Origin of the sequence: Flavobacterium piscisymbiosum (assembly GCF_020905295.1) — a bacterium.
In the GTDB taxonomy this organism is placed as follows: Bacteria; Bacteroidota; Bacteroidia; order Flavobacteriales; family Flavobacteriaceae; genus Flavobacterium; species Flavobacterium piscisymbiosum.
In genome coordinates this window covers 3,171,326-3,228,996 of record NZ_JAJJMM010000001.1, presented here as the reverse complement: position 1 = coordinate 3,228,996, position 57,671 = coordinate 3,171,326, and the positions used below count along the sequence as shown (strand labels likewise).

The following is a 57,671-nucleotide window of genomic DNA, read 5'->3' as shown; positions in this document are numbered from 1 at the left end:
TTTTTGAACCAAAAAAAATCTCCCTCCATCAAGAATAAGACTATAGAAATAACAAGAACTTCATTTTAAATATGACTCAAAAAGAACTCAAAGAATTTCTCGACGAAAAAGTCATTCAATATAACAATCAGGATTTTATTGATAGCGATCCTGTACAGATTCCGCATTTATTCTCTCAAAAAGAAGACATCGAAATCGCCGGTTTCCTGAGCGCGACAATTGCTTGGGGAAATCGTAAAATGATTATCAAAAACTCTCATCAAATGATGGATCTAATGGGCAATACGCCATATGATTTTGTCATGTCACATTCTGAAGATGATTTGGTTCGACTTGAAAATTTCGTTCATCGTACTTTCAACGGAAAAGATTTTGGCGGTTTCATAAAGGGATTGCAACACATTTATAAAAATCACGGCGGTTTAGAAGCTGTTTTTGCAAAACATCATGAAAAAGATAGTTTACAGAAAAGCATTCACGAATTCAAAAAAACATTCTTCGAAATCGATCATTTGCCACGAACTCAGAAACATATTTCAGATCCTTTAAATAATTCCGCAGCAAAAAGAATCAACATGTATTTGCGCTGGATGGTGCGTCAGGACACCAAAGGAGTCGATTTAGGAATCTGGAAAAGCATTTCGCCAGCCGCATTATCTTGTCCGCTTGATGTTCATTCCGGAAATGTCGCCCGAAAACTAGGAATTCTGACCCGAAAACAAAACGACGGAAAAGCCCTGAACGAATTAGATCTTAAACTTAGAAAAATGGATGCACAAGATCCTGTAAAATATGATTTTGCTTTATTCGGATTGGGAGTTTTTGAAGGGTTTTAAACTTAAAAAAATTACGCATGTCAGGCTGAGCGAGGTCGAAGCCCCACGTACCAAGTAAAACAAACACGAATTTCACGAATTTACACTAATTAGTTAGTGAAATTAATTTCTCAAACTAACTTTAACCATTGAAATTAGTGTAAATTCGTGAAATTCGTGTTTAAAATTGATTATATATTCCTGCCCAGAAGATTCTAATTGGCACGCTCTTCTCCCGAAGTCTCGGGACGTTCAGAGAGACAAGACGGTATATAATCACAAAATCAACAAAAAAACCGCTAATTTAATGTACATTTGCACAAAATTTAATGCAAATGAGCACTTTCGAAAAATTCAATCTTCCAAAATCAGTACAAAAAGCAATCGACGAATTAGGCTTTGTTACGCCTACTCCTATTCAGGAAAAATCCTTTGCCGTGATTATGTCTGGCCGCGATATGATGGGAATTGCGCAAACCGGTACCGGTAAAACATTTGCCTACTTATTACCTCTTTTAAAATTATACAAATTTACACCCACCAATACACCTAAAATTGTAATTCTGGTTCCAACACGCGAATTAGTAGTTCAGGTTGTAGAAGAAGTTGAGAAATTAACCAAATACATGTCGGTTAGTACGCTTGGTATTTTTGGTGGAGTAAACATTAATACACAAAAAAAAGCCGTTTACGAAGGTGTCGACATTTTAGTCGGTACACCAGGCCGTACAATGGATTTAGCGCTTGATGCTGTTATTCGTTTTGATGAAACTCAAAAATTAGTCATTGATGAGTTTGATGAAATGCTAAATCTTGGTTTCCGTACACAATTGACAGCGCTTTTGGCGATGATGAAAACCAAACGTCAGAACATTCTTTTCTCTGCAACAATGACGGATGAAGTTGATGCTGTTTTGAATGACTTTTTTGATTTCCCGGAAGAAGTTACACTTGCTGCTTCAGGAACTCCGCTTGAAAACATTACTCAGGTTACGTATAATGTACCTAACTTTAATACAAAAGTAAATCTGCTAAAACATTTATTAGAAACAAACGAAAGCATGGAACGTGTTTTGGTTTTTGTGAATAATAAAAAGATTTCGGATATGCTTCATACCCGAATTGAAGAAGATTTTGAAGGTCAGTTTGGTGTAATTCACTCGAATAAATCTCAGAATTATCGTTTAAGTACGATGGCCGAATTCCAGGAAGGAAATCTACGTGGTTTGATCACTACAGATATTATGGCGAGAGGTTTAGATATTTCGAATATCTCTCACGTTATCAACTTCGAACTTCCTGAATTTCCTGAATTGTACATGCACAGAATTGGCCGTACAGGTCGTGCCGATGCTACAGGAACTGCGATTAGTTTTATCACGCCTCGTGAAGAAGAATTTAAAGTTGAAGTTGAAGTATTAATGAATCAGGAACTTGCAATTGCAGATTTCCCTGAAGAAGTGGAAATTTCATCTAAATTAATCGAACCTGAAAAGGACAAACAACCGATTAAGTTTTTAATGAAAAAACAAAGCTTAAAAGGTGATGGTGCTTTTCATGAAAAAGATAAAAAGAATAAAAAAGTCAATCTTGGAGGACCTTCTAAAACTAAAAAGAAAACCCACGGTTCTGTCAATCGAAACATGTTGAAAACGAGAGACAAGAAGAGAAAAGATAAGAATAAATAGTTTTTTTTTTTAGGCTCTAAGATTCTAAGTTTCTAAGACACTAAGTGGAAAACATAAAAAATGGCTTAAAGATCAATACAAATCTTTAAGCCATTTTTTATTGTACGATCTAACAAAAAGCTTAGAACCTTAGCAACTTAGAATCTTAGAACCTTTCAATTAAATTTTAGTAAAAACCAATCCCACAGGCGAACACAATTCTATCTTTTTTCCTGTATTGGTAAGTTTTCCTGTGATTTTATCTCTTTTGAATATAATAATATCATTTGTGTATTGATGACCAACTAAAAGGTAATTTCCTGTTGGGTCAATCGCAAAATCTCTTGGGCCTTTTCCTAAAGTGCTTTGCTGTTCTATAAATTTAATTTTTCCGTCTTTCTGAATTTGATAAACAGAAATATTATTGGCATCAACACGATCTGTTACGTATAAAAACTTTCCGTCAGGCGAAAGTTTAATTGCTGCGGCACCAGTTCCTCCAGTAAATCCTTTGGCTAAAATACTGGTTTCGGCAAGTAACTTTAAACTTCCCGATTTATCATAACTAAAAGTAGTAAGAGTAGCATCTAATTCCTGAACCAAATACACAAATTTGCCGTCTTTACTAAACGTTAAGTGTCTCGGACCGCTTCCTTTTTTTACATCTACAGATCCTTTTAAAGTTAGCACTTCATGGCTCGCACCAGGATTGTATTTATAGATAAAAACTTTATCCTGACCAAGGTCATTCGATAAAACAAACTTTTTGTCCGGAGAAAAAACAACCTGATGTACATGCGCTTTTTCCTGACGTGCCGCATTTAGCCCTTTTCCTTCATGCTGAATCAATTGTTGACCTTCTGTGATACTTCCGTCAGCATTTTTCTTAAAAACGGCAATACTTCCTCCTGAATAATTAGCAACAATTACGTTTTTTTCATCGTTTATTAAATGACAAGGATCTGCGCCTAAAGACGAATTTGTATTCAATACTTTAAGTTTACCTGTTGGTGCATCATAAGTTAATGCCGTTACAGCACTTTGATTTCCGTTTTCATTTACGGCATAAACAAATTTATTATTTGCTGAAACTGATACATAACTAGGGCTCACTACTTTTTCTGTAGAATTCTTTAATTTAAAATCACCTGAAGCTGCATCAAATTCGTAAACGTAAATTCCTTTACTATCGCAAGTGTTGGTATAGGTTCCTACCAATAAATTGAATTTACTCTGAGCTTGCGAAGTTGTAAAAGCCACAGCCGAAAAAAGCAACATATATAATCTTTTCATACTTTTTTATTTGTTTTTTGAATAGGCTAAAATACTCAATAATATGATTCGGAAAGCCATTTTTTGTTACAAAAGAAATTACAAAAGTTACATTATTCAAACTCTGTCATTACCATTTTTAACCATTTAAGTGATATAAGAGATTATAAGAAAGACTTTATTTAGCAAAAATTAAATGAACTTATATTACTTATATGGTTTAATTAATATACCTATCTGTTTTGACTAAAAATTTGTATTTTTGACCAGCATCTACAATAAGTAGTGAAATAAATCTAAGCCAGAATGCATTTTAAACATCCCGAAATTCTATACTTTCTGTTTTTATTGATTGTTCCTATTTTGGTTCATTTATTTCAATTACGACGTTTTAAAACTTCATACTTTACTAATGTCCGTTTCTTAAAAGAGCTTTCGATTCAAACCCGAAAAAGTTCTAAAATCAAGAAAAGGCTTTTACTCGCGACTCGTTTATTATTGCTTACGTGCATTATTTTAGCTTTCGCCCAACCTTTTTTTGAAGCAAAAGACAGTAAAAATGCCACTAACGAAATGTATATTATTCTGGACAATTCCTTTAGCATGCAAGCAAAAGGCAAAAAAGGAGAATTGCTAAAACGTGCTGTTCAGGAATTATTAGAAAATACTCCTGAAACCACTCAGTTTTCGTTATTAACCAACACCGAAAATTATTGGAATACTGATATTAAATCATCCAAAAGTGCTTTACAAAACCTAAAATACAGCGCAACACCTTTTGAACTTCCGTCGATTATGGCGAAGATAAAAGCACATAAATCGGCTTATAAAAAAGACATTGTCATTATTACAGATGCTATAGGTCTGGCCGAAAAAGACGTTGCATCTATTGATACGGAAGAGAAACCGTATTTTATAATTCCATCAGCGGAACAAAAAAACAACATTGCTATTGACAGCGTTTACATCAATCAGACTCTAGAAAATTTCTATGAAATCAGCGTAAATCTTTCGGCTTACGGAGAAGATTTTAAACCTGTTTCGATGGCATTGTACAATCAAAATAAACTGATTGCCAAAACCATTATCAATTTTGATGCGAAGAAAAAGAAAGTCGATTTTACGATTCCAAAAGAAGCTTTTCATGGATACGTAACCATTGAAGATAACGGCCTTACTTATGATAACAAGCTTTATTTTAGTATTTCGAAAAATAAAAAAACAAATGTTATTAGTATCGGCGAACCAGAAAAAAGCAATTTTTTATCGAGAATCTATACTTCTTCAGAATTCAATTATAACAATTATTCTATTAGTAATTTAGATTATAATAGTTTAGACAAACAGAATACGATTATTCTAAATGAGTTAATTGAAGTTCCTCAGGCCTTGCAAACGACTTTAAAAGCATTTGTTGCTAAAGGCGGAAATTTAGTGGTGATTCCTTCTGAAAAGTCATCAATTTCTAATCTTAATTCATTTCTTGGTAATTTCGGAAAAATTCAGTTTAGTACTCTTGAAAGCAAAAGCAAATTAATTACCAAAATCAATTTTGATCACCCTTTATTCTCTGGGGTTTTCGAGAATAAAATCACCAATTTTCAATATCCAAAAACAAATAGTTCGTTTGCTGTTTCCAGCCCTTATCCGGCCGTTTTATCGTATGAAGATCAAAGTGTATTTGTAATCGCAATTCAGAATCCGGTTTCAGGGATTACTGTTTTTTCGGCACCGATAAACGCAGCAAATTCAAACTTTCAACAATCGCCATTAATTGTTCCGTTGTTTTATAAAATGGGACAAAACAATCAAAAAACTGGTGTAAATGCTTTGACCATTGGCAATAATCAACCCTATTTTGTCGATGTTTTATTGACCAAAGATGCTATTCTGGAAGTAAAAGGAACTGAAGATTCTTTTATTCCGATTCAGCAAATATTAAATAATAAGGTAAAACTAACCTTTAATGATTTCCCGGAAACAGCCGGAAACTACAGTGTTTTTGATAAAAAAGAATGGGTTGAAAATCTGAGTTTCAATTATAAACGAAGTGAAAGTGATTTGAGTCAGGTAAACACCAATGTGGTTTCTGATTTTAAAACCGCCGATACGATTTCGACCATTTTTAATACACTACAAACTGAGCGAACTGACAGCCAAATTTGGAAATGGTTTGTTATCTTTGCACTGTTATTTTTAGCATTAGAAATGGCCATCATCAAATTCGTAAAGTAAAACTTAAAGTTTTACTTTTTTTTGAACCATTAGGAGATTAAGAAGAATAAGCTTCGTCTTAAATTTTAAATGGTAAAAGAGACTTAAGTAATATTTTTGTTCATTAGAATATTAAGTTTTTCCTTTATTAACTTAATTCCTTAATGGTTGAAAAAAATTAAGCATTAATGTTTTAAAAATTTAATTGTTTCAGTACAAAATAAATATCTACATATGAAAATAATCATCAGAAGCGCCAAAATTATCGATTCAAAAAGTCCGTTTCATAACCAGACTGTTGATCTTTTAATTGCAGATGGTATTATAGAAAAAATAGGAACTTCGATTCTTGATATCGAGGATACAACCGAAGTTAAATTGGATAATCTGCATCTTTCTCAAGGTTGGTTCGACAGCAGTGTTTCTTTTGGAGAACCGGGTTACGAAGACAGAGAAACCATTGCAAACGGATTGAATGTTGCTGCAAAAAGCGGTTTTACCGGCATTGCTCTACAACCCAACTCCTTTCCTGTTATCGACAATCAGTCACAGGTAAATTTTGTAAAAAATAAAGCGAATGGTTTTGCTACAGAACTTTTCCCAATTGGTGCTTTAACCAAAGCGAGCGAAGGAAAAGATATGGCCGAATTGTTTGATATGAAAAAATCCGGAGCTGTTGCTTTTGGAGATTACAATAAAAGTATCGACAATGCCAACTTGCTAAAAATTGCTTTGCAGTATGTTCAGGATTTTGACGGATTGGTAATTACCTATTCGCAAGATCCTAATATTAAAGGAAACGGAGTGGCAAATGAAGGAATTGTTTCGACCAAATTAGGTTTGAAAGGAATCCCAAATCTGGCAGAAGAATTACAAATATCAAGAAACTTATTTTTACTGGAATATACCGGAGGAAAACTTCATATCCCTACCATTTCTACCGCAAAATCAGTCGAATTGATAAAAGAAGCCAAAGCAAAAGGACTACAGGTAACTTGCAGTGCTTCTGTACATCATTTGGTTTTGACCGATGAAAAACTGGAAGGTTTTGATACTCGTTTTAAAGTTACGCCACCATTACGAACTGAAGCTGATCGATGGGCATTATTAAATGGAGTTACAGAAGGTGTTATAGATACAATTACATCTGATCATAATCCGATTGATATCGAGTTCAAGAAAATGGAATTTGATACCGCTAAAAACGGAACAATTGGTTTAGAAACTGCATTTGGAGCTTTACTATCTGAATTACATCTGGAAACTGTAATTGAAAAACTAACATCCGGTAGAGCTGTTTTTGGAATTGAAAGCAATACAATCGCCGAAGGTTCAAAAGCAAACTTCACTTTCTTCAATCCGGAAGGAACATCCACTTTTACAAAAGAAAATATCCTTTCAAAATCTAAAAATTCTGCTTTTTTAGGAACTGAAATCAAAGGTTCTGTGTACGGAATTTTAAATCAAAATCAACTTGTTATCACTAAATAATTACAATGAATAATTCAATCGAAGAGGGAAAATCAATCGCCATTACCAGTTATATTTTAATTATTGGTGTTTTGATCGCGATGTCTATGAACTCTGAAAATAAAAATAGTTTTGCCTCTTTTCATATTCGTCAGGCCTTAGGATTATCGCTTGCTTTTATTTCTTTTGGAGCCATTATCAGCAATTTCGACAGCTTTATGATTACTTTCCCTATGTGGATTTGTATTTCGATATTATGGACATATGGCATTTTTAGCGCTATACAAGGGCAAACGAGACCAATTCCGTTGGTTGGGAATTTGTTTCAAAAATGGTTTAAATCGATAGGATAAAATAAAATTCCAATTTTTTAAAAGTCCAAATTCCAAAGTTTGAAACTTTAAAAAATATCAACTTCAGAGGAAACTCATAACTCAAAACTTATAACTCATAACTTCCAAAGAAAATGAATCTATCTTTAGAATATAAAATACAAGAACCAAAAGTTATCTTAGACAAAAATCCTGTTTTACTTTTATTACACGGATACGGAAGCAACGAAGCCGACTTATTTTCGTTTGCCACAGAACTTCCTGACAATTATTACATTATTTCTGCCCGCGCACCTTATGATCTACAATACGGCGCATATGCATGGTACGCTATTAATTTTGATGCTGACCAAAATAAATTTTCAGATAACGAACAAGCCAGAACTTCTCGTGATTTGATCGCTAAGTTTGTTGATGAATTGGTTGCCAATTATCCTATTGATGCTAATAATGTTACTTTGGTTGGTTTTAGTCAGGGTTCTATTTTGAGTTATTCAGTTGCACTTTCGTATCCCGAAAAAATTCAGAGAGTTGTCGCCATGAGCGGTTATTTCAACGAAGAAATTATCAAAGAAGGTTTCGAGAAAAACGACTCTAAAAACCTGAAAATATTCGCTTCTCATGGAACTGTAGATCAGGTAATTCCTATTGATTGGGCGAGAAAAACTCCTGCTATTCTTGAAAAACTAAATATCCCGGTTACTTATAAAGAATACCCTGTTGGACATGGAGTTGCTCCGCAAAATTTCTTTGATTTTAAGAATTGGCTGGCGGAGTAGTTTTCAGTATTCAGTCGCAGTTCTCAGTCTCGGGCTCAGTTTTCAGTCATTTAAATTCTAACAATGAGTAATTTTCCAAGTATACTAACTGATGAAAAAATAAAGGACAGCAATAAAAACTTTAGATCTGCGCTGTTTTCTTTAGACAAAAACAGCATCGATAAGGATAATTTCGTTCACTTAGCAAGGATTTATTCTACTACAAAGCAACTTGATCTTAGAAATAAAGTCTTAAGATTATTATATGATTTTGATTTTCCTGAATTAAAGGATTTCTTTGATAATGCATATAAAAAGGAAAGATATCTCGACATGAAAATCTATGCATTGCGTGGACTTTCTCAGTTTACAAATGAGAAGGAAATTGAAAAACTATTACAGAAATTTAATCTGACATTACTTAAAAGACAGGAAACAACGCCTTATAATTATCAGGAATATGAACTTTTAAGAGGACAGAATTCTTTACCTTATTTAGTCGAAAAATACAATTACAATTGTTTTAAAGAAACATTAAATCAGGTAAATGCACAATATAATGCAATGCCTAATGCCTTTAAAGGACATTTTAGAATAGATGATAATGGTGAGTTCTTATCACTTAGAAGCCCTGAAGAAAGTTCTCAAATGATTAAAGATTTTTTTAATGGCAAAAAAGAATAATAACGGAAGTAAATTAAAATTACCGAGTAACTATAAAATCCTAAACTCCAGGAATATATTTATCATTACAATTATTGTCATAACCTTAACTATTATTACTGTTTGGCTTTTTGGATTAGGAGATCACAGATCCTTTTTTGAAAATTCGCTATTATCAACAACAATTTTATCGATAGCCTTCTTTTTATTTATATCTATTGGATTATTTAAAGGAATTAAACTAAGAGACAATCTAGGCGAAATAACAGATCGTTTTGATCCTTCAAAAATTGATTTTATAAAGGAAGCTGTTACAGACCGTAGTATTGATGATGCACCAGATGTTGGCGAAGGAATTTTTGGAATTATAATAAGCCTGATTTTATGGTTTATTATGGCAGTTGTAATTAGTTACTTATGCTGGGCATTTGGTGCGATAGTATGGTTTTCTATCTTAACTTTTATTGCAATGCTTTATTGGATATTCTTTAGAGCATTGAGGCTAGTCTTTAAAAAATCAGGCAAGTGCAAAGGCAATTACTTAAATAGTATCTTATATGGTACTGGCTTTACAATTCTATATAACTTTTGGATTTATGCTATTATTTTTATGACGATGTATATTTCTTAAAATAAAAAAGTCGCAGCTTTCAAACTGAAAACTGCGACTGTATACTGAAAACTTTTACTCTCCTGTATAAATAATTTTACCGTTCTTTTTAAGAACATAACCTTTCCAGGGAATCAATTGATAATCGCCTTTTGTCCAGGAATCACCTTCGGATTTTCTTTCTAAAAGAATTGGTTCTTTTTGAGTATCCAGAAAAAGTTCGGCTTGGTTTCCTTCAAAAATAACATAGGAAACTGCTGAATATGTTTTTCCGTCTTCGGCATGAGCTAATTTTGTTCCCACCTCAAAAAGACGTACACATTCTTTTTTAAGTGATGACCAGGTATAACCTGCAGAAGGTTTACATCCGTGAGTATCGACATCTCCGCCAACAACTTTTTTTGTTTCTTCTTTTGGTGTATTATTTTCATGTACTACTTTTTTAGCACAAGAAAATGAAAGACCAATAATAACTGAAAATAAAAATATCTTTTTCATATGTCCTATAATTTTAGATTGCAAAAAATAGGATCATTAGTTTCTATTTTTGATACAACCAGGTTTGATTTACCTCAAAAGTAATATTATCATCGTTATCAACAAAATATTTTAACAAGACTTCTCCCCATAATTCACCATTACTATAATCTGCAATGATCCATCTATGGTTTAAAATTTTAATTTTATTAATGATAAACTTGTTCGGACCAATTTTATCCTGCCCTGTATAAGGATTTCCGTTTGGGTTTGCATTTAGATCTAATAATTTCTCTGTTACAACCGGAATCAGTTTTTCGTATAAAATTACTTTTCCTCCAGAAGCGCTATTATCAAAATAATTTTGTGCATTCTCATTATGTTCCAGAGAGAAATAATCGGCATCAGCTAATTTTGTTGTTACCAGATTGATACTGTCTCTTAGTTTCTTAGTTGTTTTATCATATCTTTCCTCACCAAATTTTACTTCTCTGCTGTAAAACATATAAGTAAAAACATTCATAAGTATCGCAAGGATAAAAAGATAAAGCATTAAGGATTTTTTCATTGTTGTGGTATAATTAAATTGTAATTTCTAAGTTATCGTAAGCCAGAAAAACGTTTTCAGGCAGTTGTTTTTGCACTTCTTCATGAAAGCCCAAAACGTGGCTAATGTGCGTTAAATAAGCTTTTTCAGGTTTTACCAAATTTATAAAATCGAGTGCTTCCTGCAAATTAAAGTGTGTGTCGTGTGGTTCTACGCGCAAAGCATTTACCACTAAAACTTTAAGATTTTTTAGTTTTTCGACTTCTGTTTCGTGAACCGTTTTAACATCGGTTAAATAGGCAAAATCATCTATGCGATATCCAAAAACCTGTAAATCGCCATGCATAACATTTACCGGAATTGCGGTTTTGTCACCAATAGCAAAAGGCTGATTATTGATAACCTCAATAGTTTTAACGCTTGGAGCGCCCGGATATTTGTTTACGGTTTCGAAAACATAATCGAAACGGCGTTTAAGATTATCTATGACACGCTGATGTGCGTAAACAGGAATTTCGCCCTGTCTGAAATTAAACGGGCGAATATCATCTAAACCGGCAGTATGATCTGCATGTTCGTGTGTAAACAAAATGGCATCGAGATGTCTGCAGCCGCAAGAAAGCATTTGCTGCCTGAAATCAGGACCGCAATCGATAACATAAGAATGCTCGCCCCACGTAATCCATATGGATACGCGGAGCCTTTTGTCCTTAGCATCAGTGCTTTTACAAACAGGATGATCGACTCCGATTATCGGAATGCCTTGTGAAGTACCAGTACCTAAAAAATATACCTTCAATTGAACTTAATTTTTTTACAAAAATAGGATTATTTCTCTTTCATTAGAAGCCTAATTTGCTAACTTTGTAACAAATCTATTTAAAATAAAATGGGTACAGAAATAAAACTCAAAGGTGACAAGGTCATCGAACAGATTCCTTCCATAAAAGACAAAGCGTTACGCATTAATTTAAACGAGAATATTTACGGAACTTTTGCTGAAATTGGTGCTGGACAAGAAACCGTAAGGCATTTTTTCAGATCCGGAGGTTCATCTGGAACAATTGCAAAAGCAATGTCTGCCTACGACAAAGATTTCAGTGACGCCGTTTATGGAATTGAGAGAGATGGCCGATATGTAACCGAAGAGCGTTTAAAGAAAATGCTGACTCTTGAAGGGCAAATAATCGAGGAGCGATTAAGCCGCGAAAAACATCCTACAAAACTTTTCTTTAGTTACGCGAACACTGTTGCCACAATAGATTTTGCCAAACAGTTTAAAGGTCATGGCTGGGTAGGAATTCGATACCAAATTGAGCCTGACGAAGCTTATAACGAAATTATTCTTCATATTCGTTTTAAAGAAACTGATGCCCGACTACAACAGGAAACACTGGGAATTTTAGGGGTAAACCTTATTTACGGTGCTTTTTACAAATACAACGATCCAAAACGATTACTTCGTTATTTATACGATCACTTAGACAAAGACCAACTCGAAATTGATACTATTAACTTCTCTGGACCTCGTTTTGCTGATGTTGATAATCGTTTGATGAGTTTGCAACTGGTTAAAAACGGAATGACCGATGCGGTAATGTTTAATCCTGAAGGGAAAAACGTATTACCGGCTGCCGTTTTATACAAAAAGAATCTTCTTGCCTTTAGAGGAAGTTTTCGTCCGGTTACAAATGTAAACCTTGATATGTACGAGAAGTCTCTTAAGATGTTTCTTGAAGAAAACAAGGTTGAAAAAGACAATACTTTGGTCGTTTTTGAAATTACACTTTCGAATTTGCGTTCTGATGGTGAAATTGATGAACGCGATTTCATGGACAGGGCCGAATTGCTTTGTTCTTTAGGTCAGACTGTAATGATTTCTAATTTCCAGGAATATTATAAAGTGGTTGAATATTTTGCTAATTATACCAAAGCCAGAATGGGATTGGCTATGGGTGTAAATAATTTAGTGGATATTTTTGATGAGAAATATTATCGTCATTTAAGTGGTGGAATTCTTGAAGCTTTTGGAAAATTATTCTACCGCGACATGAAAGTATTCTTGTACCCAATGTTGGGCGATAACGGAGAAATTATTACTTCTGAAAACCTTAAAGTACATCCTAGAATGAAGGAATTGTATAAATTCTTTAAATTCAACGGAAAAGTGGTTGATATCGTAGATTATAACCCGAATATCTTAAATGTATTCTCCCGAGAAGTCTTAAAAATGATCAGTCAGGGAAAAACGGGCTGGGAACCAATGCTTCCGTCTGGTGTTGCAGAAATTATCAAGGAACACCATCTTTTTGGATATCATCCGGAAACTGAATTAGAACAAAATAATATGTAATATCAAAAAGGTCCTAAAAAGAAAGTTTTCTTTTTGGGACTTTTTTTTTGTTTCAGGTTTTGAAGGAATGGAAATTTTACCGCAAAGCACGCAAAGTTTTTAATTATTTTTTTTTTGCAAAAGTTAAGTTCGCAAAGCTTTATCTAGATTAAGCTTTGCGAACTTTGCTTATTTTTGCTGGACGTGAAACTTTGTCAAAGTTTAAAACCTTGACAAAGTTGCTCGCCCCTTTTACTTAAAGCTTTGCGAACTTTGCACATTGTAAATGCAATCTATACAAAAAAACTTAGCGTGCTTTGCGGTAAAAATTCTACATCAAGATTACAACCTGAAACAAAAATCTTATTTCAAAATTTGTGCTGCGTGTTCTTTTGTTTTTACTTTTTCGATTACCTCATCGATAATTCCGTTTTCGTTGATTACGAAGGTGGTTCTGTGGATTCCGTCGTATTCTTTTCCCATGAATTTTGTTGGTCCCCAAACGCCGAATGCATTGATTACTGATTTATCTTCATCGGCTAATAACGGGAAAGGAAATTCGTATTTGTCTTTGAATTTTAGCTGTGCTTTTTGACTGTCGGCACTTACTCCAAGAAGTTCGTAGTTATTGGCTTTAAAACGTTCGAAATTATCTCTTAGATCACAAGCCTCTGCGGTACAACCTGGTGTACTCGCTTTTGGATAAAAGAAAACCACTAATTTTTTTCCTGCGTAATCTGCCAGTTTATGTGTTTTTCCGTCCTGATCAACTCCTGAGAAATTTGGTGCTTTGTCACCGGCTTTTAATGTTGTCATATTTTTTTATTTTAGAATTTAGATTGTTGATTTTAGATTATATACGTTTATTCAAATCTACTTTTATCTCTCCAATCAACCATTTTCCGTTATCTTTAGTTTTATATTTATATTTAATATCAAAAGTACCATTTTTAATTTTTCCTTCTTCGAACAAGACCTCAGCATAAGTGCCGTTAATAATTTTTAAAGTTTTATCTATTCTCCCTTTTGGTAAATAAATTTTAAATTTTTTGTTGGTACTCAAATTTAAGAAACTTAAAAAATTAGACTCTTTAGAATCAATAGTAACAAAATAAGGATATTTCTTAATGTTATTATGATAGATTTCCCTACCAAGATTTGCAATTTTTTTTCCGTTATTCTTATTAAACAGTACGAACTCTGACGGATCGCAACAACCAGAAACTAAACGATTTTCTATAATAAATGTGTTATTATACTCAGCCCAACTTGAATAACCTAATCTTCCTGTTAACTCGATCAAATCTTTATCTAACGAAAAAAGTTTTTTCTTCTTTTTTGTTTTGCTTTCAAAAACAAGCCAGGATGAATTGCAGTTAAACTGATAGTAAATCTTTGCTCCGTTTTTAAAGATTGTTTTTTCGCAAGATATAATTTCATTTAATTGGGGTTTTTCTTTACAACTACAATTTTGTGCAAAACTAAATTGCGAAAAAAACATAAAAATAACTATTACTACAATTTTCATTTTTTAATAAAATTACATTAATTAAGATACTTTTCTTCATGCCCCAGATTGAAGTGAAAACCCCGGAGTTGTGGTAATTTACATTTTTTGCATTGGCAAAGCGACTGGAGGAAGCTCTTGCGAATGCTTAAAAATGTTATTGCCACAATGAGGAGTTGTAACGGAAAGCTGGATTAGGCACATCATGAAAATTATGCTATTTTTACGGGATTAAAAATACGGAAATGAATAAAGAAGCTCGCGTACAATTTGTTATAAATACGTTAAAAGAACTCTACCCTACTATACCTGTCCCGCTTGATCATAAGGATCCTTATACTTTATTGATTGCTGTTTTACTTTCGGCACAATGTACGGATGTGCGTGTAAATCAGATTACGCCTATTCTTTTTGCGAAGGCTGATAATCCGTATGATATGGTAAAAATGTCGGTTGAGGAAATTAAGGAAATTATTCGCCCATGTGGTTTGTCGCCAATGAAATCGAAAGGAATTTATGGTTTATCGCATATTTTGATTGATAAATATGACGGGAAGGTGCCGCAGAGCTTTGAAGCTCTTGAAGAATTGCCTGCTGTGGGGCATAAAACAGCAAGTGTGGTAATGTCTCAGGCTTTTGGTGTTCCGGCGTTTCCGGTTGATACGCATATTCACAGGCTGATGCTTAGATGGAATCTTTCGAACGGAAAAAATGTGGTGCAGACAGAAAAAGATGCTAAAAGATTATTTCCGAGAGATTTATGGAATGATCTTCATCTTCAGATTATTTGGTACGGTCGTGAATATTCGCCTGCAAGGGGATGGAGTTTAGAGAAAGATATTATTACAAGGACTGTTGGCAAAAAATCGCTGATAGAGGAAGCTATGAAAAAGGAAGAAGCTACTAAAAAGATCGTTAAGTAGCTTCTTCTCTATTTTTTACATACTGCTTTTAAGGGCATTATATTCGCCTGTCATATTTAGCGATCTGTAGATACCAAGAAGTGATTTTGTAGCACTTTCGTTTTTTGGTTCTATATTCAGTGCCTTTTTTAGGTACGGAATTGCGCTTTTTACAATTTCGTCTTTTTGGGCATCTAATCTATCATATTGCTTCATTTCGGCGGGGCTGTTTCCTAAAGTTCCCATAAGATCCTGTAATTCTTTTCTGAATTGCATTTTGACGTAGGCCATATTGATAAAGCAGGTAAGGCAATTTTGATCGATTTGTAGTGCATCTTCGTAATATTTTTCGGCACTGCAATAATCCTCTAGCTCCATGTAAGAGAAAGCTAAAGAGATCAGGATTTCTTCTTTTTTAGATGGCGGATTTACATTTCTTGGTTTTTCATAAAGTCCTTCCTGAATACTTGCTTCTCTGGCACTCATTGAAATAAAAGCTTCTTCTTGCTTTGTTTTTTTATTGGTTGCATAAAAAATAACTACTTCGCCAGTGTAATTGAGTCTTTTAAGTTCTTCGAAATACTTAATGGCAGATTTGTAATCTTTTGCTGCAAAGGCAGCCGAAGCGGCATTGAAAAGGTTTCTGACATCTTTTTTATCGAACAGGTAAACTTCGTAACTTTTATCGGCACTTTCTTTGTATTTCTCTGCTTTGAAATCATTGTACGCTCCGTCTACCAGTTTAGACTTCATTTCTTTTAGCGCTAAACTTGCCTTGAAAGCATATTTGTAAATTTGAGAATCATTTTCGTATAATAATACATCCTGATAAGCTCCTACTGCTAAAGCAAAATTGGCTGCGGCATCGACATTTTTGCTTGCCAAGTCTTTGTAAACATTGCCTTTTGTAAAATAGAAATCTGATTTTACCTCAACCGGTGCATTTATTATTAGATATTCTATTTTCTTTAAAATAACTAATGCTTCCTGAGTTTTTCCTTTGCTGTAATAAGATTGCGCTTCTTTTATTTCTTCCTTTTGAGCGTATGCACCTATATTTATTGATAGGAGCAATAATAAGATCTTAAAGTTCTTTTTCATTTTCGGTTAAGTTTGGTTGTTAAATAGAGTAAGGGTACTACTTATGATGAAATGTATGGCAAATATGATTTTAGGGCTAAAAGTTTTTACTCTTGCCTCAATCTATATTCAACAAACAATCATTCTTTTTTTAATATTCTTTACGAGATATTAAATTGAACAACAAACGAAACTCGGTTAAGGTAATTTTTGGTCATAGACGATTTGGTTTTGGTTATACTTCTTTTTGGTTATATTTCTTTCTGGCTATTATTAAAAATTGAATTTTTCTACTTATTGAAAGGTTTTTAATACATAAACTTCTTTTATATAGTAATTTCATTAAATAAAAAGCTGGTTTTTAACTAAAACAAAGCTAAATATAAAATAAAAAATTGATATTAAGTTAAAATATCGAATTTTAACAAAACGGGTGTAAAATTATAATCAACTTATCATTAATAATGAGGAGTATCTTTGATAAGTAAACTGAGTATTATTTTGATATTTAGGATGGAAATCTATTATGGAATACATTGCAGAATGTATTTTGAACAGATTGTTTACCAATATTTTAAACCGTATATATATTTATTTATTGAAATTTTTAATGCGATTTGTTTAGTATTAGAAATAAAAAAAACTCACTACCTGTATTTGCATACAAATAGTGAGCTTTCAACCAAACGACCAGTTGGTTTTTCTTTCGAAATAAACATCCGACAAATGTAGTGGGCTGTTTAATTAGCTATAATTTCAAAACTTTTATCTTCAATTTTCACAACTGTTAATGCTTGTGAATAATTTAGTAAAAAAGAAACGACTTCTTTTTTAGGTTTTAAATCTTTAGAAGCTAATGCCTTTTTAGAGTAAATTTTCGCCATACTATCAAAATGTTTTATTATAGTATAACGGACTATTACTCAAAATAGTATTAGTTGGTTAAAATAATTTGATGTTTATCAATTATTTTTCTTAAATTCATTAGTGCATAACGCATTCTGCCCAGTGCGGTATTGATGCTAACTCCCGTAATTTCAGATATTTCCTTAAAACTCATATCCTGATACATACGCATAACCAATACTTCTTTTTGATCTTCGGGAAGTTCTTCGATTATCTTTTTTAGGTCTACTTCGACCTGATCAAAGATCATTTTATTCTCGATAGTTAGAGAATCATCTGACATGACAGAAAAAATAGAAAACTCTTCGGTTTCTCTGTACATTGGCATTTTTTTGGTTTTACGAAAATGATCTACAATTAAATTGTGAGATATACGCATTACCCAAGGTAAAAATTTACCTTCTTCATTATAGGAATTACTTTTTAAGGTTTTAATTACCTTGATAAAAGTGTCTTGAAAAATATCGTTTGAAATATCTCTATCAGCTATCTTAGAATATATAAATCCATATATCTTAGACTCGTGTCTTTTAATTAGTGTCGCAAGGGCTGTTTCGTTGCCTTCGACATAATTTTTCACTAATAGAGCGTCTGGAATATGCAGATCAGCCATAATACTACTTTTTTTTTAGTTCTGTTTTAAAATTTGGAGTAATTTTTTCTAAAAAGTAGTTTTATATAATAGGCGAATCTTTTGGGTTATGATGTTATGTTAATATTCTGACCAAATTTAACAAATTATAATTTTAAAAAGCAAACAAAATGAAGAATAATTAACAATAAATCGTTAATTTTTGCAGAACAAACTTAATTTCAGGCATTATATGATCAAAAAAAACAAAAAACAGATGTTTTTTTAACATAAAAAATCAGACATAAACAACTTAACACCAAACGATTAACTCATTTACATCTGATTATTATTAAACTTTTATCATTTTAGTGCTTACTATTGATAAACACGAACATAATCGATATAAAATTTTTGAGGAAATACATTATCATCTACTTCAGGACCGCCAAAATTTCCTCCTATGGCCAAATTTAGGATAATATAAAATGGTTTATCAAAAGGCCAGGTATCTTCATTTTTTACTTCAGGATTAAATGTATAGACTAGTGTTTGATCTACAAAAAAATCGATTTTATCTTTTGTCCATTCAATTGCGTAAACATGATATCCTTCTTCGATAGTAGGAAAAGAGGTTCTTTTTGTGTTGATTGTATTTCCGTGGCTGTCTTGTGTATGCAAAGTGGTATACACCATATGTGGGTCTCTGCCTATGTATTCGAGAATATCAATTTCTCCTGTTTTAGGCCATTTTACCTCATCGATATTGGCACCAAGCATCCAGAACGCCGGCCATAAACCGTGTCCTATTGGTAGTTTTGCCCTGGCTTCGATTCGGCCATATTTAAACTCTTTTTTACCTTTGGTTGTTATTTTTGTCGAGGTATATTTAGTTCCTTCTTTTCTGGCTTCTATAATAAGATTTCCATCCTTGAATTCGTGATTTGTTTTGGTGTAAATCTGTCTTTCGTTATTTCCGTAACCACATAAATTTGGGCATCCGTCGCCCAGTTCGAAATTCCAAAAGGTTTCATCAACCTCTTTTTTATTAAAATTGTCTTCCCAAACTAGCTTTCTTTTTACTTCTTGCGCAAAACTAAAACTGGTTATCATTAATAATACAAATACTTTTTTCATACAATCATTTTAAAATTAACAAAATAAGAAGGCCAGCCTTAACTGACCTTCTCACCTCATTCTTACTAATTAATTTATAATCTATTGATATACTCTTACGTAATCAATCTCCATAGAAGATTGTGTAAAAGCAGCATCAATATTACCGCCCAGATTACCTCCCATTGCAACATTCAAAATTAAGAAAAAGTCACTGTTAAAAGGTAAAGTACCGTCGTTAGGAACTGAATGAATTAAAACATCATCTGCAAAAGTTTGTACCGATGCAGGACTCCAGACTGTTTTATAAACATGAAATTCTGTTGACACATTTGGTATTGTTTTAGAACCTGTATTACCATCTCCGCCTGAATGTCCAGGATAATGAAGGGTACTTAGAATAACATTCTGATTTTTTCCTACATGTTCCATTATATCTATTTCCCCACAGGCTGGCCATGGTTTTGTTGCATAGTTTGATCCTAACATCCAAATTGCCGGCCAGGTCCCTACACCTGTTGGAAGTTTGGCCTTTATCTCGACTTTACCATAAGTAAATTTGAATTTGCCATCTGTTTTTAATCTTGCCGAAGAGTAATCAGCTCCGCCTGAAGCTTCTTTTTTTGCTGTTATTTTCAAACTTCCACCCTGAACAATTACATTGTTTGCCGAGTTGGTATAATTTTGTTTTTCACTATTTCCCCAACCGTTGTCTCCTTTACCAAGATCATAAGTCCATTTTGTAGCATCAGGAGCCCCGTCTGTATCAAACTCATCAGACCAAACTAATTTTGTATAATCTGCCGGTGGCGCCTGAGTAGGTTTTGTGGTCGTAAAAATATGATACCAAGCCAATGCAGGGTTACCGCCCATAACGGCTCTTACAACCATTCTATTGGCTGTTATAGAGATGATTTCATAAGAACTTTGTCCTATGTAATACCCCATAAATCCTCCATCAGAGAAATTTATTGTTGTTCCTCTTGTTTGTGTTAAATGATTAGGATTAGCCATTACAACAGATTCTGAAGGGCTTAATGAAACAATTTTTGTTCCTCCTGCATTATATGTTAAACAAGCATCAGAAGGAGAACTTCCACCTGCTACACTTGCAAAAGCTGCATTAAAGAATGTTGCTCCGCCATTATCTAGTTGATATTTTACAACATCACCATCCAGAGAGAATGTTAGCACATTATCATACAAACAACTACTTTCTGGTGAAGCTGCTTTTTCAAAAGGTGTTGCTGTATAATAATTAGCGAAATAATTTTTGGTTGCGTCTGCATCATTTTGCCCAACACCAAGATGCCCTGGTTCTGAAGCTGACCAATACCATTTCTTAGATGTTCCGCCTGTTAAGAACGTTACAGCTTCAGGATCACTAAAATCACTTTGTACTGTAACCTCTATCGAGTTGTTTGTTTCTACTCCTCCTCTACCTGTTGCAACGACAGTTACTGTATAGGTATTAAGTCCAGGTTTGGCAAATCTTTTATCTGCTTTACCTGTTGGTGAATTTACTGAGGTTCCGTCGCTAAATACATATTTATAAGAAATAGCATCGGCTGCTGTAGCTACAAATTTAACTGATCCCGAACCATCTCCGTTTGGATCTGCATCGGTTTTACCTACAATTTCGGCCTTGATTACAAGATTTGTAGGCGCTTGTAAGTCCCCGAATTTTAAATCGTCTTCTTGACAACCTACCATAAGCAGAATCGTAAGTATGGACACGATATTTATAATTATTTTTTTACTCATGATTACTTATATTTTTAATTGGATTGTTTAATATCATCAAAATAGTATGTTTCTCCTGCTCCTGTAACTCCAAAGTCCGGAAATAAAATTACCCTGTCATATTTGATACTGGCACTAAAAGAAGCTGCGCTTGTAAGATCAAATGTTAAAACCTGCCAAGCATTCTTGACTGTTGTCGTAACAGGTATTTCTATAAAAACAGTAGGATTACCATTCCCGTCTTTTGGAGACGTCGAAAGTTCCATTTTGTATAATATCTGAGCTCCTACTTTTGGAGACCATACATTTACTTTTACTTTTGTTCCTTTAGAAAAATCAGGTGCAGCATCAAGATTTATACTTGCTCCTCCCCAGGTTTCTGCTCCATTTTTCTTATCTAGTTTAACTACTTTATCAGATAAATTTGCTCCTGTTTTATCAGGATTTGTAACTATAGATGCATCTACATTACCAAATCCGCCCCAAGTATAAGTTAAATCTGTCGATTCAAAATCGATAGGTAATGCTACAGATTGAGAAGCTCCTTTATAGAAATAAAGATTATCTATAAATACTGTTCCTCCAGCAGGTTTTGCAACTAATTTTAATTGGAATATATTATTCACTGTTAATCCCTGACTTGTAAATGCCGAAATAGGAATATCGATACTTGTCCATTGATTTGCTGTAAGGTCTTTTGTTACGGCTCTTTCATCTGGTCCCGGCTTAATTAATGAAGTTTCTAATTTCTCTAAGTCAGCTGTCCAAACATCCATATGAAGATATTCCATATCCGAAACATCAATTGTTACATTGTTTGCCAAAGCAATTCCTTGATAGCCTAATTTAATATAGTTCAGAATTTTATGACCATTTAGATCAAACTCTTCATAAGTACCCGGTTGTCCCCAATCCGGATTAAAATTGGTTCCTGCAACGTTTGTATATTTAGATGAAAAGATAGAAATAACATCTCCTGCTTGTCGTGTTGGCGGTGCTGGAGCTAAAGTTGTTGGCTTAACAACTAATTTTGCTTCGATTTGCGCAGTATATTCAGTTGTTTTAATCGCAGCACTTTTCGAAACTACCTTAATAGTGTAAACTCCAGCTTCTTTATAAGTATAAGAAAGCGATTCGCCATTATTAACAGATACAGGAAGAGGATTTCCTGGTTCCCCAAAATAAACATCATAAAAAAGCGCGAAATCAGCGGTAGCTTTAATGGTTACTTTTTTAGAAACAGATACGTCATTTGTTACCACAACTACAAGGTTTTCCGGAGCTTTAAATGAAACCTGCAATTCCTGCTCTATTTCAGTCGTTTTTCCGTTTAGTCCCATTGCTATAATTTTAGACTTATAAACTCCTTCTTTATAAACATGGGATACAGTTGAGCCAACTCCAAAATAAGTAGATTCAGGACTTCCGTCTCCAAAATTAACTTTGAATTGTGTTGCACCTTCTCCTTTTGGTAAAAAAGTAACTTTACCTGAATTATCCTGGGTAATTGTCGTAAGTGCCGATATATTTTTTGGCGCTCCTATCGAATCGATATCGACATCGCTGCCATTACTGTCATTAGAGCAACCTATTGCGATTGCTAAAACGAACAGACTTATAATAAAATGTAATTTTTTCATGATACTATTTTTTTAATATTGAGGATTTTGCTGCCAGTTTCCGTTTGCGAATTGAATCTCTTCTATTGGAACTGGAAATATTTCATTTTTTCCTGCCTTAAATCCAGCAATTTCCTGTGCTGCTTTACCTGTACGTACTAAATCGAAAAAGCGAATTCCTTCTCCAACAAATTCAAACCTTCTTTCTGCCCAAATAAAATCGGTTAAAGCTGGTCCTGAAGCTGAGATATCATGATTGGTATCTCCAAATGCACGTCTTCTTACCTCATTCAAATACGTTCTTGCTTTCGCATCGCCTAATCCGCCTCTGTTATAAGCTTCTGCAGCCATCAGCAATACATCAGCATAGCGAATTGCTCTGTAATTATTAGGGTTAGTAAGGTTTTGATCTCCTATATTAGAATCTCCCTGACGTGGTAAATATTTTTTATTAAAATATCCTGTATGTTTGTATCCCGTACCGTAAGTTGCATTATTTGCCGCTGCCCAGGCAACAATATCCAAAATGGACACATCTTTACGTTTGTCACCTACTTCAAATGCATTGGCAATTTTTGCGGTTGGCACATTAAAACTATATCCCGAATCGAAAACAGGTCCTACATAATTTCTGATTCCGTTAAAACCTACTGCTACGTTACCTTCACTACATTGTAAACAAGTAAAACCAGCTCCTTCTGCATCACTGTATTGTACTTCGAATACTGCTTCTTTTCCGTTTTCTCCGGCGTTTTCAAAAATTGCGCTATAATCAGCTACTAATGAATATTTACCAGATTCGATTACTTTGTCTAAAACTTTGGATGCATCTACAAATTTATCCTGATACAAATACACTTTGCCTAATAATGCCTGAGCAGCTCCTTTAGTTGCTCTTCCTGTTTGTGGGGCATCCGGGTTTAAATTATCGATCGCATAAAGCAAATCGCCTTCAATAGAAGCATAAACTTCCTGAACTGATGAACGTGGGATTTTTTTCTCATCGTCTAATTTAAACCTCTTGTCTCCATTTAACGGAATGCCACCAAACCATTTGACTAACTCAAAATGATAATATGCTCTTAAAAAATGTGCTTCGGCCAATATTTGATTTTTACCTGCAAAATCGGTTTTATCTTTAAATTCCAAAATATAACTTGCTCTGCTTACTCCTGCAAACATCCAGTTCCAGACATCTTTTATATTACTGTTTACAGATGTGTGGGTCATTTCATCTACTTGCTGAAAACCAATTACGTCACTGGCACTTTCTCCTCCGGCCGCTGTATTATCAGAAGCTATTTCGCCCAATAAAACATTTACATAAGAAGATTGCAGCAAATCGTAAGCGCCAATTAAGGCATTGTAATAATCGGATTCTGAATTAAAATAATTTTCGGAATCTATTGAATATACAGGCTCACGCTCAACAAAATTATCTGAACAAGAAACGCTTAAAGCTCCTAAAAGCACGATTCCTAATCCTATATTTAAAATATACTTTTTCATTTTCTTGGTTTTTTAAAAATTTAGATTTAGTCCCATTGTATAAATCCTTGGAGTTGGATAAAATCCGTTATCGATTCCTGATCCTACAGACGATTGCGAAATATTATCATCATTTGTTGGCCCTGTGATAGCAGCCGGATCAAAACCTTTGTATTTGGTAAAAGTGTACAAATTGTTTACCCCTACATATAAACGTAATTTTGAAATCCCAATTTTATCCGAGAATGTTTTGTTTAATGTGTACCCCAATTGTACGTTCTGAATTCTTACGAAAGAGGCATCCTCTACATAATAATCAGAAAAAAGATTGTTGTTTGTAGCTCCGGTTGTAACTCTTGGAACGGTGTTACTTGTTCCTTCTCCGGTCCATCTTCCTAAAACATAATTTGATTTATTTACATCTGTAAGTGTACGCTCGTAATTTCTCACCATATCATTTCCTATTGAAGCATAAGCATAGGCAAGGAAATCAAGATTTTTATAATTAAGGGTTAAGTTTAATCCCATTATTACACTCGGAACCGGGTCTCCAATATATGCTCTGTCTTTGCTGTCTATTACACCGTCACCATTTACATCTTTAAATCGAATATCTCCCGGAGCTGTGGCTGATCCTAAAGCTGCCTGCGATGGATGTGCTGCAATTTCGGCCTGGTTTTGGAAAATTCCATCCGTTTTATATCCATAAAAATATCCAATAGGCAATCCTTTTTGCATTCTTGACGGAAGAAGCGGCTGTCCAACGCCAAAACCACCTGCCTCTGTATAACCGGTTCCATTAGTCACTTCTAAAACTTCATTATCAATTGTTGTGATATTATATCCTATATTAAAATTAAAATTATCAGATATCTTGTCTTTATAATTAACCGCAAATTCAAATCCTTTGTTACGTACAGAACCTGCATTCATAGTTGGCGAAGAAGCTCCCGGAGCATAAACTCCTGTTATTCCCGATACCGGAATTTTTGGAATCAATAATTTATCTCGTGTATCTATAAAATAATCTGCTGTAAAATCCAGCTTATCATTAAATAATCTAAAATCAACCCCTACGTCAAACTTTTTGGCTTCTTCCCATTGTAGTTTCGGATTTGGTAATCCGCCAATCGCTGTACCATTTACAAGAGCTCCATTAAATACATAAGTCGCTTCTCCATTTAATAAACCTGTATAACCATTAGGTTTTATCTGGTCATTTCCTAAAACACCGTAACTTACTCTTAGTTTTAAGAAATTTAAAGTGCTATTATCTTTTAAAAATGATTCTTCAGAAACTACCCATCCTGCAGTAAATGAAGGAAAGAAAGCAACGCTGTTTTCTGGTCCAAATTTAGTTGATGCATCTCGTCTGATAACTCCGCTTAAAAGATACTTCCCTTTAAAATCATATTCTAAAATTCCGGCATACGAAACCCTTCTTTCATCATAACTATACGATGATACATCACGGCCACCAGCCGGACTTGTTCCTTTTGCCAAATTTATATCTGCGTATTTCCATGAATTATTAGGAACATCATAACCTGTTGCTCCAAGTCCTGATCCCCATAATTTATAAACTGTAGATACAAGGATTGCTTTAAGATTATGATTGCCAAAAAGCGTCTTTTTGTATTCTGCAATAAGATCAAGTGTATAATCATTATCGTTTACAGTATTTTGATTCACACTGCTTCTTGTAATATCAAACACTTTTCCGCCGTAGCTTACTTGCTTAGAAAAGTTTCTGCTAATGCTGTTTCCACTATTGAAACCAATACGTGATGTAAATTTAAACTCTTTGGTGATGTCATAAATAAAGCTAACATTTCCGTTTAGTTTTCTCAACTTATAGTCGTTATAAGTGTTTTCTATTTGCGCCAACGGATTGATAATTTCTACTCCGTAACCTGGGGCACTAGGAACTAAAGTATAGTTTCCGTTTTGATCACGAACCGGCAAAGTCGAAGGTGTATTAATAGCATTAAAAAGTACCGAACCTAAACCGTTTTCATTTAATGAATCTCTGTCGAGATACGTATAAATAATATTCGTTTGCAGTTTCATATTACTAGCCAAATCTGCGCCTAAAGATAATCTTGCAGTATTTCTTTTAAAATCAGATTTTGGGCCTCCAATAATACCTTGCTGGGTTAAATCTGATCCGCTTAATAAATAGGTGATTTTATCTGAACCTCCGGATATGGCAATATCATTATTAATTACCGGAGCTGAGTTGAAAATTTCTTTTTGCCAATCTGTTCCTTTTCCTAATCCTGAAACATTAGGGTAAGGCAATGCTTGTCCGCCGTTAGCATAACTTTCATTCAATAACAATGCATATTCTGTGGCATTTAGTACCGACATTTTTCTGCTTGTTTCCTGTGTACCAAAAGAAGAGTTGAAAGAAACTTTGGTTTTAGAATTCTTTTTTCCTGTTTTTGTGGTTACCAATACAATTCCGTTGGCTCCCAATACTCCATAAACTGCTGCCTGCGCATCTTTAAGTACTGTTATCGATTCGATATCACTTGGATTTAAAATACTCAAATCTCCCTGATAACCATCTATAAATACAGTTGCAGCATTATTCCCGTTTGTGGCAACACCTCTAATATTGATATTCATTGCTGCTCCCGGAGAACCCGATTGTGCCGTAACGCTAACACCCGCAACGGTTCCTTGCAGGGCTTGCTCTACTTTAAGAGGATGAAGATCCTCGATCGTTTTGCTCGATACAACAGTAACTGCTCCTGTTACATCTCTTTTCTTTTTGCTGCTGTATCCTAATACAACAACTTCATCAAGCGATCTGGCATCATCGCTCATTTTAACCGTTATTTTGGTTCCTGAAACCACAACTTCTTGTGTTTTAAAACCTATATAACTTAAAACAATTACAGTCCCTTTAGGAACTCCTAATAATTTAAAAGATCCGTCGAAGTCTGTGGTTGTACTTTGCGACGAACTTTTAACTTTTACATTTACGCCCGGTAGAGATAAACCCGAGCCATCTAATACTGTACCGCTTACATCAAAAGACTGCGAAAACGCATAAGATGTAAACAGCATTAGTACGGTTAGTAATAATCTAGATTTCATAATTAGTTAGTTTTTATTGAAAGATAAATTTATCTTATCCGTTTAGGAAAACTACAAATTTAACCTCAACAAAAAACATACATCATAAAAAAAACCTATGTAAATTTAATATATCCTAAAATAAACCCTTATTTAACTATAAATTACGAATGTTAATTTCTTTAACATAAACACTACAAAATCACAACAAATCGTTAATGTTGAGGTAATGTATAGTTTTTTAGAAGCGTTTTTTGATGTACTATACAGCCAAAATATATTCGACTAAACCGTTTTCGTGCTGCAAATCCATTTTTTTACGCAAACGATACCTTTTTATCTCAACACTTCGCACCGAAATATTAAATAAAGGAGCAATTTCTTTTGAAGAAAGATTCAATCGAAGATAAGCACATAGACGCAAATCGTTTGGAGTAAGCAAAGGATGAAGCTGCTTGATTCTTTTTAGAAAATCTTTATCGGCATTATCAAAAGCTTCTTTAAATACATTCCAGGAATCTTCCTCGGTAATATTTTTGTTGATTGTACTTATAACCGATTTGATATTATTACTATCGTTTTGAGAGGTCTTTTTTAAATCTTCCTTAATAAAAGCAAGTAATTCGTTTTTGCTATTTAAACTCATGGTCGAAACTGCCAACTCTCTGTTCTTATTATCAACATCCTGAGAGAGTTGTTCGTTGCGAAGCTTCATTAATTGCTGCTCATTTTCGAGTTCTTTAATCTCTAATAAAAGATTATTTTCTTCTATTAATTTCTCTTTTTGTTTGTGATAATAATTGCGATACGCTTTGTTTACAAAATAGGCCAATACCAACATTAAAAGAAAATAAATAAACCAAGCCAGATTGGTTAAATACCATGGTTTTAAAACCACAAATGTATAAGTGGCCGTATTTTCCAGTATTGTACTAGCATATTTTGCCCTTACTTTGAAGGTATATTTTCCTGGTGAAAGATTTTTAAAATTTACTGTTGCTTTTGTGCTCCATTCGCTCCAATCGTTCTGGAAACCTTCCAGCAAATATTGATATTCTGAATTGATGTATTTATTGTATTCAGGAACCGTATAGTTTAGAGTGATATTATTTTCGTTTGATTTAAATTCTCCCTCATTTTGAATGGCAACATTTTTTAAGGTTTCATTTTGTTTGTTTATGGTAATATCAGTGATAAAAACGGTATAGTTTTTAAAACTTAAATCCTCAATATTCAACGTATAATACCCATCCGTAGTACCTATTAAATAAGTCGACTTCGAAATTTGTGTAATATTCTCAAAACCCAGCATCGAATTGGTTAAAGATGACGGAATCGGGATGATATTCTGTTTTAGCTGATTGCTTAATTTACTGGCAGAAAAATAATGGATATAGTTTTTAGAAAACAGCCAGATTTTGTTCGAATTGTCTACGATTAATTTCCCGGATGTATATTCATCTTTTTCGAAAATAGAACTCAATAAATTGTCTTTTTCAAATTGTTTTGTATTTGGATTTAATTTGAAAATTCCGCCCTTATAAGCGTAATAAATAGCATTGTTGAATTTGACTAAACTGGCATTTTTTCCCTTTTGAGGAGATTTATAAGTATAAAAACCATGCGTTTGTAATAATGATTTATCCAGTTTTAATCTAAAAATACCTTTGTATTCATGACTTACATAAACATCGAAATTATTGGTGATTTCGAAATAACGCGAAGAATAATCAAAACCTTTAATTTTATTTTTAAAAACCCATTGATTGTTTACTTTTTCTAAAACCGAAATTCCGTAATAATTCCCCTGAAGCAATTGATTTTCAGAATTGGGTACTTTTTCTAATTTCCAGGTTCCCGAAGCCGAAAATATACTTCTGGCCGAATCATTCGTGATAATAAAAGTTCCTGAATCATGTCCGCAAAAAAGTGTATTATCATATACAAAAAGCGACCAAACCTGTCCTTTTGTACCATTTATGAATTTAAACTCAGAATTGCTTTGAATGTTTTTACAAAATAAACCCTGATTGGTGCCCACATATAACAGACCATTAAAAGTAGCCGATGCATACACTGTTCCCAAAACTCCGGTATCATCTGTAAAACTATGCACAGGTGAGTTGATATTGATACAATTGATTCCGTTATCGAGTCCTGCCCACAAATTCTGGTCTTTATCTTCAAAAAGAGACAAGGCAGTATTGTTGCTCAATCCTTTGCTTTGCGAAATATGATATTTTAATCTTCCCTTATCTGATAAAATAAAGATCCCGTTAGAAACCGTTCCTAAAGCAAAACTTCCGTCCTGAAGAAGTTGACTGCTGTAAACAAAACTTGATTTCAATTCAGCATCAACATCCGTTGCAAAACGGGTTAGGTTATTTCCTGATAATTTATAAATACCATCCAATTGTGTCTGAATCAGTAAACCATCTTCTGTTGTAAATATATTTACCATCGTGAATTTTTTAAGAATTTGATGATCCGAAACTAATTTGGCTTTGCCGCTTTCTATTTCAAAAAGGCCTTCATTTATCGTTTGAAAATAGATAGCATTTTTATTTGCGAATGACTTAACAACGCCATTTTTTGGCGCAATAATTTTAAATTTTCCGGTTTTGGTATCATAAATATAAATTCGGTTTAAGGATTGAAATAAAATCCATTGATCGTATTTAAGAATATTCCAGAATTGTTCATCATCCAAAATTTTATTTTTGATAGTATCGCTGAGCGAAGTATATTTTAGCTTTCCATTGGTTTGTCTGGTCCAGTAACCAAAATTCATGTAGCAGCCAGTGTAAATTTTGTTTCCAATAACTCTTACCGAGCGCATAATAGTTTCATTTGGTGCCGGATATAATTGCCAGTTTGTGCCATTATATTCGAGCAAACCATCATTATTTGCAAAATACAAATAGTTCTGATCGTCCTGCGATATCATCCAACTCTGATTTCCTGCACCATAAACAGACGATGAATACTTAATAATGGGCGGAAACTCCTGCGAAAACAGGACAAAACTCATCAAAAAAAACAGCAAAGAAAGTTTCGTTTTCAATTTTATCTTGTGGTATTTATTATTAAAAATCAGTTCTAAAATAGCTTATTTTATATTGAAATAACAAGTTTTTAATAAAATAAAACAAGATTAAACATATCTCTGTTAATTCTATACAATTTCTATTAATTCGGACTTTTAACTCGGGAATTTGGAATGTGAAAATATACCCTGCCTCAATGATTTAATCGATTAGCAATTTACTACGATAGAATCTCAAAACATAGCCCAAGGTTTCAACTTTAGGAAACTATAGGATTTATTCAGCTTTTACAACAATGGGAATTATGTTAAAATTTGGAACAATGTCATTAACAGAACTCAATTCAAAATTGATTACTTTTGTAAAAATTGACTTTTTGTATGCAGATTGATCTTTCTACACTCGACCCAAAACATAATATTATAATTAAAGGAGCGCAAGTACATAATTTAAAAAATGTAGATGTCGCTATTCCCAGAAATAAACTTGTTGTCATCACAGGTCTTTCAGGATCAGGTAAATCAAGCTTAGCTTTTGATACTTTGTATGCCGAGGGACAACGCCGCTATGTAGAGAGTTTATCCTCGTATGCGCGTCAGTTTCTTGGGCGATTAGACAAACCAAAAGTAGAATACATAAAAGGTATTGCTCCTGCAATTGCTATTGAGCAAAAAGTAAATACAACGAACGCACGTTCGACTGTAGGAACTTCGACTGAAATCTACGATTATATGAAGCTTTTATTCGCAAGAATTGGCCGTACATTTTCACCGGTTTCCGGACTCGAAGTCAAAAAAAATACCGTTACCGATGTTGTCGCCGATGTAAAAAACATGCCATTAGACAGCAAATGGATGCTTCTGTCTCCTATTCATCTTGAAGAAGGGCGACAACTCGAAGACAAGCTAAAAGTATTGCTGCAACAAGGTTTTGCACGTATTCTGGCAAATAATGAAATGGTTCGTTTAGATGAATTTACGCCTACAGAAATTCATAAATTAGACAATAAAGATATTTTATTGATTATTGACAGGATTGTCGTTAAGGACGAAGAAGAGTTTTATAATCGTTTGGCCGACGCCGTACAAACCGCTTTTTTTGAAGGAAAAGGAATTTGTTATCTTCAGGAAGTAGGCTCAGATAAAAGATTTACCTATTCGAATAATTTTGAATTAGACGGCATTACGTTCTTAGAACCTAACGTTCATTTATTCAGTTTTAATAATCCTTACGGAGCTTGTCCGGTTTGCGAAGGTTACGGAAATATTATTGGCATCGATGCTGATTTAGTAGTGCCAAATACTTCTTTATCTGTTTTTGAAAATGCTATTTATCCATGGCGAGGAGACAGCATGAGCTGGTATAAAGACGAATTGGTAAAACACGCTTATAAATTTGATTTCCCGATTCATAAACCGTATTTTGAACTAACCGAAGAGCAAAAAGACCTGATATGGAAAGGAAACAGTTATTTTCAAGGTCTGAACGGTTTCTTTAAAGAACTTGAAGAAAAAAATTATAAAATTCAAAATCGCGTAATGTTATCGCGTTACCGCGGAAAAACAAAATGTCACGCTTGTCGCGGAAAACGTTTACGCGAAGAAGCTTCATATGTAAAAATCAACGGTAAAACAGTTTCTGATTTAGTCGATTTACCTATTAAACATTTGGTTACTTTTTTCAAAAACATTGATTTAAATGTTTACGAACAACAAATTGCAAAACGTTTGATGGTCGAAATCAACAATCGTTTGTCATTTTTGACAGAAGTTGGTTTGGATTACCTGACTTTAAACAGAAATTCAGCAACACTTTCAGGTGGAGAATCGCAACGTATTAACCTCGCCACTTCATTAGGAAGCAGTTTGGTTGGATCGATGTATATTCTTGATGAGCCAAGTATTGGTTTACACCCAAAAGATTCTGAACGACTAATCAAAGTTTTATTATCGCTTCGTGATCTGGGCAATACGGTTATTGTTGTAGAACATGATGAAGATATTATGAAAGCTGCTGATATGATCATTGATATTGGTCCTGAAGCAGGAACCTTTGGAGGTCATCTGGTTGCTCAGGGTACTTATGATGAAATTTTAAAATCAGATTCATTAACGGCAAAATATCTTAATGGAGATTTAGAAATTTCGGTTCCTAAAAAGAGACGAAAATTCAAAAATCATATTGATATTGTTGGCGCAAGAGAAAATAACTTAAAAAATATTAATGTTACTTTTCCATTAGATGTTTTAACCGTAATTACAGGAGTTTCGGGAAGTGGAAAAAGTACTTTGATCAAAAAAATATTATTTCCTGCCATGCAGAAAAAGCTGGAAAACGCAGCCGAGAAAGCCGGTCAGTTTAGTGATCTAAAAGGTTCTTTTTCGCAAATAAAACATATCGAATATGTAAATCAAAATCCTATTGGAAGAAGTTCACGATCAAATCCGGTAACCTATATCAAGGCTTATGATGATATTCGTGATTTATATGCCAAAGAGAAATTATCTAAAATAAGAGGTTATCAGGCCAAACATTTTTCTTTTAATGTTGACGGAGGTCGTTGCGAAACCTGTAAAGGAGAAGGCTCAATAAACGTCGAGATGGTCTTTATGGCCGATGTCTCGCTGCCATGTGAAACTTGCGGGGGAAAAAGATTTAAAAAAGAAATTTTAGAAATCACCTTCGACGATAAAAACATCAACGATATTCTAACCATGACTATCGATGATGCCATTGCCTTTTTCGATAAAAACAAACAAACCAAAATTACACAAAAACTTCAGCCTTTACAAGATGTTGGTTTAGGTTATGTGCAATTAGGTCAATCTTCTTCTACCCTTTCGGGCGGAGAAGCACAACGTATTAAACTGGCTTCATTTTTAGTAAAAGGGGCTACAAAAGACAAAGCTTTATTTGTTTTTGATGAACCAACAACGGGATTACACTTTCATGACATCAAAAAATTATTAGCTTCTTTTGATGCATTAATAGAAAAAGGACATTCGATAATTGTAATCGAACACAATCTTGATCTTATAAAATGCGCCGACTGGATTATTGATTTAGGTCCCGAAGGTGGAGAAAACGGAGGACATTTATTAGCTACAGGAACTCCTGAAGATGTAGCAAAAGAAAAGAAATCAGTTACAGGGATTTATTTAAAAGACAAATTATAGGAGAAAGATTCTGAGGGACTGAGTTGCTAAGGTTCTAAGTTTAAGAAAATTTCAAATAAAAAATCCAAATTCCAATGATCTTAAATCATATTGGAATTTGGATCTTTTTTAAATTTTGAGATTTAAATTTATTAAGCGACTAAACATCGTTCTTCAAAGGGGAAACCATCTTCGTCGATGGCAACTAATACTTTTTTTTGTTTTGATGCCTCAATTGTCAAGTAAAGCCAAGCAAATGACCACAATCCTAAGGTTAGACAAAAAATAATGAAATTTAAACCATGATTTACTACTTTTCCGCCCTTTGAAAGGACTGCAAAAAGGAATTCATCATTTCTCTCTTCTAATGTAAATCCGTTATGAACTTTGTTTGATATCATATTAGAAAACACCTGTAAGCTCTGCTCCTGACTAAGTCCATTGTTCTTCATAATCATTACGTAAAAAAATTAATCCAAATACTGCAAAAATTACTCCACGCTTTTTAACATTTTCAGCGTAGCAATCCAACTTAATAAACACAATAACAAACACTTTTATTGTCTTAAATGAGATCTTTTTTATCCTATTAAGGAAAGTGTTGCTAAATTCTTAGCTAAAGTTAATTTTTATAAAATTAAATTCAAAACAAATCACTGTTAAATTTTTAAGATTAATACCACAGTATCAATTTATTAACTTTTATTCTTAATATTAAATGAAGGAGCCTCGTAATCACTTTTTAAATAATTTTCAGGAATCGTAGTGTTATTTCCGTCGCGTATGGCATTATAATGAGGTGACATAATTTCGATTCCGGCCGCATTAAATGAATCCTGAATATTTTGATGCAATGAAGAATAGATCATAGGCTGCTTTGTAGGGTGTTTCGTATACACATTAATTTGGTACGAAACATAAAAATCATCTAAGCTTGTCTGCAACACAAAAGGCGGCGGTGTTTGCTCAATCAACTCTGTTTTTAATGCCGCATCGATCAAAGCTTTATGAATATCTTTCCAGGGTACATCATAACCAATTGTAACAGTGGTGTGAATTAGTAAACCATTATTGACCTGCTTTGTATTCGACGAATAATTAGTAGAAGTACTGGACAATACAGTAGAATTAGGTATTGTTATATCTTCAAATTTTGGCGTTCTTATTCTGGTAACCAAAGCTGTTTTCTCTATAACCTCTCCGCTTACATCTCCTATTTTTATAAAATCACCAATCTTAAACGGGCGCATATAGGTGATAACTAAACCTGCCACCATATTGGCAATAGCGTTTGAGGATCCTAATGAAAATAAAATACCCACAAAAACAGATACACCTTTGAAAATTGGAGAATCAGAACCTGGCAAATACGGAAATATAATCACTATCATAAACGCCAATAATAGAAACCTGATGATATTAAATGTAGGCATTGCCCAGTCACTGTAAAAGCCATCTATTTTTATATTTTCTTTTTTGATTTCATCAAAAAAGAACCGTATTACCTTTATGGTATATTTAAAAATAAAAACAATAACAACTATAGTAACAAAGCTTGGTAAAAAATCGACAAAGCCCATTACAGCCAGTTTTGCCGGCGTAAGAATCCATCGTAATAATGTTGTGGTGTATGCTTCTGTCGCCGGAAAAATGCTAAACAATAATGGCAAAGAAAAATAAACTATCAAAATCAAAGTAAAACCTTTTACAAAGCTATACAATCGCATTAATAGCCCTTGCTGTTTTTGTGGCGAAAGAATAGTGATATTGTTATAACTAAAACCTTTAAAATATTTATCGCTATTTTTAAGAATGTGTAATCGTATTCTATTGAAAATCTTTCCCACAAAATACAAAACAATTCCAATGATAAGAATCAGTAATGCAGTATATCCAAGTCTTTTAGGAAGCATTGAATAATTTTCGTTTTGATAGATAACGGCTTTTTTTATTGCGTTTAAATTTCGCTTGGCAATAAATCCAGTGGTTTGATTTTCGGCTTTTGCATCACCATCCAAAATGGACATAATGATGAAGTCGTTTTTGTACACTATATCCTGAGAAATATCCGAAGGAACAACTATAATAGAATCTTCTTCAAAAAAAGAGTCTTCGTAAAGTTTTCTGATTTTTTCAGTAATGGCATTTGCCCTGTTTTCGGCAGTAAAAGAACCTACTTTATTATAAACATAAAAAAGCGTGTCCTTGAATGGATTTACAGGATATCCTTTTTGTTTTAATTCGGTTGTAACTTTTGAAGTCTGTAAAGTATCTTTTTGAGCAAAAGCCAGTGAAGAAAACAAAACAATGAAGAACGCTAAAAAACACACTAATTTCTTTTTCATATTTTGCTAGCAATAAGTTGGTTATCCTTCTAACAAATATAAAAACAAAATAGATTGGAATTTAAAATACTTTATGTTTTCTCAATAAAATCGTACTAAATTTTAATTCCTACTTTTCGCAAAAGCATATCGATTACTTTATTAATATCCGGAGAAATATCAAACTTATAATTTAAGTAAACATATAAAATCGTTACTAAAATAGATTTTAAAGCAATACTTATCAATTGGTAAAACGGAAATTCCCAAAAATAAAACAGTAGAAACAACGCAAAAGTTAACAGCATTGAATAGATCGTTTCTTTAGAAAAAGGATATAAATCAAGCTTTTTTACAACAAAAAGCAATTTTGCCAAACTATATAGTGTAATCGATAATAAAGTCGCAAACGCAGAACCTTTAATTCCAAAAATTGGAATAAAAATCATATTTAAGATCACGGTCAAAAACACCAAAAGCAATCCTAAATACAATACCATTCGGTAGTATTTTGTATTAAAAATGATAGCATTATTGTTTCCTAAAATCAAATCGAAATACTTCGATAATCCAATCATAAATACAACAGAGATTCCGCCACTGTATTCTTTTGGAACTAATTCATACAATTGATTGATATTGACAAAAATACATAACATTACAAATCCGCCAACCATTTGCAGATTGATAGAGGTTTTTTTATACAATTGATTCAATTCATCATGTTTGTTATCGTGCATCAATTTTGCCGTAATCGGATATACAATCTGATGCATGGCACGACTCGGAACCGAGATTACCAAAGCAATATAGGTTGCCACAGAATAATAAGCGATGTTCTCAATTTTCATGTATTGATTCAGCATCAATTTATCACCGTCTAAAAGTAAATTGGCAACACTTCCTGAAAGAATAATGAAAAAGGTATATTCCATTACGTCTTTTACATTTTGAGGTATATTGATCTGAAATTTAGGCTTTTTGACATAGAAAGCATAAAACATCGTTACTATAAAAGCCACAAAATAAATTCCTGCCGTCACATATACAAATTGAATAAGTGTCATCCAATTAAAATATAAACCTACCAAAGCAAAAGTCGAAAACAGTCTCAACCCAACTTCTTTAATAAAATTTCCAAAAACAGAATGCATATGAACTCTCGCCCAGGCATAGAATATTTCGAAATAGGCCATACAAATCCCAATAAATGGAATTAAAAACATAAACTCTTTTACAACAGGGTTTTTCTTTGTTACAAATGCCGTAATATCATCAAAGAAAAAGATTCCGATTATCCCTAACGGAATACACATTAATATTGGAAATAAGGCTGTAAATGATAAAAATTGCTCTCTTTCTTCTTCTGTTTTATATTGAGAATAAAATTTGACTAACGTATTTTGCATTCCGATAGCAAACAAAGGCATAATAACATTCGCTGCCGAAAGAATATAATTGGTTAACGCGTAATAAGTAGCACCCAGATAAATAGGATATAAATAAAGTGTATTAATGGCTCCAATAGCGAAACCTATATAAGTAATGATTGTATTTTTGAAAGACTGATTTAAAACAATACCCATTTTTGGATTTTAGATTTTTAGATTATGGATTTTAGATTATTGCAATCTTATGATTCGCTAATCAATTGTGCCAATTGTTTAGTAAGGCTTTTTCTTGAATATTGTTGTAAACCAACGCCATGAGATTGTAATTTCCCTTCCAAAAATTGATTATAAAAGTCCAAAATTACACTTTTTAACTTCGCTTTTTCAGAATAATCAAAAAATACTCCTGTATTAGTCTCTTTAATGATATCGGCAAAATCTGATCCGTTTGGACCAATCGCAATTATTGGTCGATTGGAGACCATGTATTCAAACAATTTACCAGGAATTATGCTTTTAGTATCTTCAGAATTAATCTCGATTAAAAGTAAAACCTGAGATTTTTTTTGATGTGCAATTGCTTCGTGATGCGAAACATATCCTAAAAGATTCAAATAATCATTCAGATTAAATTCCTGAATAGCATCTAAAACTTCCTGACTTACGGCCCCAATTAATTTAATTTCCAGATGTGTTTTAAAATCTGGTATTTCATGAAGTAATTCTACCAAACATTCCCATAAAAATTTAGGATTTCTATCTGATAAAAAGGACCCAATATGTGCTAAAGTAAATTTAGTATCTAAAGTTTGTTTTTCAACATTCTCAATATCGTAACCGTTGGTAATTACCGAAATTGGCTTATTGGTAATCGCCTGAAATTCGGTTTTGGTAGTTTTACTCGTTACAATAATAGTATCTGCACTATTAAGTACTTTATGTTCTAAACTTTTATGTTTTTTAGCTGCATAAGCCGACAAACGTAATGCTTTGTGATAACCAATTGTAGTCCACGGATCGCGAAAATCAGCAAACCATTTTACATTTAGTTTTTCTTTTAATTCTAAGCCTATTAAATGCAAACTGTGCGGCGGTCCCGAAGTTACAATGGTATCAATATTATTTTCCTTGATATATTTCTCCAGATAAGTCACTGAAGGCTTTACCCAAAAAACACGGGCATCGGGAATAAAAAGATTTCCTCGAATCCAAAGAAATGTTTTATCTAAAAAAGTTTGTTTTTTCTTATGAGGAAAAATTCCGGAACTGATTTTCTTGGTTTTATTCTTCGAAAAAATGGATGCCAATTGATAGGGCTCCCAAATTTTATTTTTTAGAACAATAGCTTTATCAGAGATCTGACTTACCAAACCTTCATCAATTATTGGATATGTTGGATTTTCAGGAACATATACAATGGGCTGAACACCAAATTCAGGTAAATATTTTACAAATTTTAACCAACGCTGTACTCCCGGACCTCCAGCAGGCGGGAAATAATAAGTAATGATTAAGAGTTTTTTTTGTTCCAAAGAAAATCGGGTTTGTTGTTTTATAATGCAGATTCAAAAATATTAGTAAAACTTCATTCTTTTTTGAATAGAAATTCTATTTACTATTTTCAAGGTGTAAGAAACCTCAATAAGTATCATTAATCTTTCTAAATAAGAAAGAGATTTTATTTCAGCTATTCTTTTCGCTTCCAATTCTTTAGGAGAACCAAAACTTAAAACGCTCTTTTTCATTGTTTAGATATTTAAAATAATATGTAAAGATACTAAATGATATAAGCAATAAATAGTTCTGAAAACAAAATCAGATTTTTTGATCTCCAGTTTTTACCTTTCTATTCTCAAAATAAATACCTCCAATTAAAAGCAACAACATTCCAATAAAACTTATCAAAGTAATGATGCTTCCGGTTTTTACAACCTGAGGTTCAAATTTAAACTCAATAGTATGTTGTCCTCCCGGAACTTCCATAGCTCTTAAAACATAATCAACAGGGAAATGTGTCGTTAATTCACCATCAATATATGCGTTCCAGCCATTTTTATAATACATTTCAGAAAATACTGCCAAACCATCTTTCTTATTATCAGACTTGTATTTGATATAATTTGGTTTGTATTCCACAACTTTAATAGTTCCGGTTGTATCCCATTGTTTCTTTAATCGGGCACTTTTAAATTTGCCTTCATGTTCGTGTACATTAAAAACAGCTACAGTTTTAGTATCAATATGATCTAAAGCTTTCATTACATCATCAGCCTTATTTACTAATTTTATGGTACTAACAAACCATGCATTTCCGTTTGTATTTGGATTTATAGTTGGAAATTCTTTTCCTTCTTTATCTGTCTGGATGATGTATTTTACATTCAACATATCCAAAACTTCCATATTATTTTTCGCAATTTGATAATCAAATAATTGCTGTATTCTTCTTGGTTTCGCAGCATGATATCCACCTAAAGAATGGTGAAAATAAGATGCACGTGCGCTGGACATGTTTCCGTTTACTTCAAAAACCCTGTAATGTGTTGTATCTTTTAGAATTTGTGCATCAGAAGGTGTTTCCTGAAACGGCGCTGCAATTTGTACAGGGCTCACAAAATCTTTTGCCGAAACATATTTTTTATCCACAAAAAATAAATCGAAAATCATTAAAAGACCAACGATAATTAAAGTAGTATTTTGAGCCAGTTTATTTTTGATAAACAACCATAAAATTCCAAAAGTCAATACAATAAAAAATCCTGAACGTAATAAATCAGCAGAATATAAAGTCATTCTGTCTTCCTTTAAAGCATCAACAAAAGCTGGTCCGTAGCTTTGCAGGAAATAGTTATCGTTGCTTCCTGTAAAATGGAACATACTTTTAGCAAACACTAATATTACAATAATTCCTATACCAAAAACCCCAGTTTGTACAAGTGCTTTTTGTTGTATTTTAGGTTCATCTTTAGCTTTAAAGAAAGATTGTAATCCCATAATAGCCAAAACAGGAAAACACAATTCAAGAATAACCTGAATAGAGGAAACTGCCCTAAACTTATCATACATTGGAACGTAATCGATAAAAAAATCGGTTAGCAAGGAGAAATTTTTTCCCCAGGAAAGCACTAAAGAAACAAGCGCCCCCGAAAGAAATACATATTTTATTTTTCGATCATCGATAAATAATGCCAAAACTCCTAAAAAGAAAACCACAACCCCAATATATGCCGGAGCTGCAACAATAGGCTGATCTCCCCAATATGTTGGCATTCCTGACACAAAATCCTGAGCTTGCTCTGATGGAACTCCCTGTTCGATCATAAACGAATACATACGGCTATCTGTTCCTACGTTTTCATGATTTGAACCTCCAAAAAGTCTTGGCGCAATCAGGTTAAAACTTTCAGGAATTCCGTAACTATATTCTGTAATGTATTCGCGGCTTAAAGCATTTTCATTTGTCTTTTTAGATCCGTCCGGATTAAAAGTCAATTCGCTATTGCTTCGAGTACTAAATTTAGCATACTCGCTAGTAGCCATCAAATTGGTAGCATTTGCTCCAATCGCAAAGATTCCGGCTACAGCCAAAACTCCAATTGCTGTTAAAAGAGGCCTATATTCTTTTTCTTTAATAAAATTAAAGGCATAATAACCCGATAATATCAATAAGAAAATCAATAAATAATAGGTCATTTGAAAGTGGTTTGCATTAATTTCTAATGCAACCGCAAACATGGTGAGCAAACCTCCCCAAATATATTTTTTCTGAAAAACCAGTATAAATCCGGCTATAACAAGCGGCATATAAGCAATTGCATGCGCTTTTGCATTATGACCAACTCCAAGAATAATGATTAAATAAGTAGAAAAACCGAAAGCGATTGCTCCGATAAATGCTTTTAAAGGATCGGTTTTTAAAACCAATAATAAGCCGTAGAAACCTAAGAAATATAGAAATAGATAATCAGCAGGACGTGGTAAGAAACGTAAAATATCGTCTATATGTCCCACAAAATCATTAGGATAATTTGCTCCTAACTGATAGGTTGGCATACCACCAAAAGCTGAATTGGTCCAATAAGGCTCAGAATGCTCTGTTGCTCTAAAATCATTTTGCTCTTTAGCCATTCCGGTATATTGAGCAATATCCGATTGGAAGATTTGTTTTCCCTGTAAAACCGGGTAAAAATAAATTAAAGAAACGATAATAAAGCCCAATATAACAAGGGCATGCGGATAGAACTTATTTACTATTTTCAATTTAGACTGGTTTGGGTTAAATGATGAATCCTACAACTCTAGGACACAAACTTAATCTATTTCTTCGTAATCAACATAATCGCCCACCTTTTTGGTTTCGCGTGGTTTTTTAGCATTGGCTGTATCTATAATGATTTCGTCATTATTTGTACGCGTTTTTTGCCATGTAGTTCCCTGACTATATTGTTGTTGTCTCTGAAAATTCTCCCCTGCTTTTTCAACCGCTTTCTTTACCAATACCGGTAAAAAGATTTTAGCTAAAAACTTAAAAATATAATAAAACGCAATAATCCACATTATCGTTTTAAACAAATTTGTAAAAGATGCTTCTTGCATGATCATATAATTTTTTTCCAAAATTAATAAATCCATTGTTTAAAATTAAAATATCAATCTTAAATAAATAATAAAATATAGTACATTTGAAATGCGTTATTACTTTTTAATCAAAAAAAACATTTATGTTAAAAAATAAAAACTTTTTTATTACAGCACTTTTTTTCGTACCACAACTTTTTTTCGCACAATATACTGATGTAATCAACTCGAATCGTCCGGGTGAAACGATGTCTGCTTATGCGGTAGGAAAATCAGTAATTCAGGCAGAACTTGGTATTTATGGTATAAAAGAAAAACACGATCTATTAAATTATGATGCAAACGGTTTTGGTACAGATTTAACCCTAAGATATGGTGCTTTTTTAGAAAAATTAGAATTTATCCTGGATTTGCAATACCAAATGGAAAATTTTGATACGCCATACACCAGTTATAAAAAGAATAATTTCAGACAAACGGTTTTAGGAGCTAAATATTTAATTTATGATCCTTATAAAAACTATAAAAAAGAAGCTAATATTTATAGTTACAAAGCCAACCATAGTTTTAACTGGCATGAACTGATTCCTGCGGTTTCTATTTTTGCAGGAGCAAATTTTACCGGTGCTGATAATCCGTATTACTTTTCTCCTCAATCTGCCATTTCACCAAAAGTAGCCTTGATTACCCAAAATTTATTTGGCGGAGGAAAATGGGTTTTAGTAACCAATATTATTGCAGATTATATAGGAACAGATTATCCTAGTTATGGTTACGTTTTGACCCTGACACATGGCTTTAATGATAAATGGTCCGGTTTTGTTGAAAACCAAGGCTACAAAAGCGATTTTTACAGCGACGCTATTGTTCGTGGCGGAGCGGCTTACTTAATCAATTCTAATCTTCAGGTTGATGCTTCTATTAGTACTAACTTCAAAAATACGCCTTCGGTATTATATGGAGGAGTTGGCGTTTCCTGGCGTTATGACGGAAGTTATAAAGAACAACAAATGCAATTTAAGGGCAAGGAAAAAGCAAAAAAGAACAAAGATAACCAGATGGAACAAAGAGAAATCGATTATCAGGCAAAAGAAAGAAAGCGTAAAGCGAAATACGAATAAATTTTAATAACCTCTAAGTAAAGAGACAATTACATACTGAATCTTGATGATTACAATTAAAGAAGCCAAAACCAAAAAGGAATTAACCAACTATGTCAAATTTCCGTTTTCTCTCTATAAAGACAATCCATATTGGGTTCCGCCTATTATTGCAGACGAATTAGAGTCTTTTGATAAAACAAAAAATCCTGCTTTTGATAACGCCGAAGCCTATTTTTACCTTGCATACAAAGACAATCAAATTGTTGGAAGAATTACAGCAATCATCAATTGGTCTGAGGTAAACAATCAACACAAAAGAAAGGTTCGTTTTGGATGGTTTGATGTTATCGATGATATCGAAGTAACAAAGACTTTATTAGAAAAAGTATATGAGTTAGGAAGACAACATAGCCTGGAGCATGTTGAAGGCCCAATGGGTTTTTCGAACCTGGACAAAGTTGGTGTTCTTACAGAAGGCTACGACCAAATGGGAACCATGATTACATGGTATAACAATCCTTATTATGTCACTCATTTTGAACAATTGGGCTTTCAGGTAGAAAAGGAATATATAGAAAGCATTTTTCCGTTTTCGAATGTTAAACCTGAATTTTTCCTTAAAGCACAGGAATTAATCAAAAAAAGATACGGTCTAAGATCTCTAACATTTACCAAAACAAAAGACATTATGCCACACGTGGATAAAATGTTTGATTTGTTTAATGAATCTTATGCTAAACTGGCTTCGTTTGTAGCAATCTCAGATGTTCAGAAAGAATATTTTAAGAAGAAATACATCAGTTTTATCAATCCGGAATACATCAAATTTGTGGTAGATAAAGACGATAAATTGGTTGCTTTTAGTATTGTAATGCCTAGTTTTTCTGAGGCTTTACAAAAAGCAAAAGGAAAACTATTTCCTTTTGGGTTTATTCATTTGCTAAAAGCAAGAAAACAAAGTAAAGACGTTGTTTTTTACCTTATCGGAGTTCATCCTGATTACCAAAACAAAGGCGTTACAGCAATTATTTTTGATGAATATTATAAAACATTCTCAGAAAAAGGAATTCAAAATTGTATCAGAACTCCTGAATTAGCTGAAAACACAGCAATTCATTTGTTATGGAAGAATTTTGATCCCAAAATTCACTGTCAGAGAAAAACGTACCTGAAATATCTTTAAGAAATTTAAAGTTAGAGTAATAACTATCGATTAAATTAAATGCCTGATATAAAAATTTGTGATGAATGTAAGAGTGAATTTTACAAAGATTCTTCTTTAATGCAAAACTTATGCCCTGAATGTGCAAATATCTTATATGGCTATAAAAATTGTAAACATGAATTTATCGGTCAACGCTGCAAAAAATGTTACTGGAACGGCAATTCAAGTGAATTCGTAGATAAAGTTAAATCAAAGAAATAAGTTAAAAAAAAATCCATTCATTAAAAGCGAATGGATTTTTTATTATTTACAAATTTTAAATTCCTGATTATTGAGGACAATCAGTCTTGGTCAATGTATTTTTTGTATCAAATTTTAATTTCTTTTTATCTTTAAAAGTTACTTTGTTATTTGCATCTACTACATCGCCATATCCTTCAATAAGAGCACCGTCTTTTTGTAAAAAAACAACTTCTCTTACAGATGAAACACCTTCAGACATGAATGTGTAATCTGCAATTAGTGTATCACCTTTCATATTTCCTACCAAAGTACCTTCATTTTTATCTTTCCCTGTTAGATTATAACTTAGTTTTCCGTTTATTTCCTGATGTGAATTTACATTAAAACTTAACGCTACAATATTACCATTCAGTCTTGATGCATAACACTGATCTCCTGAAGGCTCAACAATTTCGGCTTCTTTTGGAGGACTTGGAACAATTTCGGGTGCTGGTTCTGTCTTTTTACATGAAACAAAAACAACTAAAATAATTGCGGTTATTGCTAATAATTTTTTCATACTTTTTAATTTTACTTGGGTTTTACAAGTATAAATTTAGTCGAAATAAAAAAAATCCATTCGCATAACGAATGGATTTTTTTACATAATTCCCATATCAGGAATTTATTTTCAAGAAATTTAAGCGTCTAAATCTACTGTAGTTCTGCTTGCAATTTCTTTATAAGTACCGTTTTCTAATTTTTCACGAATTGCTTCAAATGCCGTTAACGTTTCATCGATATCAGCCAAAGTATGTGAAGTTGTTGGAATCATTCTCAACAAAATAATTCCTTTTGGAATTACCGGATAAATTACAATCGACAAGAAAATACCGTAGTTTTCTCTTAAATCATTTACCATTACCATTGCTTCCGGAACACTTCCTTGTAAATAAACTGGTGTTACGCAAGTATTTGTATCTCCAATATTAAAGTTTCTTGTACGCAATCCGTTTTGTAATGCATTTACGTTTTCCCAAAGTTTATCTTTCAACTCAGGGTGATTACGCAATAATTCTAAACGTTTTAATGAACCAATAGTTTGAATCATTGGTAATGCTTTTGCAAACATTTGAGAACGTAAGTTATACTTTAAATAATCAATAATATCCTGATCTGCCGCTACAAAAGCTCCAATATTTGCCATTGATTTTGCAAAAGTAGAAAAGTAAACATCAATACCATCCTGAACTCCCTGCTCCTCACCTGCTCCGGCTCCTGTTTTACCAAGAGTACCAAAACCGTGTGCATCATCTACTAATAAACGGAAATTATATTTTTCTTTTAAAGCAACAATTTCTTTTAGCTTACCTTGTTGTCCTCTCATTCCAAAAACACCTTCGGTAATAAATAAAATACCTCCGCCAGTTTCTGTTGCCATTTTAGCAGCACGCTGAAGGTTTTTCTCCATACTTTCAAGATCATTGTGCTTGTAAGTAAAACGTTTACCCATGTGCAAACGAACACCATCAATGATACAAGCATGAGAATCTACATCGTAAACTATAATATCATTTTTAGTTACCAAAGCATCAATAATAGACACCATTCCCTGATAACCAAAATTCAATAAATATGCAGCTGGCTTCATTACGAACTCAGCCAATTCATTTTCTAATTGCTCGTGATATTTAGTATGTCCAGACATCATACGAGCTCCCATTGGGTAAGCCGCTCCAAACTGAGTTGCAGCATCAATATCTGCCTGACGAACCTCTGGGTGATTCGCAAGACCTAAATAGTCATTCAAACTCCAATTTAAAATATCTTTTCCACCAAATTTCATTCTTGGACCAAGTTCCCCTTCTAATTTAGGGAATACAAAATATCCCTCAGCTTGTGAAGCCCATTTTCCTAATGGTCCTTTATTGTTCTGAATTCTTTCGAATAAATCTTTTACCATAAATATATTTTGAAGTAATAATTTTAATTTATACAGGGTGCAAAAATAATGATTATTATTCTAAAATCGAGTTTGCCCCTTATTTTTATTAAAAAAATCAGAATAAAACCATCGAAATCCATTTACCTCTAACGCTTCCCGACTATAAATAAAATTTGAAAAGAGGAAAAATTTAAATTTAACATCTTAATATTTTACAACATGACTTTTATCATTATAAAAGACAAAATCATCCCTTATTTTTGAAGTCTATTAAAACAAATCAAAATTGATTTATTATTTATTAAAAACAATTAACAACAAACCAGAAAATACTTTTTAAATAGATTGATTCATTAGTAAGAGATAAGGGTGATTTTAATTAATCAACCCTTATTTTTTTTATTTTAAGTTCTGATACAATAATCAAAACCAAACCCAGAACAATCAGTGCGCTTGTTATAAAAATAGATTCGTAATACCAAGGCAGTACTCCTTTATTAAAGTAAAAAAATCCTCCCTGAAGAAACAGTAAGATTTCGGTTATTATGTATCCAAAAACAAAACATTTTACTCCTAACCGAACAAAAGAAGACTTATCTGAAATTAATTTATTCTGAAATAGAATTCCAAACAAAAAACCTGTAATAATTCCTAAAGTAGTTAAATGAATAAAACCAATTACAAATCCCCTTATTTGGTGCGAAGATTCAGCTAGAACAGGAATGAGAAGCATTAACTGAAAAATAATTTTAAGAAATAAAGAACCGATTGCCAGACTATAGACCATTTTTGTAGTAGAACTTAAAGAGGCCTGAAATGAAGAAATTTGTGATTTTAGCATTTTATAGAAATATACAAAAGCAAAAAACTGCAACACAACTCCAATACCGCTAATACATTTTACTATATTGTTTTTGACATACCAACTTACCGGAAATGCAAAAGTTGCGATCGTTGCGGCGATAAGCAAAGCAAAAAACAGGAGGGAATTTTCTTTTTCTATTTCATTTTTAATTTGCCTTAAAAACAAAGCCAAAACAGCAAATAAAAACCATCCATTAAATTGAAAATGAAGAAAAAACTGAATCGCAATTTGATAAAAGATGCTTTGTTTGCCAGCTAAACTTATTACAGGACCTAAAAGCCAAATTCCCACTGTTGAGAAAATCATAAATAAAATAGCTCCTAGTAAAAGCTTTTTATCTCTTCTTTTACCTTTGCAGCAATCCCTCCAGACCAATCCGCAGAAAACGTAACTTAATACTATATGCATTACTGAAAACAGAATCGAAAACAAAGCATAGCCCTGAACAGGAAAAGCGATCATCATACCTATAACAGCAAATTCTGTAAGCCAAAACAATCGATTATAAATAGGTTTTCTTCTTTTGTCTTTTGGAATAAAAAAATGCACTATCAAAACGTACAGCATTAAATATGTCCATCCTAACATTGCGACATGAGAATGCCCGTGAAGTAAATAGCTATAATTTATATTTTTTAGCGGAAATAAATACAAAAAACGCATTACTAATCCCATTATTGAGGCAACTAAAAAATTAAAAAAACAAACTATTATCCAGCTTTTCTGTATGCCTATTTTAGTCAGGAATTTCATTTTATGAGATTAAAATAATTGATACTATTTCAACAAAATGCACCGACAATAATCTTCTATAAATTATTCATCAGTGCATTTTTTACTTAATTACAATTTTTATGCTTTACGAAAACTCTTTTTCCAGCGCAATCGCTTTTGGAAACAGAATGTTATTTTCAAGATGAATATGCGTATGAAGATTTTCCTCAAACTCTTTCAACATTGCAAATGTTACTTTATAGGTCGTACATCCGTCACTTGGTGCGGTATAATTATTCGTCAGATTCGAAATTTCACGAAAACGTTCACCTTCTATCTCATGTTCATGTGTCATCATAGCAATTGGGTTTTCAACTGATCCAAAAGCGGGCTGAGGAACAGCTTCGTCTCTTTCTTTAGCTTTTACCATGTTTTTTATAAAAGGAAATAAAATTATTTCTTCTTTTTTCATGTGCTGCGACAATTCAACAACCCCTGCGTTAAACAATTCATTTATCGTGAACAACTCCGGATGTCTGCCTCCATGAACATTACAAAGTTTGTTTAAAAACTGTATTATAATAACCGATTTATCTAATACATAACGATGATGTGTTTTTTCGATATAATCTGCCAGTAAATCTAATGGCCACGAATTAAAATCTATAACATTTGTATCTTCTGCAAGCACAACTTCATTAATTTTTTTGAGCAAAACCCTGGTTTCAATTCCTTGTTTCAAACAAACTTCATTAATTGTCTTATGTCCCTTACAGCAAAAATCAATTTTGTATTTTGAAAATACCGCCGCTGTTCTAAAATCTTCGGTCACGAATGCTCCTACCGTTTTATCTCTTAAATTCTCCATAATTATATTTTTTTTTTATTTTCTCAATAAAAGACAAATTAATCTTTTATTGGTTTAAGAAAAAACTCTAACCCAAAATAAGGATTAGAGTCCGTTATTTATTCAACAATTAATACACCTTTCATCATCGCAAAGTGTCCAGGAAAAGAACATAAAAAATTATACGTTCCTTTTTTATCTATAGTAAATTCAATTGTATCCTGTTCTCCTCCGCCAAGTAATTTCGTATGCGCAATAATCGAAGCTTTTTCTGATTCCGGGATATAATCTGTTTCCTGAGCAGCCGCTGCTTTAACAGCAAAAGCCGCTTCATTAATACCTTCTTTTAAAATCACTACATTGTGTCCCATTGCCTGTTTAGGTATTTTTCCAGTATGTTTTAGGGTTAAAGTAATTGGTTTTCCGGCTTCGGCTCTTAGCTCATTTGTACTAAACTGCATTTCATCGTTCCCGGTAATAACCAAAACATTACTTGCAGCAGCAGGATGTCCTTCATCTGATGTAGTCTCGTTTGTTTCTGCTGGCTCTTGAGTGGTTGCAGCATCTTTTTTACCACAAGAGGTTATTGCTAAACATCCCAATAGCAATACAATCGAAATTTTAATTTTTTTATTCATCTTTATCTAAATTTATATGTTATTCTCTATCATTTATTCTAAGAAAAAAATCACCCGTTTTTACTCCTGAAGCAAGTTGCTCTAATGTCGTATTGGTAAGCATTTCTAAAAGCAATTCGCGTACTTTTTTAAACTCTTTGTGCACGGGACACGGTTTTGTTTCTGAACATTCTTTCAATCCTATACCACAACCTTTATATATAGTATCGCCATCTATCGCATCAACAATCTGAATAAGTTTTATTGATTTTACAGCATTATCAGAAACTTCAAATCCTCCTCCTACTCCTTTTGAGGATTCTATGATTCCGTTTTTAGTCAAAATTTGCATTATTTTGGCAGTAAAAGGTTCCGGAGAATCAATTTCTTTCGCAACATCCTTTATCCCCACCCTAATTCCTTTTGAGGATTTAGTGGCAATAAATATCGAAGCTCTGATTCCGTACTCGCAGGCTTTTGAAAACATAGGCAAATTTGTTGATTGAACTACAAATATATTCAAAATCAATATAAAAGACAAGTTTATCTTTAATAGTTTTAATTATAAAAAAACTCTTATTTATAACCAAAATAATTAATATCAAACAAAACACTAATTCGGGACCAAATTCTAATAAAAACCAATTTTAGTTTTACCTTTGGAAGTACTAATTTTTCTAACACCTAAAAAATGGCTTTAAGCAACTCAAAAGATCTCAAATTAGCCGTTCTTATTGATGCCGATAACGTGCCTTACAGTAATGTAAAAGGCATGATGGAAGAAATAACAAAATTTGGCACACCAACCACAAAACGTATTTATGCTGATTGGACCAAGCCAAACTCTAATGGCTGGAAAGCTGTTTTATTAGAACATGCTATTACGCCTATTCAGCAATACAGCTATACAGTAGGTAAAAACTCCTCTGATTCTGCTTTGATAATCGACGCTATGGATTTGTTATATTCAGGAAAACTGGATGGTTTTTGTATTGTTTCCAGCGATAGCGATTTTACTCGTTTGGCCATCAGACTAAGGGAATCCGGTATGAAAGTAATTGGTATTGGAGAAAAGAAAACACCAAACTCATTTATAGTTGCCTGCGACAGATTTATTTATATTGAAGTTCTTGACGGAGCAATCCAGAAGAAAAAACCTAAAGCGACAACTGCTGCCGACGCTAAAAAACCTGTCGAAAAACCTGCTGAAAAAGCATTACATAAAATTGATGCTCCAACTATCGAACTTATCGAAGCTACAATTGAAGACATTGAAGACGACGATGGCTGGGCATTTTTAGGAGATGTTGGAAACTTGATCGTAAAGAAAAAACCTGAATTCGACCCACGTAATTATGGTTTTTCTAAGCTTACGCCAATGTTAAAATCGCTGACTGATATTCTTGAAATCGACGAAAGAGAATCAGACAAAAAAGGTATTAAACATGTTTATGTGCGTTTGCGATTCAATTAATTATTAAAACTATTACTCATTAATTTTTCACGAACATGAGAAAAAAATTCTTTATCTACGGATTCTTATTGTTTATAATTGTAGTTACAATTTATTTTTATACCAAGCGAGGTTTCTTACTCGTTATTATTATCCCGATATTACTGGTTGTTGGCGTTTATAATATACTTCAAAAAAAGCATGCTATTTTAAGAAACTTTCCTGTTTTGGGTTATTTCAGGTATTTATTTGAAATGATTGCGCCTGAGATCCAGCAATATTTTATCGAAAGATCTACTGACGGAAAACCTTTTTCAAGAAATCAGCGTTCTTTAGTATACCAAAGAGCCAAAAACATCGATTCGAATACACCTTTTGGCACACAGCAAAATTTAAATCAAGATAATTACGAAGGAATAAAACATTCTATTTTTCCGGCAAAAGTAAACGAGGAATTACCTCGCGTTTTGGTTGGAGGAAAAGATTGCAAACAACCTTATCTGGCCTCTTTATTTAATGTTTCGGCAATGAGTTTTGGTTCGTTAAGCGAAAATGCTGTTCGTGCAATAAATATTGGTGCAAAAAAAGGAAACTTTTACCAAAATACCGGAGAAGGTGGCTTAACTGAATTTCATCTTGCCGGCGGGGGAGATATTACCTGGCAAATTGGTACAGGATATTTTGGATGCCGTGATGCCGAAGGAAATTTCAGTCCTGAAAAATTTTCAGAAAAAGCGAATCTTCCTAACGTAAAAATGATCGAAATTAAGCTTTCGCAAGGTGCAAAACCAGGTCACGGAGGTGTACTTCCGGCCGCTAAAAACACCGAACAAATTGCTAAAATAAGAGGAGTCGAACCACATACAATGATACTTTCTCCTCCGGGTCATCATGCTTTTTCAGACGTAAAAGGACTTATTCATTTTGTTGCACAACTACGTCAATTATCTAACGGAAAACCTATTGGTTTTAAATTATGTATTGGAAATACTGCCGAATTTGAAGCGATTTGTCACGAAATGATTGCCGAGGATACTTACCCAGATTTTATAACTATTGATGGTGCCGAAGGCGGAACCGGAGCTGCCCCTTTAGAATTTGCTGATGGTGTTGGAATGCCTTTTGAACCTGCCTTAATTTTTGTAAATAAAACTTTGATAGGCTTGAACATTCGTGATAAAATACGCATTATTGGAAGCGGAAAAATTATTTCGGGCTATTCTATCTTACACGCAATTGCATTAGGTGCAGACATGTGTAACAGCGCTCGAGGTTTTATGTTCTCATTAGGCTGTATTCAGGCGCTACGTTGCCATAATAACGAATGCCCAACCGGAGTAGCTACTCAAAACAAAATGTTGATGAAAGGTTTGGTTGTCACAGATAAATCAGATCGTGTTTATCATTTTCATAAAAATACCTTACATGCCGCCAATGAACTTTTAGCAGCAGCCGGTAAAAATAGTTTTGCTGATGTTGATAGTAATATCTTCATGCGTGGTGATGAGTTTGCTCATTTATCAGATTCTTATTTCCCGGATATTTTAACGAATGTTACTAAACGATAAAAAATAAAGCCTCTTTGCAATCATACAAAGAGGCTTTATTTTTTATTATTTTCTTAAAACTAGAGTTTTGCTGTTACCTTTTCTTTAGAATCTCCGTTTTCTAAAACAGCTAATTCTTCTTTATCAACTACTCTTTGCGCAAGAATAGCATTATTATATGCTAAAAAGTACACATCGAATTTTACTCCTTCTTCGATCAATGCTTTTGAAATTTGATCGTTTTTGATCATTTCTTTCAGCAAATCAGGAAACGACTCTTTGTAAGTCAATTTATTGGTGTCGTTTTCTTCTAAATTGGTTTCAATTCTAATTTCAATTTTATTGTCATTCAAAAATGCTTTTGCCGTTGTACTGGTAATACCACTTCCTTTTATTGATGACGAATTGTTATAAGTACTTACATGTTCCTGAATTTTTTGTTTGGTATTTTTACAACTTACCAATACTAACACAATCACAACAGTAAATGCGATTTGGGTAATTTTTTTCATAAATTTTTAGGTTTTAGGTTATTTTTTAACTCAAACATAATGAACTTTTCAAACAAAAGCAACATCATTTCGCAAAAATAAAGTATGTAATTATTTGACTACAAATAAATTATCATAAAATAAATAAACATTTACAATAAAAATCGAAACCCAATTTTATCAAACCAACTATTCGAAGCAAATAAAAAAGCCGCTTTAAAAACGATTAAAGCGGCTTTTTTACTATTATAAAATCAAATTATTACTGCAATAATTCCTTTATAGATTCTTTGTTTATGATCTCTTTTACAAGAACGGTATTATCACTGGCTAAAAAATAAGCATCAAACTGAATCCCTTCTTCAACGAGTTCTTTAGGAATTTCATTTTTATTGATCATCTCTTTCAGTAACTTAGGAAACGATGTATTGGCTTTTACTTTATTAGATTCATTTTGCTCTAAATTAGTTTCAAAACGCAATTCGATTTTGTCATCATTAATATAACCTCTCGCCGTTGTAAGCGTAACATCATCAGCTTTAAAACCTGCAGCCGTACTATTATAAGTGGTGACATATTCCTGCAGCTTTTGTTTTGCATTTTTACAGCTTACCAATAATATAAGAAGCGCAATCGTAAACGAAATTTGGACAATTCTTTTGATCATAACGTTATTTTTTTATTTTTTGAAGTCTTAAAAGTGCTTCAAGATAATAATAATCTGCATAATTTATCGAACAATCTATTTCACTTCCGGCAGGTTTATGTCCTGTAGAATGAAGCAAAAATGCCGAATTTACATCATGACTCTGATAATGGTCTGAAAGCGAAACAATCATTTTTTTAGACTTTGTTAGATATTCCTTTTTAAGATTTACATCTTTTGTATACGAACTTAACTCAATAAGCGCCGAAGAAACAATAGCTGCTGCCGAAGCATCTCTTGGCTCATTCGGAATTCCAGGCGCATTAAAATCCCAATAAGGAATTAAATCTTCCTTCGTTAATCTGTCTAAATAAACTCGGGTTAATTTGTGCGCAAAGTCTAAAAATTTAGGATCCTTTGTTTCTCTGTAAACCATTGTAAATCCATAAATCGCCCAAGCCTGACCTCTAGCCCACATACTATCATCGCTATAACCTTGCGCGGTTCTGCCTTTTATTTTTTTACCGGTTTCATAATCATAAATAACAACATGATACGAACTGTAATCTGGTCTAAAATGATTGTTCATCGTAGTTTCGGCATGTTTTACCGCAATGTCATACAGCTTTTTATTCCCTCCATTTTTAGAAGCCCAAAAAAGCAATTCTAAATTCATCATATTATCGATGATCGTATTATGACCGCCCATTTTATTATGTGGCCAAGACTGAATTGTACCCACTTTTGGATTAAACAGTGTTGCTAATGTATCAGCAGTTTTTAAAACAATTTCTTTATATTCTTTGTTTTTAGTTAAACGATAACCGTTTCCGAAACTATTAAAAATCTGAAATCCTAAATCATGATCTGCAGCTTTACTAACAGACAAAGGCTTCAAAAACTGACTAAATTTATCTGCTTCTTTTTCCCATTTTTTATCTCCTGTTGCTTCATACAAATACCATAGTTCTCCTGGCCAGAATCCGCTTGTCCAATCTTTGTAATTAACAAATTTCCAATCCTTGCTTCCGTTAGGAACCATTCTTGGAGAAGTTCCATCATCCGGAATTACCTTTAGAGTTTTCGAAGCTTGTTCTGCGCAATATTCAAGTTGTTTTTTAATATTAAAGGAATTGTTTTTTTGAGAGTAGACATTACTTACAAATAAAAATAAGGTCAAAACCAAAGCTGTAAATCTTGTATTCATGTGGTTATTTAATTAGATAGAAAATTACTATATTTTTTGGAATCGATAAATTTATAAAATAAAGTAAACTTATTTGAGTGTTTGTATTTTTCACTCCCTAAAACTGTACTATCTGAGACTTTTTTTCTTAGTTGCTCTTTGTCAAAATTTCAAAACTTTGACAAAGATTTTTCTAGATTTCGAAAACATAACATATTAAACCAAATAGTTCCTCTTCTCTTTCCTCTTTGTCAAAGTTCAAAACTTTGACAAAGATTCTTTAAAACCTTAAAATTTAAAGTCAATTATCTTAGTATGACAAAATATAAAATTTTCCAAATTATCAAAATATTCAATTACTTCACCTCTTTTTAAATTAGTTTTCAAAGAAGACAAAACAGTTGAATAGGAAGAAAATTTATAACTTTTAAAATCCTTCTTAATATCAATTGGATTTTGATGAATATACACAATCACATTCATTAAATATTGCTCAGAATCTATTTTCTTTCTTTTAAAAGGAGATTCAAATAACGGACCATGTCTTTCAAAAACTTTATTATATGCCTGAGTATAAGAACTAATAAATTTACTTAATTGTTTACTGGAAATACTTTCTATTGAATGCAAACCTTTATTATTTGATCTTTTATTCTTCGCTTCAAAAAAAATAACTAATTCCTCTTGAGATTTTATTTTAATTAAAAAATGAAAATGATTTGGCATTAGACAATAAGCATAGAGATCGCACACATTACTTAAGTATTTGAGAAATTGTGCCATGAAAAACATGTAATTATCACTTTCCTGAAAAACTTTATCTCCATTTACTCCACGGTTATAAATATGATAAAAACAGTCCGGTTCTAAGTTTTGAATTCTAATATCCAATGATTTAATATCTTTAAAATTTAAAAGATCAAAAATACCAAATAAATAAGATTTTTCTTAATTAATTATAAAAAAAGAACCTTTATCAAAGTCTGGAACTTTGACAAAGGGAAGCCTTCAATATTACACATGAAAAAATTGAATTAACTTTTCTCTTAATGAGAATCTTTGTCAAAGTTTTAAACTTTGACAAAGAGAAATCACCAGTATTACCAATAAAAAATTTAATATAAATTTGCTCTAAATATAACTGCACTTGAAAAGAAAACGATTCTACTACTTCATCATTCTCTTATTGATTATTTTTCTTGGAATCTTCTCCAGAGAATTTGATGAGATACCATTATGTACAGGAGATTTTCTTTACGCTGTGATGATGTATACCTTCATTAGAATACTATTGATCGAAAAAAAAGCGACGCAAATTCTGATTTTCTCATTATTGATTTGCTATACAATTGAGTTTTCCCAACGCTATCAGGCTGATTGGATTAATGAGCTTAGAAAAACACTATTTGGAAAATATGTTCTTGGTCAAGGTTTTTTATGGAGTGATATTCTCGCTTATACTTTTGGAGCTTTTACAGCTTTTTTAATTGAAAGAATCGTTTTAAGAAACAAACTTTAATCCAGCGTTTGCGTGATTTTATCAATATTCAAACTATTTGCCATTGCCGTAAATATTTGATAATACACTGATTTATTATCATACAATTCGTCATGGGTTCCTTTTTCGACACACCTTCCTTGTTCTAAAACAATGATATTTGCCGCATCTATAATTTGAGAAATACTGTGCGAAATAATAATTACGGTTCTGTCTTTTTTAATAGCATCGAGGGATTTTTTTATTTGCTCTGTGGCAATTGCATCCAAACTTGCTGTTGGTTCGTCGAGGAAAATAATAGGCGGATTTTTCAGAAACAATCTCGCGATAGCAATTCGCTGTTGCTGCCCTCCCGAAAGTAAATGCGCATCTGAATCATAACCTTTTGGCAATTGCATAACCTGATCATGAATATAGGCTTGTTGGGCGGCTTCAATAATTTCTGATTGTGTAGCATCAGGTTTTCCGTATAAAATATTTTCGGCGATTGTACCTTTAAAAATGTGATTCTTCTGTAATACTAATCCAATGTTTTTACGAAGAAAGTCAGTATTGTAATCATTTAAATCTACTCCGTCCAGATAAATTTTTCCGCTTGACGGTAAATAAAACTTATCCAATAAATTAATGATAGTGCTTTTTCCAGCTCCGCTGAGTCCAACCAAAGCTGTTGTTTCATTGGGTTTAATGGTGAAATTGATATCCCAAAGCGCTTTTGTTCCGTTTGGATAAACAAAATCGACGTTTTTAACTTCTATAAGTCCTTTTATTTTTTCAGGAATATAATCGCCACTGGTTTCTTTTTCGTTTTCTGATTCTAAAATATCGAAGAATCCTTCAGAATAAATCAAGGCATCATTTACTTCATCATAAATACGGTGTAATTGCCTGATTGGCGCTGATACATTGTTAAACAACATAATATGAAACATGATTGCCCCAATTGTCATGGTATTATTGAGCACAAAATAAGCGGTTAGAATAATAATAATCACGACTCCTATTTGCTCTACAAAGCCCTTTATACTTTCAAAAATAAAACTGGTTTTTCTGGTTTCGAGCTGATTCTCGGTCATTTCGAACTGAATATCTTTATGCCGATCTGCTTCCATAGGCTCACGAACAAAAGACTTAATCACAGTTATTGATTCGATTAAACTTATGATTCCGTTGTTCTTAGTTTCGCGATAATGACGCATTCTTCGTCTAAAACCACTCAACTTTCTAGCTTGCAATTGACTGATATAAAAATAAATAGGAATAATACACAAACTAACCAAACCTACATATACATTAGCATAAAACATAATTGCCAAAGCCACAAAAGCATTTGCAAACAGAGGCAGAATATCAATAAAGAAATTCTGAACTAATCGTGTTAAACTGCTAATACCGAGATCGATTCTGGTTTGAAGTTTTCCGCTTTCATTTTCATTAGAAGTATAAAACTCCATTCTATAAGTCAGAATCTTTTCGACTATAGACTGAGAAATATCCCGGGTTATAAAGATTCGCAGCTTTTCTCCATAAAATTTCTGCCCAAACTGCACTACTGAATAAACCAACTCTTTTGAAAGTAATACAATGCTGATAATTTCTAATAAATGAAATCCTTTTGACAAAGGTTCATGCGCTACCATTAATTTACTGATAGAATCAACTGTATACTTTAATATTAATGCGTTTACCTGAGCAGCAAATGAC

The 57,671-nt window shown here is 32.9% G+C and carries 49 protein-coding genes (1 of these 49 cut by a window edge); 16 read left to right on the top strand and 33 right to left on the bottom strand.

Features of this window, described 5'->3' with window-relative positions; translation table 11 throughout:
• Positions 1-71: 71 nt before the first annotated feature.
• Positions 72-836: a TIGR02757 family protein gene (locus tag LNP81_RS14090; RefSeq protein ID WP_230036836.1), complete on the top strand. Its 765-nt coding sequence runs from the start codon at positions 72-74 to the stop codon at positions 834-836.
• Positions 837-1,150: 314 nt separating this feature from the next.
• Complete coding sequence (locus LNP81_RS14085; RefSeq protein WP_230036834.1) at positions 1,151-2,503, top strand: DEAD/DEAH box helicase; 1,353 nt, start codon at positions 1,151-1,153, stop codon at positions 2,501-2,503.
• Positions 2,504-2,662: 159 nt separating this feature from the next.
• On the opposite strand, the gene LNP81_RS14080 is transcribed toward LNP81_RS14085, so the two are convergent.
• Entirely contained in the window at positions 2,663-3,775 is a 1,113-nt protein-coding gene (locus tag LNP81_RS14080) for a lactonase family protein (protein ID WP_230036832.1), read from the bottom strand.
• Between the two features lie 285 nt (positions 3,776-4,060).
• On the opposite strand from LNP81_RS14080, the gene LNP81_RS14075 reads away from it, so the two are divergent.
• The 6 genes from LNP81_RS14075 to LNP81_RS14050 all read left to right on the top strand — a co-directional run bounded on the left by LNP81_RS14075 (position 4,061) and on the right by LNP81_RS14050 (position 9,822).
• A complete protein-coding gene (locus LNP81_RS14075; RefSeq protein WP_230036830.1) occupies positions 4,061-5,989 on the top strand; it encodes a BatA domain-containing protein in 1,929 nt (642 codons plus the stop codon).
• A 213-nt stretch (positions 5,990-6,202) separates the two neighbouring features.
• On the top strand, positions 6,203-7,459 hold the full coding sequence (locus tag LNP81_RS14070) for a dihydroorotase (protein WP_230036828.1): 1,257 nt from the start codon (positions 6,203-6,205) through the stop codon (positions 7,457-7,459).
• Positions 7,460-7,464: 5 nt separating this feature from the next.
• Positions 7,465-7,791: a hypothetical protein gene (locus LNP81_RS14065; RefSeq protein WP_055098245.1), complete on the top strand. Its 327-nt coding sequence runs from the start codon at positions 7,465-7,467 to the stop codon at positions 7,789-7,791.
• A 113-nt stretch (positions 7,792-7,904) separates the two neighbouring features.
• Positions 7,905-8,549: an alpha/beta hydrolase gene (locus tag LNP81_RS14060; RefSeq protein ID WP_230036826.1), complete on the top strand. Its 645-nt coding sequence runs from the start codon at positions 7,905-7,907 to the stop codon at positions 8,547-8,549.
• Between the two features lie 63 nt (positions 8,550-8,612).
• A complete protein-coding gene (locus LNP81_RS14055; protein WP_230036824.1) occupies positions 8,613-9,212 on the top strand; it encodes a hypothetical protein in 600 nt (199 codons plus the stop codon).
• Positions 9,196-9,822, top strand: a complete 627-nt coding sequence (locus LNP81_RS14050) for a hypothetical protein (RefSeq protein WP_230036822.1) — start codon at positions 9,196-9,198, stop codon at positions 9,820-9,822. Before LNP81_RS14055 ends, LNP81_RS14050 begins: the two co-directional genes overlap by 17 nt.
• A gap of 54 nt (positions 9,823-9,876) precedes the next feature.
• Here the strand turns inward: LNP81_RS14050 and LNP81_RS14045 are convergent, their stop codons facing one another.
• Genes LNP81_RS14045 through LNP81_RS14035 form a run of 3 tightly spaced genes read right to left on the bottom strand, consistent with a single transcriptional unit; the run spans position 9,877 to position 11,624 of the window.
• Positions 9,877-10,299 (bottom strand): hypothetical protein, encoded by a 423-nt coding sequence (locus tag LNP81_RS14045; protein ID WP_230036820.1) that lies wholly within the window; start codon positions 10,297-10,299, stop codon positions 9,877-9,879.
• A 43-nt stretch (positions 10,300-10,342) separates the two neighbouring features.
• The gene (locus LNP81_RS14040; protein ID WP_230036818.1) at positions 10,343-10,846 is read right to left on the bottom strand and encodes a hypothetical protein; all 504 of its coding nucleotides are present in this window, start codon (positions 10,844-10,846) and stop codon (positions 10,343-10,345) included.
• A gap of 13 nt (positions 10,847-10,859) precedes the next feature.
• Entirely contained in the window at positions 10,860-11,624 is a 765-nt protein-coding gene (locus LNP81_RS14035) for an MBL fold metallo-hydrolase (RefSeq protein WP_230036816.1), read from the bottom strand.
• Between the two features lie 90 nt (positions 11,625-11,714).
• On the opposite strand from LNP81_RS14035, the gene LNP81_RS14030 reads away from it, so the two are divergent.
• On the top strand, positions 11,715-13,178 hold the full coding sequence (locus LNP81_RS14030; protein ID WP_230036814.1) for a TonB-dependent receptor: 1,464 nt from the start codon (positions 11,715-11,717) through the stop codon (positions 13,176-13,178).
• Between the two features lie 342 nt (positions 13,179-13,520).
• Here the strand turns inward: LNP81_RS14030 and bcp are convergent, their stop codons facing one another.
• Positions 13,521-13,973, bottom strand: a complete 453-nt coding sequence (gene bcp, locus LNP81_RS14025; RefSeq protein WP_230036812.1) for a thioredoxin-dependent thiol peroxidase — start codon at positions 13,971-13,973, stop codon at positions 13,521-13,523.
• Positions 13,974-14,010: 37 nt separating this feature from the next.
• Positions 14,011-14,685, bottom strand: coding sequence for a hypothetical protein (locus LNP81_RS14020; protein WP_230036810.1), 675 nt, complete (start codon positions 14,683-14,685; stop codon positions 14,011-14,013).
• Between the two features lie 224 nt (positions 14,686-14,909).
• Here LNP81_RS14020 and LNP81_RS14015 point away from each other — a divergent pair, with 224 nt between their 5' ends.
• On the top strand, positions 14,910-15,587 hold the full coding sequence (locus tag LNP81_RS14015; RefSeq protein WP_230036808.1) for an endonuclease III domain-containing protein: 678 nt from the start codon (positions 14,910-14,912) through the stop codon (positions 15,585-15,587).
• A gap of 15 nt (positions 15,588-15,602) precedes the next feature.
• On the opposite strand, the gene LNP81_RS14010 is transcribed toward LNP81_RS14015, so the two are convergent.
• From LNP81_RS14010 to LNP81_RS13970, 9 genes are all read right to left on the bottom strand, one after another.
• Positions 15,603-16,667, bottom strand: coding sequence for a tetratricopeptide repeat protein (locus LNP81_RS14010; RefSeq protein ID WP_230036806.1), 1,065 nt, complete (start codon positions 16,665-16,667; stop codon positions 15,603-15,605).
• Positions 16,668-17,386: 719 nt separating this feature from the next.
• Positions 17,387-17,530 carry a hypothetical protein gene (locus LNP81_RS14005; RefSeq protein ID WP_165689754.1) on the bottom strand — a complete coding sequence of 48 codons (144 nt, stop codon included), beginning with the start codon at positions 17,528-17,530 and terminating at the stop codon, positions 17,387-17,389.
• A 50-nt stretch (positions 17,531-17,580) separates the two neighbouring features.
• Positions 17,581-18,165 (bottom strand): RNA polymerase sigma factor, encoded by a 585-nt coding sequence (locus LNP81_RS14000; RefSeq protein ID WP_230036804.1) that lies wholly within the window; start codon positions 18,163-18,165, stop codon positions 17,581-17,583.
• 336 nt (positions 18,166-18,501) lie between these two features.
• The gene (locus tag LNP81_RS13995) at positions 18,502-19,260 is read right to left on the bottom strand and encodes a glycoside hydrolase family 16 protein (protein ID WP_230036802.1); all 759 of its coding nucleotides are present in this window, start codon (positions 19,258-19,260) and stop codon (positions 18,502-18,504) included.
• Between the two features lie 81 nt (positions 19,261-19,341).
• On the bottom strand, positions 19,342-21,003 hold the full coding sequence (locus LNP81_RS13990) for a family 16 glycosylhydrolase (protein ID WP_230036800.1): 1,662 nt from the start codon (positions 21,001-21,003) through the stop codon (positions 19,342-19,344).
• A 14-nt stretch (positions 21,004-21,017) separates the two neighbouring features.
• Entirely contained in the window at positions 21,018-22,622 is a 1,605-nt protein-coding gene (locus tag LNP81_RS13985; RefSeq protein WP_230036798.1) for a PKD domain-containing protein, read from the bottom strand.
• A gap of 12 nt (positions 22,623-22,634) precedes the next feature.
• Positions 22,635-24,110: a RagB/SusD family nutrient uptake outer membrane protein gene (locus tag LNP81_RS13980; RefSeq protein ID WP_230036796.1), complete on the bottom strand. Its 1,476-nt coding sequence runs from the start codon at positions 24,108-24,110 to the stop codon at positions 22,635-22,637.
• A gap of 12 nt (positions 24,111-24,122) precedes the next feature.
• A complete protein-coding gene (locus LNP81_RS13975) occupies positions 24,123-27,194 on the bottom strand; it encodes a SusC/RagA family TonB-linked outer membrane protein (RefSeq protein WP_230036794.1) in 3,072 nt (1,023 codons plus the stop codon).
• Positions 27,195-27,435: 241 nt separating this feature from the next.
• Entirely contained in the window at positions 27,436-30,237 is a 2,802-nt protein-coding gene (locus tag LNP81_RS13970; protein ID WP_346432739.1) for a triple tyrosine motif-containing protein, read from the bottom strand.
• A 363-nt stretch (positions 30,238-30,600) separates the two neighbouring features.
• Between LNP81_RS13970 and uvrA the strand changes: the two genes are divergently transcribed.
• Positions 30,601-33,396 (top strand): excinuclease ABC subunit UvrA, encoded by a 2,796-nt coding sequence (uvrA, locus tag LNP81_RS13965; protein ID WP_230036792.1) that lies wholly within the window; start codon positions 30,601-30,603, stop codon positions 33,394-33,396.
• A gap of 131 nt (positions 33,397-33,527) precedes the next feature.
• On the opposite strand, the gene LNP81_RS13960 is transcribed toward uvrA, so the two are convergent.
• The 7 genes from LNP81_RS13960 to LNP81_RS13930 form a co-directional block, all read right to left on the bottom strand.
• Positions 33,528-33,827, bottom strand: a complete 300-nt coding sequence (locus LNP81_RS13960; protein WP_065447970.1) for a DUF8108 domain-containing protein — start codon at positions 33,825-33,827, stop codon at positions 33,528-33,530.
• 243 nt (positions 33,828-34,070) lie between these two features.
• Positions 34,071-35,720: a mechanosensitive ion channel family protein gene (locus LNP81_RS13955; protein WP_230036790.1), complete on the bottom strand. Its 1,650-nt coding sequence runs from the start codon at positions 35,718-35,720 to the stop codon at positions 34,071-34,073.
• A gap of 95 nt (positions 35,721-35,815) precedes the next feature.
• Complete coding sequence (locus tag LNP81_RS13950) at positions 35,816-37,285, bottom strand: lipopolysaccharide biosynthesis protein (RefSeq protein ID WP_230036788.1); 1,470 nt, start codon at positions 37,283-37,285, stop codon at positions 35,816-35,818.
• 47 nt (positions 37,286-37,332) lie between these two features.
• On the bottom strand, positions 37,333-38,622 hold the full coding sequence (locus tag LNP81_RS13945; protein WP_230036786.1) for a glycosyltransferase family 4 protein: 1,290 nt from the start codon (positions 38,620-38,622) through the stop codon (positions 37,333-37,335).
• Positions 38,623-38,664: 42 nt separating this feature from the next.
• Positions 38,665-38,835: a hypothetical protein gene (locus LNP81_RS13940; RefSeq protein ID WP_230036784.1), complete on the bottom strand. Its 171-nt coding sequence runs from the start codon at positions 38,833-38,835 to the stop codon at positions 38,665-38,667.
• Positions 38,836-38,905: 70 nt separating this feature from the next.
• On the bottom strand, positions 38,906-41,350 hold the full coding sequence (locus LNP81_RS13935) for a YfhO family protein (RefSeq protein ID WP_230036782.1): 2,445 nt from the start codon (positions 41,348-41,350) through the stop codon (positions 38,906-38,908).
• Positions 41,351-41,401: 51 nt separating this feature from the next.
• Entirely contained in the window at positions 41,402-41,722 is a 321-nt protein-coding gene (locus tag LNP81_RS13930; RefSeq protein ID WP_230036780.1) for a DUF4834 family protein, read from the bottom strand.
• Positions 41,723-41,811: 89 nt separating this feature from the next.
• Here LNP81_RS13930 and LNP81_RS13925 point away from each other — a divergent pair, with 89 nt between their 5' ends.
• Together LNP81_RS13925 and LNP81_RS13920 are read left to right on the top strand one after the other, a co-directional pair.
• Positions 41,812-42,789 carry a transporter gene (locus LNP81_RS13925; protein WP_230036778.1) on the top strand — a complete coding sequence of 326 codons (978 nt, stop codon included), beginning with the start codon at positions 41,812-41,814 and terminating at the stop codon, positions 42,787-42,789.
• A 46-nt stretch (positions 42,790-42,835) separates the two neighbouring features.
• Positions 42,836-43,954 carry a GTP cyclohydrolase gene (locus LNP81_RS13920; protein WP_230036776.1) on the top strand — a complete coding sequence of 373 codons (1,119 nt, stop codon included), beginning with the start codon at positions 42,836-42,838 and terminating at the stop codon, positions 43,952-43,954.
• 310 nt (positions 43,955-44,264) lie between these two features.
• Here LNP81_RS13920 and LNP81_RS13915 read toward each other — a convergent pair whose 3' ends face one another.
• From LNP81_RS13915 to LNP81_RS13890, 6 genes are all read right to left on the bottom strand, one after another.
• A complete protein-coding gene (locus LNP81_RS13915) occupies positions 44,265-44,738 on the bottom strand; it encodes a hypothetical protein (protein WP_230036774.1) in 474 nt (157 codons plus the stop codon).
• 120 nt (positions 44,739-44,858) lie between these two features.
• Positions 44,859-46,121, bottom strand: coding sequence for a cysteate-C-fatty acyltransferase (gene capB / locus LNP81_RS13910; RefSeq protein WP_230036772.1), 1,263 nt, complete (start codon positions 46,119-46,121; stop codon positions 44,859-44,861).
• A 361-nt stretch (positions 46,122-46,482) separates the two neighbouring features.
• The gene (locus LNP81_RS13905) at positions 46,483-47,721 is read right to left on the bottom strand and encodes a hypothetical protein (RefSeq protein ID WP_230036770.1); all 1,239 of its coding nucleotides are present in this window, start codon (positions 47,719-47,721) and stop codon (positions 46,483-46,485) included.
• A 106-nt stretch (positions 47,722-47,827) separates the two neighbouring features.
• Positions 47,828-48,550, bottom strand: coding sequence for an iron-sulfur cluster repair di-iron protein (gene ric, locus LNP81_RS13900; RefSeq protein ID WP_230036767.1), 723 nt, complete (start codon positions 48,548-48,550; stop codon positions 47,828-47,830).
• A 98-nt stretch (positions 48,551-48,648) separates the two neighbouring features.
• Complete coding sequence (gene azu, locus LNP81_RS13895) at positions 48,649-49,167, bottom strand: azurin (protein ID WP_230036765.1); 519 nt, start codon at positions 49,165-49,167, stop codon at positions 48,649-48,651.
• 19 nt (positions 49,168-49,186) lie between these two features.
• Complete coding sequence (locus LNP81_RS13890; RefSeq protein ID WP_230036763.1) at positions 49,187-49,633, bottom strand: RrF2 family transcriptional regulator; 447 nt, start codon at positions 49,631-49,633, stop codon at positions 49,187-49,189.
• A 204-nt stretch (positions 49,634-49,837) separates the two neighbouring features.
• On the opposite strand from LNP81_RS13890, the gene LNP81_RS13885 reads away from it, so the two are divergent.
• Both LNP81_RS13885 and LNP81_RS13880 read left to right on the top strand, forming a co-directional pair.
• On the top strand, positions 49,838-50,620 hold the full coding sequence (locus tag LNP81_RS13885) for an NYN domain-containing protein (protein ID WP_230036761.1): 783 nt from the start codon (positions 49,838-49,840) through the stop codon (positions 50,618-50,620).
• Positions 50,621-50,655: 35 nt separating this feature from the next.
• The gene (locus tag LNP81_RS13880; RefSeq protein ID WP_230036759.1) at positions 50,656-52,167 is read left to right on the top strand and encodes an FMN-binding glutamate synthase family protein; all 1,512 of its coding nucleotides are present in this window, start codon (positions 50,656-50,658) and stop codon (positions 52,165-52,167) included.
• Positions 52,168-52,226: 59 nt separating this feature from the next.
• Here the strand turns inward: LNP81_RS13880 and LNP81_RS13875 are convergent, their stop codons facing one another.
• From LNP81_RS13875 to LNP81_RS13860, 4 genes are all read right to left on the bottom strand, one after another.
• On the bottom strand, positions 52,227-52,658 hold the full coding sequence (locus LNP81_RS13875) for a hypothetical protein (protein ID WP_230036757.1): 432 nt from the start codon (positions 52,656-52,658) through the stop codon (positions 52,227-52,229).
• 241 nt (positions 52,659-52,899) lie between these two features.
• Positions 52,900-53,304 carry a hypothetical protein gene (locus tag LNP81_RS13870; protein WP_230036755.1) on the bottom strand — a complete coding sequence of 135 codons (405 nt, stop codon included), beginning with the start codon at positions 53,302-53,304 and terminating at the stop codon, positions 52,900-52,902.
• 4 nt (positions 53,305-53,308) lie between these two features.
• Complete coding sequence (locus tag LNP81_RS13865; RefSeq protein ID WP_230036753.1) at positions 53,309-54,490, bottom strand: glycoside hydrolase family 88 protein; 1,182 nt, start codon at positions 54,488-54,490, stop codon at positions 53,309-53,311.
• A 267-nt stretch (positions 54,491-54,757) separates the two neighbouring features.
• Complete coding sequence (locus LNP81_RS13860) at positions 54,758-55,360, bottom strand: transposase (protein WP_230036751.1); 603 nt, start codon at positions 55,358-55,360, stop codon at positions 54,758-54,760.
• A 256-nt stretch (positions 55,361-55,616) separates the two neighbouring features.
• Between LNP81_RS13860 and LNP81_RS13855 the strand changes: the two genes are divergently transcribed.
• Positions 55,617-55,988 (top strand): ribosomal maturation YjgA family protein, encoded by a 372-nt coding sequence (locus LNP81_RS13855; protein WP_230036749.1) that lies wholly within the window; start codon positions 55,617-55,619, stop codon positions 55,986-55,988.
• Here the strand turns inward: LNP81_RS13855 and LNP81_RS13850 are convergent.
• Positions 55,985-57,671 carry the 3' portion of an ABC transporter ATP-binding protein gene (locus LNP81_RS13850; RefSeq protein WP_230036747.1) on the bottom strand. 92 nt of this gene lie beyond the right edge of the window, so the window shows 1,687 of its 1,779 coding nt (coding positions 93-1,779); the start codon falls outside the window, past its right edge — the gene reads right to left on this strand; its stop codon occupies positions 55,985-55,987. The genes LNP81_RS13855 and LNP81_RS13850 overlap by 4 nt on opposite strands.

Excerpts from the sequence above, each read along its gene's own strand:
- LNP81_RS14010 (WP_230036806.1), bottom strand. The coding sequence starts at position 16,667 with ATGAAAAAGAACTTTAAGATCTTATTATTGCTCCTATCAATAAATATA.
- LNP81_RS13890 (WP_230036763.1), bottom strand. The coding sequence starts at position 49,633 with ATGTTTTCAAAAGCCTGCGAGTACGGAATCAGAGCTTCGATATTTATT.
- LNP81_RS13885 (WP_230036761.1), top strand. The coding sequence starts at position 49,838 with ATGGCTTTAAGCAACTCAAAAGATCTCAAATTAGCCGTTCTTATTGAT.
- capB (WP_230036772.1), bottom strand. The coding sequence starts at position 46,121 with ATGGTAAAAGATTTATTCGAAAGAATTCAGAACAATAAAGGACCATTA.
- LNP81_RS13950 (WP_230036788.1), bottom strand. The coding sequence starts at position 37,285 with ATGGGTATTGTTTTAAATCAGTCTTTCAAAAATACAATCATTACTTAT.
- LNP81_RS14005 (WP_165689754.1), bottom strand. The coding sequence starts at position 17,530 with ATGGCGAAAATTTACTCTAAAAAGGCATTAGCTTCTAAAGATTTAAAA.
- LNP81_RS13980 (WP_230036796.1), bottom strand. The coding sequence starts at position 24,110 with ATGAAAAAGTATATTTTAAATATAGGATTAGGAATCGTGCTTTTAGGA.
- LNP81_RS13975 (WP_230036794.1), bottom strand. The coding sequence starts at position 27,194 with ATGAAATCTAGATTATTACTAACCGTACTAATGCTGTTTACATCTTAT.
- LNP81_RS13915 (WP_230036774.1), bottom strand. The coding sequence starts at position 44,738 with ATGAAAAAATTATTAGCAATAACCGCAATTATTTTAGTTGTTTTTGTT.
- LNP81_RS14040 (WP_230036818.1), bottom strand. The coding sequence starts at position 10,846 with ATGAAAAAATCCTTAATGCTTTATCTTTTTATCCTTGCGATACTTATG.
- LNP81_RS13920 (WP_230036776.1), top strand. The coding sequence starts at position 42,836 with ATGATTACAATTAAAGAAGCCAAAACCAAAAAGGAATTAACCAACTAT.
- LNP81_RS14065 (WP_055098245.1), top strand. The coding sequence starts at position 7,465 with ATGAATAATTCAATCGAAGAGGGAAAATCAATCGCCATTACCAGTTAT.
- azu (WP_230036765.1), bottom strand. The coding sequence starts at position 49,167 with ATGAATAAAAAAATTAAAATTTCGATTGTATTGCTATTGGGATGTTTA.
- LNP81_RS13940 (WP_230036784.1), bottom strand. The coding sequence starts at position 38,835 with ATGAAAAAGAGCGTTTTAAGTTTTGGTTCTCCTAAAGAATTGGAAGCG.
- LNP81_RS13875 (WP_230036757.1), bottom strand. The coding sequence starts at position 52,658 with ATGAAAAAAATTACCCAAATCGCATTTACTGTTGTGATTGTGTTAGTA.
- LNP81_RS13955 (WP_230036790.1), bottom strand. The coding sequence starts at position 35,720 with ATGAAAAAGAAATTAGTGTGTTTTTTAGCGTTCTTCATTGTTTTGTTT.
- LNP81_RS13865 (WP_230036753.1), bottom strand. The coding sequence starts at position 54,490 with ATGAATACAAGATTTACAGCTTTGGTTTTGACCTTATTTTTATTTGTA.
- ric (WP_230036767.1), bottom strand. The coding sequence starts at position 48,550 with ATGGAGAATTTAAGAGATAAAACGGTAGGAGCATTCGTGACCGAAGAT.
- LNP81_RS13880 (WP_230036759.1), top strand. The coding sequence starts at position 50,656 with ATGAGAAAAAAATTCTTTATCTACGGATTCTTATTGTTTATAATTGTA.
- LNP81_RS13905 (WP_230036770.1), bottom strand. The coding sequence starts at position 47,721 with ATGAAATTCCTGACTAAAATAGGCATACAGAAAAGCTGGATAATAGTT.
- LNP81_RS14080 (WP_230036832.1), bottom strand. The coding sequence starts at position 3,775 with ATGAAAAGATTATATATGTTGCTTTTTTCGGCTGTGGCTTTTACAACT.
- LNP81_RS13960 (WP_065447970.1), bottom strand. The coding sequence starts at position 33,827 with ATGAAGAACAATGGACTTAGTCAGGAGCAGAGCTTACAGGTGTTTTCT.
- LNP81_RS14060 (WP_230036826.1), top strand. The coding sequence starts at position 7,905 with ATGAATCTATCTTTAGAATATAAAATACAAGAACCAAAAGTTATCTTA.
- LNP81_RS14055 (WP_230036824.1), top strand. The coding sequence starts at position 8,613 with ATGAGTAATTTTCCAAGTATACTAACTGATGAAAAAATAAAGGACAGC.
- LNP81_RS14050 (WP_230036822.1), top strand. The coding sequence starts at position 9,196 with ATGGCAAAAAAGAATAATAACGGAAGTAAATTAAAATTACCGAGTAAC.
- LNP81_RS13925 (WP_230036778.1), top strand. The coding sequence starts at position 41,812 with ATGTTAAAAAATAAAAACTTTTTTATTACAGCACTTTTTTTCGTACCA.
- LNP81_RS14085 (WP_230036834.1), top strand. The coding sequence starts at position 1,151 with ATGAGCACTTTCGAAAAATTCAATCTTCCAAAATCAGTACAAAAAGCA.
- LNP81_RS14075 (WP_230036830.1), top strand. The coding sequence starts at position 4,061 with ATGCATTTTAAACATCCCGAAATTCTATACTTTCTGTTTTTATTGATT.
- LNP81_RS13990 (WP_230036800.1), bottom strand. The coding sequence starts at position 21,003 with ATGAGTAAAAAAATAATTATAAATATCGTGTCCATACTTACGATTCTG.
- LNP81_RS13995 (WP_230036802.1), bottom strand. The coding sequence starts at position 19,260 with ATGAAAAAAGTATTTGTATTATTAATGATAACCAGTTTTAGTTTTGCG.
- LNP81_RS14020 (WP_230036810.1), bottom strand. The coding sequence starts at position 14,685 with ATGAAAATTGTAGTAATAGTTATTTTTATGTTTTTTTCGCAATTTAGT.
- uvrA (WP_230036792.1), top strand. The coding sequence starts at position 30,601 with ATGCAGATTGATCTTTCTACACTCGACCCAAAACATAATATTATAATT.
- LNP81_RS14045 (WP_230036820.1), bottom strand. The coding sequence starts at position 10,299 with ATGAAAAAGATATTTTTATTTTCAGTTATTATTGGTCTTTCATTTTCT.
- LNP81_RS13985 (WP_230036798.1), bottom strand. The coding sequence starts at position 22,622 with ATGAAAAAATTACATTTTATTATAAGTCTGTTCGTTTTAGCAATCGCA.
- LNP81_RS14000 (WP_230036804.1), bottom strand. The coding sequence starts at position 18,165 with ATGGCTGATCTGCATATTCCAGACGCTCTATTAGTGAAAAATTATGTC.
- LNP81_RS14015 (WP_230036808.1), top strand. The coding sequence starts at position 14,910 with ATGAATAAAGAAGCTCGCGTACAATTTGTTATAAATACGTTAAAAGAA.
- LNP81_RS14070 (WP_230036828.1), top strand. The coding sequence starts at position 6,203 with ATGAAAATAATCATCAGAAGCGCCAAAATTATCGATTCAAAAAGTCCG.
- LNP81_RS14090 (WP_230036836.1), top strand. The coding sequence starts at position 72 with ATGACTCAAAAAGAACTCAAAGAATTTCTCGACGAAAAAGTCATTCAA.
- LNP81_RS14030 (WP_230036814.1), top strand. The coding sequence starts at position 11,715 with ATGGGTACAGAAATAAAACTCAAAGGTGACAAGGTCATCGAACAGATT.
- LNP81_RS13870 (WP_230036755.1), bottom strand. The coding sequence starts at position 53,304 with ATGATCAAAAGAATTGTCCAAATTTCGTTTACGATTGCGCTTCTTATA.
- LNP81_RS13930 (WP_230036780.1), bottom strand. The coding sequence starts at position 41,722 with ATGGATTTATTAATTTTGGAAAAAAATTATATGATCATGCAAGAAGCA.
- bcp (WP_230036812.1), bottom strand. The coding sequence starts at position 13,973 with ATGACAACATTAAAAGCCGGTGACAAAGCACCAAATTTCTCAGGAGTT.